51 protein-coding genes and 1 riboswitch (1 of these 52 only partly in view) are annotated in these 57,671 nt (G+C 37.1%); of the genes, 9 read left to right on the top strand and 42 right to left on the bottom strand.

Annotated features, from left to right (window positions below):
• Positions 1-1,634 carry the 3' portion of a transglycosylase domain-containing protein gene (locus tag JG29_RS02440; RefSeq protein WP_052696275.1) on the top strand. The gene continues 1,213 nt to the left of window position 1, outside the view, so the window shows 1,634 of its 2,847 coding nt (coding positions 1,214-2,847); its start codon lies beyond the left edge, outside the window; its stop codon occupies positions 1,632-1,634.
• A gap of 85 nt (positions 1,635-1,719) precedes the next feature.
• On the opposite strand, the gene ccpA is transcribed toward JG29_RS02440, so the two are convergent.
• On the bottom strand, positions 1,720-2,730 hold the full coding sequence (ccpA, locus tag JG29_RS02435) for a catabolite control protein A (protein ID WP_045922359.1): 1,011 nt from the start codon (positions 2,728-2,730) through the stop codon (positions 1,720-1,722).
• A 164-nt stretch (positions 2,731-2,894) separates the two neighbouring features.
• Here ccpA and JG29_RS02430 point away from each other — a divergent pair, with 164 nt between their 5' ends.
• Positions 2,895-3,998 (top strand): M24 family metallopeptidase, encoded by a 1,104-nt coding sequence (locus JG29_RS02430; protein WP_045922358.1) that lies wholly within the window; start codon positions 2,895-2,897, stop codon positions 3,996-3,998.
• A 193-nt stretch (positions 3,999-4,191) separates the two neighbouring features.
• Here JG29_RS02430 and JG29_RS02425 read toward each other — a convergent pair whose 3' ends face one another.
• Both JG29_RS02425 and JG29_RS02420 read right to left on the bottom strand, forming a co-directional pair.
• A complete protein-coding gene (locus JG29_RS02425) occupies positions 4,192-4,467 on the bottom strand; it encodes a hypothetical protein (RefSeq protein WP_045922357.1) in 276 nt (91 codons plus the stop codon).
• Between the two features lie 20 nt (positions 4,468-4,487).
• Positions 4,488-4,895 (bottom strand): DUF948 domain-containing protein, encoded by a 408-nt coding sequence (locus tag JG29_RS02420; RefSeq protein WP_045922356.1) that lies wholly within the window; start codon positions 4,893-4,895, stop codon positions 4,488-4,490.
• Positions 4,896-5,000: 105 nt separating this feature from the next.
• Here JG29_RS02420 and JG29_RS02415 point away from each other — a divergent pair, with 105 nt between their 5' ends.
• A complete protein-coding gene (locus JG29_RS02415) occupies positions 5,001-5,906 on the top strand; it encodes a mechanosensitive ion channel family protein (protein ID WP_045922355.1) in 906 nt (301 codons plus the stop codon).
• 45 nt (positions 5,907-5,951) lie between these two features.
• Here JG29_RS02415 and JG29_RS02410 read toward each other — a convergent pair whose 3' ends face one another.
• The 26 genes from JG29_RS02410 to JG29_RS02290 all read right to left on the bottom strand — a co-directional run bounded on the left by JG29_RS02410 (position 5,952) and on the right by JG29_RS02290 (position 34,489).
• Positions 5,952-6,542 carry an XTP/dITP diphosphatase gene (locus JG29_RS02410; protein ID WP_045922354.1) on the bottom strand — a complete coding sequence of 197 codons (591 nt, stop codon included), beginning with the start codon at positions 6,540-6,542 and terminating at the stop codon, positions 5,952-5,954.
• Entirely contained in the window at positions 6,535-7,356 is an 822-nt protein-coding gene (gene racE, locus JG29_RS02405) for a glutamate racemase (protein WP_045922353.1), read from the bottom strand. The genes JG29_RS02410 and racE overlap by 8 nt, the downstream gene beginning before the upstream one ends.
• An 81-nt stretch (positions 7,357-7,437) precedes the next feature.
• Complete coding sequence (dltD, locus tag JG29_RS02400) at positions 7,438-8,709, bottom strand: D-alanyl-lipoteichoic acid biosynthesis protein DltD (protein ID WP_045922352.1); 1,272 nt, start codon at positions 8,707-8,709, stop codon at positions 7,438-7,440.
• Complete coding sequence (gene dltC / locus JG29_RS02395) at positions 8,702-8,944, bottom strand: D-alanine--poly(phosphoribitol) ligase subunit DltC (protein WP_045922351.1); 243 nt, start codon at positions 8,942-8,944, stop codon at positions 8,702-8,704. Before dltC ends, dltD begins: the two co-directional genes overlap by 8 nt.
• Before the next feature lie 16 nt (positions 8,945-8,960).
• Complete coding sequence (gene dltB, locus JG29_RS02390; protein ID WP_045922350.1) at positions 8,961-10,181, bottom strand: D-alanyl-lipoteichoic acid biosynthesis protein DltB; 1,221 nt, start codon at positions 10,179-10,181, stop codon at positions 8,961-8,963.
• The gene (dltA, locus tag JG29_RS02385) at positions 10,174-11,685 is read right to left on the bottom strand and encodes a D-alanine--poly(phosphoribitol) ligase subunit DltA (RefSeq protein ID WP_045922349.1); all 1,512 of its coding nucleotides are present in this window, start codon (positions 11,683-11,685) and stop codon (positions 10,174-10,176) included. Before dltA ends, dltB begins: the two co-directional genes overlap by 8 nt.
• 15 nt (positions 11,686-11,700) lie before the next feature.
• A complete protein-coding gene (locus JG29_RS08650; protein ID WP_084232501.1) occupies positions 11,701-11,841 on the bottom strand; it encodes a teichoic acid D-Ala incorporation-associated protein DltX in 141 nt (46 codons plus the stop codon).
• 242 nt (positions 11,842-12,083) lie between these two features.
• Entirely contained in the window at positions 12,084-12,392 is a 309-nt protein-coding gene (trxA, locus tag JG29_RS02380; RefSeq protein ID WP_045922348.1) for a thioredoxin, read from the bottom strand.
• 72 nt (positions 12,393-12,464) lie between these two features.
• Positions 12,465-14,819, bottom strand: coding sequence for an endonuclease MutS2 (locus JG29_RS02375; RefSeq protein WP_045922347.1), 2,355 nt, complete (start codon positions 14,817-14,819; stop codon positions 12,465-12,467).
• A gap of 197 nt (positions 14,820-15,016) precedes the next feature.
• Positions 15,017-15,559 carry a CvpA family protein gene (locus JG29_RS02370; protein WP_045922346.1) on the bottom strand — a complete coding sequence of 181 codons (543 nt, stop codon included), beginning with the start codon at positions 15,557-15,559 and terminating at the stop codon, positions 15,017-15,019.
• Positions 15,560-15,579: 20 nt separating this feature from the next.
• Positions 15,580-15,882 (bottom strand): DUF1292 domain-containing protein, encoded by a 303-nt coding sequence (locus tag JG29_RS02365; RefSeq protein WP_045922345.1) that lies wholly within the window; start codon positions 15,880-15,882, stop codon positions 15,580-15,582.
• A 3-nt stretch (positions 15,883-15,885) separates the two neighbouring features.
• Positions 15,886-16,338, bottom strand: coding sequence for a Holliday junction resolvase RuvX (gene ruvX, locus JG29_RS02360; protein WP_045922344.1), 453 nt, complete (start codon positions 16,336-16,338; stop codon positions 15,886-15,888).
• Positions 16,335-16,607: an IreB family regulatory phosphoprotein gene (locus tag JG29_RS02355; protein WP_045922343.1), complete on the bottom strand. Its 273-nt coding sequence runs from the start codon at positions 16,605-16,607 to the stop codon at positions 16,335-16,337. Before JG29_RS02355 ends, ruvX begins: the two co-directional genes overlap by 4 nt.
• Before the next feature lie 117 nt (positions 16,608-16,724).
• Positions 16,725-19,367: an alanine--tRNA ligase gene (alaS, locus tag JG29_RS02350; protein ID WP_045922342.1), complete on the bottom strand. Its 2,643-nt coding sequence runs from the start codon at positions 19,365-19,367 to the stop codon at positions 16,725-16,727.
• 242 nt (positions 19,368-19,609) lie between these two features.
• Positions 19,610-20,953 carry a DEAD/DEAH box helicase gene (locus tag JG29_RS02345; protein ID WP_045922341.1) on the bottom strand — a complete coding sequence of 448 codons (1,344 nt, stop codon included), beginning with the start codon at positions 20,951-20,953 and terminating at the stop codon, positions 19,610-19,612.
• Between the two features lie 13 nt (positions 20,954-20,966).
• Positions 20,967-21,914: a DHH family phosphoesterase gene (locus JG29_RS02340; RefSeq protein WP_045922340.1), complete on the bottom strand. Its 948-nt coding sequence runs from the start codon at positions 21,912-21,914 to the stop codon at positions 20,967-20,969.
• 11 nt (positions 21,915-21,925) lie between these two features.
• Complete coding sequence (gene dinB / locus JG29_RS02335) at positions 21,926-23,032, bottom strand: DNA polymerase IV (protein ID WP_045922339.1); 1,107 nt, start codon at positions 23,030-23,032, stop codon at positions 21,926-21,928.
• A 2-nt stretch (positions 23,033-23,034) separates the two neighbouring features.
• Positions 23,035-24,516 (bottom strand): glucose-6-phosphate dehydrogenase, encoded by a 1,482-nt coding sequence (gene zwf / locus JG29_RS02330; protein WP_045922338.1) that lies wholly within the window; start codon positions 24,514-24,516, stop codon positions 23,035-23,037.
• A gap of 229 nt (positions 24,517-24,745) precedes the next feature.
• Positions 24,746-25,222: a preprotein translocase subunit YajC gene (gene yajC / locus JG29_RS02325; RefSeq protein WP_345787360.1), complete on the bottom strand. Its 477-nt coding sequence runs from the start codon at positions 25,220-25,222 to the stop codon at positions 24,746-24,748.
• Between the two features lie 71 nt (positions 25,223-25,293).
• Entirely contained in the window at positions 25,294-26,436 is a 1,143-nt protein-coding gene (gene tgt, locus JG29_RS02320) for a tRNA guanosine(34) transglycosylase Tgt (protein ID WP_045922337.1), read from the bottom strand.
• 22 nt (positions 26,437-26,458) lie between these two features.
• Positions 26,459-27,490, bottom strand: coding sequence for a tRNA preQ1(34) S-adenosylmethionine ribosyltransferase-isomerase QueA (gene queA, locus JG29_RS02315; RefSeq protein ID WP_045922336.1), 1,032 nt, complete (start codon positions 27,488-27,490; stop codon positions 26,459-26,461).
• 1 nt (position 27,491) lies between these two features.
• A complete protein-coding gene (gene ruvB / locus JG29_RS02310) occupies positions 27,492-28,508 on the bottom strand; it encodes a Holliday junction branch migration DNA helicase RuvB (RefSeq protein ID WP_045922335.1) in 1,017 nt (338 codons plus the stop codon).
• Between the two features lie 13 nt (positions 28,509-28,521).
• Complete coding sequence (gene ruvA, locus JG29_RS02305) at positions 28,522-29,124, bottom strand: Holliday junction branch migration protein RuvA (protein WP_045922334.1); 603 nt, start codon at positions 29,122-29,124, stop codon at positions 28,522-28,524.
• A gap of 9 nt (positions 29,125-29,133) precedes the next feature.
• Positions 29,134-31,038 carry a DNA mismatch repair endonuclease MutL gene (gene mutL, locus JG29_RS02300; protein WP_045922333.1) on the bottom strand — a complete coding sequence of 635 codons (1,905 nt, stop codon included), beginning with the start codon at positions 31,036-31,038 and terminating at the stop codon, positions 29,134-29,136.
• Between the two features lie 10 nt (positions 31,039-31,048).
• Positions 31,049-33,649, bottom strand: coding sequence for a DNA mismatch repair protein MutS (gene mutS, locus JG29_RS02295; RefSeq protein WP_045922332.1), 2,601 nt, complete (start codon positions 33,647-33,649; stop codon positions 31,049-31,051).
• A 54-nt stretch (positions 33,650-33,703) separates the two neighbouring features.
• A complete protein-coding gene (locus JG29_RS02290; protein WP_045922331.1) occupies positions 33,704-34,489 on the bottom strand; it encodes a TIGR00282 family metallophosphoesterase in 786 nt (261 codons plus the stop codon).
• 405 nt (positions 34,490-34,894) lie between these two features.
• On the opposite strand from JG29_RS02290, the gene JG29_RS02285 reads away from it, so the two are divergent.
• On the top strand, positions 34,895-36,241 hold the full coding sequence (locus tag JG29_RS02285; RefSeq protein WP_045922330.1) for a DUF6056 family protein: 1,347 nt from the start codon (positions 34,895-34,897) through the stop codon (positions 36,239-36,241).
• 325 nt (positions 36,242-36,566) lie between these two features.
• On the opposite strand, the gene groL is transcribed toward JG29_RS02285, so the two are convergent.
• The 5 genes from groL to JG29_RS02260 all read right to left on the bottom strand — a co-directional run bounded on the left by groL (position 36,567) and on the right by JG29_RS02260 (position 42,356).
• The gene (groL, locus tag JG29_RS02280; RefSeq protein ID WP_045922329.1) at positions 36,567-38,204 is read right to left on the bottom strand and encodes a chaperonin GroEL; all 1,638 of its coding nucleotides are present in this window, start codon (positions 38,202-38,204) and stop codon (positions 36,567-36,569) included.
• A 28-nt stretch (positions 38,205-38,232) separates the two neighbouring features.
• Positions 38,233-38,517, bottom strand: a complete 285-nt coding sequence (gene groES / locus JG29_RS02275; RefSeq protein WP_045922328.1) for a co-chaperone GroES — start codon at positions 38,515-38,517, stop codon at positions 38,233-38,235.
• Positions 38,518-38,688: 171 nt separating this feature from the next.
• A complete protein-coding gene (locus JG29_RS02270; RefSeq protein WP_045922327.1) occupies positions 38,689-40,566 on the bottom strand; it encodes an LTA synthase family protein in 1,878 nt (625 codons plus the stop codon).
• A 162-nt stretch (positions 40,567-40,728) separates the two neighbouring features.
• On the bottom strand, positions 40,729-41,709 hold the full coding sequence (gene manA / locus JG29_RS02265; RefSeq protein ID WP_045922326.1) for a mannose-6-phosphate isomerase, class I: 981 nt from the start codon (positions 41,707-41,709) through the stop codon (positions 40,729-40,731).
• Between the two features lie 17 nt (positions 41,710-41,726).
• A complete protein-coding gene (locus tag JG29_RS02260) occupies positions 41,727-42,356 on the bottom strand; it encodes a redox-sensing transcriptional repressor Rex (RefSeq protein ID WP_045922325.1) in 630 nt (209 codons plus the stop codon).
• Between the two features lie 117 nt (positions 42,357-42,473).
• Between JG29_RS02260 and JG29_RS02255 the strand changes: the two genes are divergently transcribed.
• Positions 42,474-44,399 (top strand): ABC-F family ATP-binding cassette domain-containing protein, encoded by a 1,926-nt coding sequence (locus JG29_RS02255; RefSeq protein ID WP_045922324.1) that lies wholly within the window; start codon positions 42,474-42,476, stop codon positions 44,397-44,399.
• A gap of 164 nt (positions 44,400-44,563) precedes the next feature.
• On the opposite strand, the gene tsaD is transcribed toward JG29_RS02255, so the two are convergent.
• From tsaD to JG29_RS02240, 3 genes are all read right to left on the bottom strand, one after another.
• The gene (gene tsaD, locus JG29_RS02250) at positions 44,564-45,586 is read right to left on the bottom strand and encodes a tRNA (adenosine(37)-N6)-threonylcarbamoyltransferase complex transferase subunit TsaD (protein WP_045922323.1); all 1,023 of its coding nucleotides are present in this window, start codon (positions 45,584-45,586) and stop codon (positions 44,564-44,566) included.
• A gap of 9 nt (positions 45,587-45,595) precedes the next feature.
• Complete coding sequence (tsaB, locus tag JG29_RS02245; RefSeq protein WP_045922322.1) at positions 45,596-46,318, bottom strand: tRNA (adenosine(37)-N6)-threonylcarbamoyltransferase complex dimerization subunit type 1 TsaB; 723 nt, start codon at positions 46,316-46,318, stop codon at positions 45,596-45,598.
• 99 nt (positions 46,319-46,417) lie between these two features.
• Positions 46,418-46,927, bottom strand: a complete 510-nt coding sequence (locus JG29_RS02240; protein WP_045922321.1) for a folate family ECF transporter S component — start codon at positions 46,925-46,927, stop codon at positions 46,418-46,420.
• A gap of 33 nt (positions 46,928-46,960) precedes the next feature.
• Positions 46,961-47,085, bottom strand: a riboswitch (THF riboswitch).
• Positions 47,086-47,165: 80 nt separating this feature from the next.
• On the opposite strand from JG29_RS02240, the gene JG29_RS02235 reads away from it, so the two are divergent.
• A complete protein-coding gene (locus JG29_RS02235; RefSeq protein ID WP_084232497.1) occupies positions 47,166-48,134 on the top strand; it encodes an asparaginase in 969 nt (322 codons plus the stop codon).
• A gap of 159 nt (positions 48,135-48,293) precedes the next feature.
• On the opposite strand, the gene JG29_RS02230 is transcribed toward JG29_RS02235, so the two are convergent.
• From JG29_RS02230 to JG29_RS02220, 3 genes are all read right to left on the bottom strand, one after another.
• Positions 48,294-48,968 carry an ABC transporter ATP-binding protein gene (locus JG29_RS02230; RefSeq protein WP_045922320.1) on the bottom strand — a complete coding sequence of 225 codons (675 nt, stop codon included), beginning with the start codon at positions 48,966-48,968 and terminating at the stop codon, positions 48,294-48,296.
• Complete coding sequence (locus tag JG29_RS02225; protein ID WP_045922319.1) at positions 48,968-50,035, bottom strand: ABC transporter permease; 1,068 nt, start codon at positions 50,033-50,035, stop codon at positions 48,968-48,970. Before JG29_RS02225 ends, JG29_RS02230 begins: the two co-directional genes overlap by 1 nt.
• Positions 50,036-50,302: 267 nt before the next feature.
• Positions 50,303-51,487 carry a hypothetical protein gene (locus JG29_RS02220; RefSeq protein ID WP_045922318.1) on the bottom strand — a complete coding sequence of 395 codons (1,185 nt, stop codon included), beginning with the start codon at positions 51,485-51,487 and terminating at the stop codon, positions 50,303-50,305.
• 165 nt (positions 51,488-51,652) lie between these two features.
• On the opposite strand from JG29_RS02220, the gene JG29_RS02215 reads away from it, so the two are divergent.
• Both JG29_RS02215 and JG29_RS02210 read left to right on the top strand, forming a co-directional pair.
• Positions 51,653-52,840 carry a metal-dependent hydrolase family protein gene (locus JG29_RS02215; RefSeq protein WP_045922317.1) on the top strand — a complete coding sequence of 396 codons (1,188 nt, stop codon included), beginning with the start codon at positions 51,653-51,655 and terminating at the stop codon, positions 52,838-52,840.
• Positions 52,841-52,850: 10 nt separating this feature from the next.
• Positions 52,851-54,026, top strand: a complete 1,176-nt coding sequence (locus JG29_RS02210) for an amidohydrolase (RefSeq protein ID WP_045922316.1) — start codon at positions 52,851-52,853, stop codon at positions 54,024-54,026.
• A 94-nt stretch (positions 54,027-54,120) separates the two neighbouring features.
• Here the strand turns inward: JG29_RS02210 and JG29_RS02205 are convergent, their stop codons facing one another.
• The gene (locus JG29_RS02205; RefSeq protein WP_345787370.1) at positions 54,121-54,645 is read right to left on the bottom strand and encodes a CPBP family intramembrane glutamic endopeptidase; all 525 of its coding nucleotides are present in this window, start codon (positions 54,643-54,645) and stop codon (positions 54,121-54,123) included.
• A 336-nt stretch (positions 54,646-54,981) separates the two neighbouring features.
• The gene (locus JG29_RS02200) at positions 54,982-56,277 is read right to left on the bottom strand and encodes a threonine/serine exporter family protein (RefSeq protein WP_045922708.1); all 1,296 of its coding nucleotides are present in this window, start codon (positions 56,275-56,277) and stop codon (positions 54,982-54,984) included.
• Between the two features lie 316 nt (positions 56,278-56,593).
• Between JG29_RS02200 and JG29_RS02195 the strand changes: the two genes are divergently transcribed.
• Positions 56,594-57,671, top strand: a 1,078-nt coding sequence (locus JG29_RS02195; protein ID WP_045922315.1) for a 1-deoxy-D-xylulose-5-phosphate synthase, incomplete at its 3' end; no start/stop codon positions are given.

The following is a 57,671-nucleotide window of genomic DNA, read 5'->3' as shown; positions in this document are numbered from 1 at the left end:
ATAGATTAATGCGTGAGCATGATTATCAAATCCACTCGACCATTGATAAAGATATTTACGATAATATGCAGAGCGCTTTTCAGCAGAATGCCGATTTATTAGGAACGGTCCATCAAAGTAAAGCTACAGATCCTAACACCGGGAAAATAGTTTCTGTTAAAGAACCCGTTCAACACGGTAGTGTTTTAATTAATAACCATACCGGGGCAGTGTTAGGCTTTGTTGGCGGCCAGAATTTCAAAGATAATCAATTAAACCATGCTTTTGACACTCGTCGTTCTCCGGGATCATCTATTAAACCCATGTTAGTTTATGCTCCCGCCATTGAACACGGCTTAATTGGCAGCAAATCAATGTTGGCTGATTTTAAAGTTAAATTTAAAAAATATGCTCCCACTGACTTTGACGATACAATCGCTAATAAATTTGTCCCAGCCGATCAAGCTCTAGAACAGTCTTTAAATATTCCTGCAGTTAATCTCTATCGACAAGTTAAGCAAGAAACTAATCCCAAAATTTATATGGATAAATTAGGTCTTAAATTAAGCAAAAAAGAATATCAGGAATTGGGAATTGCCCTAGGCGGAACCCGTAATGGCTTTACTGTCGCCCAAGAAGCCAGCGCTTTTGCGACTTTCGCCAATCAAGGAGTTCATATTACTCCTTACTATATCGATAAAATAACAGATGTTAATCACCATATCATTTATCAGCATCCACAAAAACGTCAACGCGTCTTTCAACCAGGTACTAGTTATATCCTCCAAAAAATGATGCACTCGGTTATTACAGAAGGAACAGCTTCTTCTTTGACCTATCAATTAAACTTTAATTATAAGAATTCTTTTGGTAAGACAGGGACTTCCAATAACTTCCGCGATAATTGGTTTGTTGGCAGTACTCCCGGTGTTACTTTAGCTTCCTGGATCGGTTATGACAATCTGTATGGACATAATTATAATTTAGCTGATGATTCTACTGAAGCCAATCAAAGCCTCTGGGCAAATTTAATTAACAGTGTTTATCAAGTTAATCCGCAATTATTACAAGCAGAGCAAAAGACTCCCCGTCCTGCCAGTGTTAACGAACAAAAAGTTTTATCGGCAACGGGAACTTTACCCGGCAGTACAATCTATGAAGGTTACAAGTCCTATTTATCCACTCCAGTTACTACCAGCCTCTTTTATAAAGCCCATGCCAACCCTCTCAGTAAGCATTTTGCTATTGGTGGTAAGGACGCTAATTATCAGTTATTTTGGGATCACTACTTTGGTAAAGATAACGGTTATGGGGTTACTAAGTATTTAAGTGAAGATACCAGCAAATCCAGTCATCGTAATGGATTAGGTTATAATTCAGCAATTAGTCCGAATTCTATTTTCGGCAATTATTCCGGCAATGTCTGGAATAATAATTCCCAAAGTACCACTAATAATGAAAGTAATAATTCTTATAATAATTCTACTAATTCTTGGAGCGGCGGCACTAATAGTCCGGGTTATAATCCGATCCCTAATAGAACTACCACTGCGCAAATACCTGCCAGTTCATTAAATACTGAAGAGAGTTCCCTGAACAATAATGAAGACAACAGTTTGACTTCAGAAAACGAGTCTTCCTCTTCTGTTCCTTAAAGCGAGTAATATGTAATTACAATAATCTTTTTAAATCAGAACAAAAGCAGCCGAGATACGCTTGTATTTCGGCTGCTTTTATTAACTAGTTGCGTGTGGTTCCACGTTTAATTAAACTATATGGTAACAGAATAGTTTTGTCTTGAATATTTTCATCGTTCATTAACTTAGTCAACATTCTCATAGATACTGCACCAATATCATACAAAGGCTGGGCAATAGAAGTCATTTTCGGACGAGTAACATCACATAAAATGGTATTGCTGCCGGTAATCAATTCAAAATCTTCCGGTATTCTGACACCGGCATCTAAAGCAGCATTCAAAACACCTGCAGCTAATAAATCGTTGGCAACATAAGCTGCGGTTGCACCACTATCTTGAATAGCATCCCAAGCAGCGGCTCCAGCGGTCAAATTATAAACTGTCTCAAAAACATTAGCAGATGAATATTTCAAACCTGCCTGTTCCAATGCTTGCTGGTAGCCTTTCAAACGAAACTTGCTATTAATCGGACTATCTAAATTACCAGTAACCATCGCAATCTTAGTATTACCGGAATCAATGAGTAACTTAATGACATCACGAACAGCTGTCACGTAATCAATATTCACACTGGCAAATTTATTCTCAGGATCAATTGCACTTGCAAAAACAATTGGTACGCGGGAATTAGACATTTCTTTATATAATGAAGCAGAAACATCTTCACCCATATAAATAATGCCATCAACTTGCTTAGCTAACAAATCATTGAAGAGTTGTTGTTCACTGCCAATACCATTTTTGAGACTGGTTAAAATAATATTATATTTATACATAGAAGCGACGTCATCAATCCCCTTAGCCAAATTAGCATAGAGTAAATCCGTCATACTTGGTAAAATAACACCAATAGTTGTACTTTTTTTACTTGCTAATCCCCGTGCTACAGCATTCGGGCGATAATGAAGCTTGTCAATAACTTCCATAACCTTTTTACGAGTTGTTTCCTTAACATTGTTGTTCCCATTAACAACTCGCGAAACCGTTGCCATAGACACACCTGCCTGCCGGGCAACGTCGGTAATCGTGATTTCCTTGTCGTTTTTATTCATAACTATTACCTCGATTTGTACTTTTCTGAAAACTATTCTTTTCATAGATTTTCATAATTAAATTTATCAAAAAATTCTCCCAATTGCAAGCGCTTCAGGCCAAGAATATGTTTTTTTCTTAAAAGTGCTATAATTTTATTAACAAATAATGGGAGGAATTATGTATGAATCATTTACAAAGTTTACAAAAATGGGTGGCTGATTCGGGCTATGATGTTGCTTACATCAGTAACCCAACCGATATTATGTATTTTACCGGTTTCAGTAGTGACCCTGAAGAGCGGGTATTAGCGCTTTTTGTGTTTCCGGAAGCTGAACCGTTCTTATTTACTCCGGAATTAGAGGTTGGGGCTGCCAAAAAAGCCGGCTGGAACCATGATGTTTATGGTTATTTAGATCATGAAAATCCCTTTGCAATAATTGCCGATCACATTAAAGAAAGAACTGCCAATACTACCAAGTGGGCTATTGAAAAAGCAGATTTACCTTATCACCGCTATGAAGCTGTTCAAGAACAATTCCCAGCAGCTGAATTCCCTGGTAATGCTTCCGAATTTTTGGATCAATTAAAACTTTTTAAAACTCCGGATGAGATCGAACTAATGAAAGAAGCAGGACGTCAAGCAGATTATGCTTTTAAGCTGGGTTTTGAAGCTTTATCAACTGCACGCAGTGAGCAACAGGTAGTTGCAGAAATTGAGTATGGTTTAATGAAAAAGGGTGTCATGCATACTAGTTTTGATACTATTGTTCAATCTGGTATCAATGCCGCCAATCCCCATGGTGGACCGGAAAAAAATAAAATTCAAGCCAATGCCCTGACCCTTTTTGATCTAGGAACAGTCAATCAAGGATATATGAGTGATGCTTCACGGACAGTTGCTTTTGGTACTCCCAATGATAAAGAAAAAGAAATTTATAACGTTTGTTTAGAAGCCCAACTTGCGGCTATGGATGCAGCCAAACCGGGAATTACCGCGGCGCAATTAGACGCTGTAGCCCGGAAGATTATTACCGATGCTGGCTATGGTGAATACTTTATTCATCGTTTAGGCCATGGTATTGGAACTTCTACGCATGAATTTCCATCGATTATGGAAGGTAATGACATGGTCTTAAAGCCCGGCATGTGTTTCTCTATTGAACCTGGTATTTATATTCAAGGTGTAGCAGGTGTCAGAATTGAAGACTGTGTCTATCTAACCGAAGATGGTAATGAACCTTTTACTCATACTACTAAGCAACTCCAAGTCTTACCAGTTAAATAAATTTTCTTCTCAAAAAGTGGTCGTTTTTTAACGATCACTTTTTTATCGTTTGCTGGATAAAAATGCATCCCCAAAAATTCCATATTTCACCTGTACATAGCAAGAGGACCACTTATCTTGGCAATGATTAGCTGCTGTTATCTGCATACAAAAAAAGAAGGCCATCTAATTACGGTCTTCATTTTATAGTAGGCTATTTATCCAAATTAATCTGGTCCGCATCTAATTTAATATCATCAAAATTAGTCTTTATATCGGCCGAATTTTTTGTATTCATCGTTTGTTGCAGCTTGCTCGTTTCCTCATTAAAAGCCTGCTTCATTTTTTGCTTATTAACTTTAGGAACTTGATCAAATTTATCCGTAACAAAACTAATGATCAGGTCTTTATGACTAACAACTTTCTTGGCTGCCCAATAGGATAGTCCGGCACCAATTGCAGCGCCGATGGCAAATTTGGCTTTTGACATATTATCACTTCTTTACTTAATTATTTTTTCTTCCGTAAAACTTTCCACGCACCCTTAGCTACTTTTTGAGCCATCCAAGGAGATAAAATTTTCCAACCTTTCTTGTACTGCGAATCATTTGACTTATTACTAAATCTTGTTAAACTATTACCAAAATTCTCTAGTGATTGAAAAAATGGGTTCAATTTGCCACTCTTTTGATTTACATCATCCATCAAATCGTTAATTTTACCAGTTAAATTATTACCTTGATTAGCGATTTTATCTAAATCAATGGTTAAAGTTTTAACAGCCTTTGTAGTTTCTAAAACTGTTGCTCGTAAATTCTTAAGTACCTTGGCCAATTGAAACAACATTATTACTAAGTAAATTACTAAAATTACAAATGCAATGGCTGCAATTAAAGCAGCTATTTGTCCTATTGTCATTATAACTTCCTCCTCACTATAATCAGTTAAATTTTATCATCATTTCATGACAACGGCAATTGGAGAGGTTATACTTTATGTATAACATAATTAGGGAGTGGTAGGTTGAACAACATCTTAAATAAGTATAATTCTTTAATTAATAATAACAAACAGCAACCCAATCAGAATCAGCAACCTATGTTTCTGCAACAAATTAATAATCCGCAATACTGGATTAACCTGTTTAATACTTTTTTAAGTAACCTTGTTAAAATTATTTTACTATCTATCTTTTTTTGGCTACTCTATAAATTTGGCAAAAAAATTGTCGGCAGAGTTACGTATAACCTGCGCACTAATGCTACCAGCTCGAATCGCTCGCGCACTATTGCTACTTTAACCCAAAATATTTATTTTTATTTTTTAGCTTTTATTTATATTTATATGGTCCTTTCAATTATGGGAGCGCCCGTCGGCACCTTAATTACTGGAGCCGGAATTTTCAGTTTGGCTTTAGGTCTAGGAGCTCAAGGTTTTGTTAGCGATGTTGTTACCGGATTTTTTATTCTGGTAGAACAGCAATTTGACGTCGGTGATTCAGTCAGTGTAGGTGATATTTCCGGAACTGTTGCTTACATTGGTTTACGGACAACGCAAATCCGCAGTGCTGATGGTACGTTAAATTATATTCCTAATCGAAACATTACTATTGTTAAAAATTTATCCCGTGGTAATATGACCACGGTCATTGATTTACAACTGTTTCCGCGGACCAATATTAAAAAAGTGACGCAGGTCTTAGAACAAGTCAATAATAATCTGACACCCCACGTTCCTGATCTAGTCCAAGCTCCTAAATTAATTGGACCAGTTGACGTGCAAGCAGGCTTATTGCATTATCAAATTAGTTTAAACACCAAAAACGGGGCCCAATTAGTTGTTAAAAGACAATTCTTAGAAGCCTATCTGGCAGCTTTACAACAAGCTAACATCAGTATGCCGGAAAATACTCTTGACTTAACTCAATAAGATATTAAGAATTAAAAAAACACTCCTAGGAGTGTTTTTTATATATTATAATTTTTGATAAGCTGCCACAAACTTTTTAATTGCCTGACCGCGATGACTAATCTGATTTTTTTGTTCTGTACTCAGTTGAGCTAAGGTTTGGTGCAAGCTGGGGACATAGAATAACGGATCATAGCCAAAGCCATTATTTCCCCGCGGCACGGTTAAAATCTGTCCTGAAAGTTTACCAACAACTTCAATTTCTTGTTTTGTTGCTGGATTTTGATAAACAATAGTCGTTAAAAATTGTGCTTGTCGCTGCGCTAGCGGCACCCCAGCTAATTCTGCCAATAACTTAGCATTATTAGCGGCATCATTATGATCCTCTGCATAACGCGCAGAACGTACTCCCGGCTGTCCGTGTAAATAATCAACCATTAGTCCTGAATCATCAGCTAAGGTAGCAACATGCAAGGCTTTGACTGCTGCAGCTACTTTTAAATGGGCATTCTCTGAAAAAGTCGTACCTGTTTCTTCCACATCCGGATAATCGGGATAATCTAATAAAGTCTTAATTTGCAAATTGTCATCATTTAAAGCCTGCGCAAATTCCCGGGCTTTGTTGCGGTTTTTAGTTGCAATTAATAATTCAGTCATTTGTTTGCTCCTCCAACTCACTGAGATCCAGATGCTGGGCCTGAATAACGAAAGGTGCTAACCAATCATTAGCAATCGCCATGAATTTTTGTGGATCACCGGTAGTATAAAATTGATGCTGAGCAAAGTGCCCAGCAGCCAGCAACTGATTTTGTTGCAGCTGGTCAATCACTGAATTAGCAGTTGCTAAGCCTGCATCAATGATTTGCACTTGCTGACCAACGGCTTGTTGGATTAAAGGCTGTAATAAGGGAAAATGCGTACAACCTAAGATCAAAGTATCCATTCCACAATTCAATAATGGCTGCAAAGTTTGTGTAACAATGGATTGGGTTTTAACTGAATGATATTGGCGGCTTTCCACTAGGCTAACAAATTCGGGAGTTGCCAAGCCATGCACCTGAATTTGAGGTTGTAATTGTTGCAGGGCTTTTTGATAGGCCTGAGACTCAATTGTGGCTGGTGTTGCAATGACTCCTATTTTTTGATTGTGAGTCGCTTTTACTGCTGCTTGACTGCCAGCAGCAATCACCCCAATGATGGGCACCGTAAATTCTTTTTGTAACCTGGGCAAAGCTACCGCAGTTACCGTATTACATGCAATAACAATCAATTTGACATTTTGATTTTGTAAAAATGTAACCAACTGCCGCCCAAATTGAAGTATAGTAGCTGCTGATTTGGTACCATAAGGTAAACGGGCCTGGTCACCGATAAAAATAGTATTCTCATTAGGTAAACGGCGCATAATTTGTCTTAAAACTGTTAGTCCCCCTACTCCTGAATCTAATAAACCAATAGGACGATTATCCATTATTTTCCTGCTTTCTATTCAAAAAGGCCGAAACATAAGTCGCCGGCCTCTTTGATTTTTGATAAAATTACTTTTGCATAACTATGGTAATTGCTTCAAAGTTCGTGGATTACGATCACGCCAATTTTGACTATAGAAATAATTATCCAGGTGATAATGTGGCGTTGTCAAGGGTTGCTGGACAAACTGATGCATTTTGTGATCAACCCGCAGCCAGCCGCGCCAACCCAGATGAATGGTATCTTGCATAAAAAATGGGATTCTGCCATCACGGTGCAAATCAACTATGTGATCAAATCCTTGTGACCGCAACTGATAATTAATCTTTTTGTCAAAACGATCCAACATTTGGGGCCGTAAACCAGTATAATCCATCCAGGCACCATTAACTGGGGTAATAATAAACAAAGGTGTTACTTGATGTCGTTTAAACTGATTTAATAATAACTGAAAATCAGAATATTCCGGACCATATTCATAAGTAAATTTGGTTTGGCTATTTTTCAAACCCTTCACATAAGGACGTAATTTTCGTTTATAAAATTTATTATCGACGCCAAATTCGTTATTGGTTGTATGTTCTTTACCCAGAATAAAAGCCAATTGATCTAGTCTCTGATAATTATAGTGCTCCGGCAACATTTTAGCACGATCGTTAATTATTTTTTCGTTGTTATCAATAAATAAGCGCGTAAATAACTGATCCTGGTGGCGTAAATTCACACTACTTAACTGACCAACCATAAATCGATTCCAACCACTAATATTTTTTCCAGCGGCAATCTTGTGCAACGCATTTTCAATATTATCGTCAGAATGCCCCGAAGGCATAGCCAATAAGCGCTTTGCCGCATAACGATCAGCACGCGTTTGCGGATTAGCATGCTTAATAAAATAAACTGCCTGCTGTTTGGAATAATAATGGCCAAACATTTGCGGATCAACGCCCGTTTTTACAAACCACTGCGGTGAAATAAAAACTACTACCCGTTTATGATTTAAATGCTTCCCCATGGCCTCAGTTGAGAAAAAGTGGGTTAAAGATTGCGTCCCCGCAGATCCTAATAAGAACGGGCGATAACCGCGGTGATATTTTTGTGTCAGGACCGCTGGATGTAAGGAATCAAATCGCGAAAGTTCAGACGAGCCAATCATCATTAAATAGCCGTCATCTAAAGCCCGATCTTTAATTTGATCTCCTCTTAAAACATTAGCCGTTAAAGAAGTCGAAGCTCTTTGCACGGTTTGGCTGGTAATTGGAAAATGCAAAGGACCATATAAGACCAAAACAGCCAAAGCAGCAGCCAAAATCATCGGTGCGATAACTCTGACCAGCTTTTTTAGATTACTCATTTTTCAAATTTTCAACCTTTGCAATAATTTTATTAGGTGTTTCCCATTCTTTTCGATCAAATTCTGAAACCGGCACATCAATACCTAATTGCTGCTGCAACTCTAATAATAATTGCACGGTCGCCATAGAATCCAACAAACCACTGTCAAATAACGAAGTATCCAAGTTATTTTTCACATCGTCATCACCAGTCAAATCTGCCAAAATATCTAAAACTGTTGTTTTTACATCCATTATAAAAACCTCCTAATTATTTAAACCACAGGGTATCTAAGAATCCGGAAAAAATTAAAAAACTGAGACAAACTGTATTGAAAGTCATAAAAATTGCAAAGTATTTCGTAAAACGATTGGATGGAATATGCTGGCGATGCCGTTTTTTAAAACGAAGCCAGGCATCTGTCATAATCAACACTACAGCATGAAATAATCCATAAATAATATAATACCAAGTTTCACCATGCCAAATACCCATCGTTAAAAATAACAATAAATAACCGACATTAGCCATAGCAATTCGGCTCTTGAGAACTTTATTTTTCATCGCCCAAAAAACAAACCGCATATAAATATAATCACGGAACCAGAAAGATAAAGTCATATGCCACCGATTCCAGAATTCCTTTAAATTATGGGCGGCAAAAGGCCGGTTAAAGTTGACAGGTGTTTCAATTCCCATCAAATAACTAACACCAGTCGCAAATAAACTATAACCAGCGAAGTCAAAGAATAAATACATACTATAACAATACATATAACCAAGCAAATAAATTGAAATTCCTAAAGGAGCAGTATGCCTTTGAGCCAGCGCTAATTGTTGAATCTGCGGCAGCCACATTTTACCAAATAAAAATCCTAGTAAAAATTTATATAAGAAACCTAGAAAAATATTATGCAATCCCTTACCAATTAAACCAATATATTTTTCTTGGCTAGGAACATTATCGTAATCTTTGATAAAACGCCGGTAACGATCAATGGGTCCAGAAGAAATGGTGGGGAAAAACAGTAAAAAATGGAGAAATTTGCCTAGATTAAACTCTTTAATAGCTCCATCACGGATTTCCATAATCATGCCGACCGTTTTAAAGGTTAAATAACTAATACCTAAAAAACCGATAATAGAATCATTCCCCGCTGCAAATAAAGGGGTTAGCTTGACAATAACCAGCTGCAGAATCGATAAAACAATCGCTAAAGCAAAAACCCAAAAATTATTCTGAAAACGTGGATTATTGCGATAACTACAATAACTTTTCACAATCAGTGTTTGAATAATCGTATAGGCAATTAAAGCCAGACCCTGAGACGTTTTTTCGGCATCAAAAATAAAAAATAAGAACAAAAGCGAAACCAGACTCTCATAAAAATGCCAGCGCTGCCCGCGATAAAGCCCAATCATTAATGGCAACAAAGCTATCAATAATAAAATAAAGTATTGCGGATTTTGATAAGGTTGCAAATTAATCATGTCCGTTTACCTCTGCCATCAATGTCTTGCGATCAATTTTACCATTAGCAGTTTTCGGCAATTGTGAACGAACTTCGATTCTTTGCGGAATCATATATTCCATTACGTTCTTGGCTAATTGCTGTTTTAAAACTGTTTGCGCATCTTCTAATTTTTGATTTAAAACCACGTAAGCAATAATTTGTTTAACCCGATGATTCTTATCATAACGAGGCACCGTAATTGCCTGATCAACGCTGGGCAAGGCTAAAAGATTTTGGTCAATATCTTCTAATTCAATCCGATAGCCATGCAGCTTGATTTGAAAATCCGTCCGACCATGATAATAAATTGAGCCGTCAGCTTTAATTGAGCCTAAGTCGCCTGAACGATAAGCAGGCTGTTCTGCTTTGGTAAAAAAAGCCTGCGCAGTTTTTTGAGGATTATTTAAGTAACCTTTAGATACACTGGGGCCACTAATAATTAATTCTCCCTCAAAACTTTCGTGTCCATTCTCATCAATAGCTGTAATCGTGGTATCCGGTTTAACAAAACCGATGGGCAAACGCTGATTTTGCTCAATAACTTGCGGGGTGACCTCTAAAGAAGTCACAGCCACACAAGCTTCTGTGGGTCCATAAGTATTAAAAACTTGGGCCTTAGGAAAACGTTGCAGTAAACTCTGAGCCGTGCTGCGGGTTAATTCTTCTCCACAAAATAAGAAATGCCGTAAATGCGGATAATTATTCTGATTAAAATTTTTATCTAACAGACATAATTCGATAAAAGAAGGTGTAGATACCCATTCCTCTAAGTTTAGAGTCGGCAGAACTTGAAACAGTTGCCCAAAATTTTCAGTAGTTTCATGTGATAAAGCTAATAAAGTTCCACCTAATACTAAAGTAGGATATAAATCCATTACAGAAAGATCAAAAGAATAGGGCGGTTGTGACAGGCAGCGAATTTTTTCATGCAAATTAAAATCATTAATAGTCCAGTTCACATAACTTAATAAGTTATTGTGGCTAATTTGGACTCCCTTAGGAACTCCTGTCGTCCCTGAAGTGAAAATAATATAAAAATTCTGATCTCCTTGGATACTTTGAGTACGATCACATGTCGTTTTGTGATAGTTAAGATTAGATTGTAACTGTTGCCAAGTCAAAGTTGGGACATTCAATTGAACCGGCAAATCCACCACGCCCAAAGCTGCTGCCGGCTGAGCAATCTCATTAATCTGTATTAAACGCTCTTTTGGTGAATGAGCATCCACAGGTATATAAGCATGCCCCGATTTCACTACTGCAATCATTACAACAATCATAAAGAAACTTTGATCACCATAAACAATTACCGGCGCCTGAGCGGGCCAGTTTAATGATTGAAAGTAAGCTGCCAAACAATTGGTTTGCTGATATAAATCTTGATAAGAGTGCAATCCCTGATCATCTTGATAACAAGCAGCGGGATTATTTTTTGCTTTTTGATCAATTGCGGTCAAAATATTAGTTAATTGATAACGCACGAGTTCATCTTCCTCCTAAAATTCATTATAGATGAAGCCACTATTATTGTTGCCAGCGTAACTATACAAATAAACCAAGGCCATGATAATCAAAAAATAAAAAAGTGTCTGCGCAATAAATTTCACAGCTGGGTGTTGTTGTAAAAACTTTTTCAATAGTTATTACTCCCTTTGTCAACATTTGTTTATTATAACGCTTTATTACGTTCTTAGCTTAAATCACAAATGACAATAATCAGGTACATTATAGTAAAAATCATACTTAGGAACAACTATTTCATTGGATAAAAAAAGCAGCTTTTCCCCTCTCAAAAAATACCTTTAAGTAGGCTGTGCCTCCCGGAAGATAAAATAAAAGGCCCAGGAAATATTTCCCAAACCTTTTTATAATTTTTATTTTATGAATGTTTTTCAATAGTTTGTTTCAATTGGGACTCACTTTGATAGCCCACCATAGTTTCGACTATTTGTCCATCTTTTTTTAAAATCAAAGTTGGAATGGCTTGGATTCCAAACTCATTTGGAGTTTTCGGATTAGCATCAACATCCATTTTTGTAAATTTGACATCGTCATACTGTTCAGCTAATTTTTCAATTACAGGAGCCTGCATCCGACAAGGACCACACCAAGTTGCCCAAAAATCAGTTAAAACCAACCCTTGACTAGTCTCATCTGCAAAGTTTTGATCAGTAATTTCTTCTACCATTATCTCATCTCCTCTTACTCATTATCATTGTAGCAAGTCCGATGTTAATCACAAAATTATCTGCTTTAATTATTAGCCTAAATCCACAATAGTTGCTCCTTGACCGCCAGCGTTGGCTGGGGCATAAGCAAATTTTTTAACGCGCGGATTACTCTGCAGATATTTTTGCACACCATTACGAATAGCTCCGGTGCCAAAGCCATGAATAATAGTTACCCGGCCGTAGTTAGCCAATAAGGCAGCATCAATATATTGATCCAAGTCAGCCATTGCTTCGGCATAGCGTTTGCCACGCAGATCTAATTGCAAAGGTAAAGAAGTTCGCGTCCGGTGGCGGGAAACTGTCTGTTTTTTATCTTGCTGAGCCCCAGCAATCTTTGTCAATTGTTCTTGGGGTAAACGCATTTTTAAAATTCCTAATTGAACTTCAAAATTGCCTTTTTTATCCTTACCAATCACAACCCCATCTTGATCATAATTATCCACATGAACGTCATCGCCCACTTTAATAGCCTTTTGTTTTTTGGCCCGTTGTAATACTTTATTCTTTTGAAGTTTTCGTTCCTGACGCAACTGTTTCAGTTGTGTTTGCGCACTAATTAACTGATCATCTTTAATAGTTGCCGCCGACCTGGCTTGCAGCTCTCGCAATTGTTTGATAATTTTGGCCGCCTGTTTTTCAGATTTATCAACTAATTGATTAGCTTTTACTTTAGCCTGATCAATAATTTGATCCTGCTGCTGCTGCAAGTGTCTAGTTTGAGCAGCTAAATTTTGCTGCTGTTGTTGAACTTCTTTTAATTGCTGCTGATATTTTTTAGTCGTCGTTTCATAATTATGGCGCTGCTTTTCTAAAGACTGAATCATCGCATTCAAATCTTGACTGGCACCACTTTGTAATTGACGCGCCCGCTCAACGACCTGTGCTGGCATTCCCAAACGACTCGCAATATCAAACGCATTACTACTACCAGGTATTCCCACCAGCAGCCGATAAGTGGGCTGTAAAGTCTGTTGATCAAATTCCATCGAGGCATTAATTGTTTGTGCATAATTATAAGCAAAAACTTTTAATTCCGGATAGTGAGTGGTAACCATTAAATCACAATGCTGTTGGGAAAAAGCTTCAATCAAAGCGATTGCTAAAGCAGCTCCTTCTTGCGGATCTGTGCCGGCTCCTAATTCATCTAGAAGTACTAAACTGGCAGTAGTTGTTTGGCGCAGAATATTAATGATATTATCCATATGGGAAGAGAAGGTACTTAAGTTTTGTTCAATTGATTGTTCATCACCAATATCAGCAAATATTTCTTGAAATACAGCTACTTGACTGCCTTCTGCTGCTGGAATGAACAATCCTGATTGCGCCATTAATTCTAAAAGCCCCACCGTTTTCAAAACGATGGTTTTTCCGCCAGTATTAGGGCCGGTAATAATCAAGTTATGATAATCCGTTCCTAAACTAATAGAATTAGGAACTACTTGTTGCGGATCAATTAAAGGATGGCGGGCCGATTTTAAATTAAAACGGTTATCTGCCGTTAGCAGCGGTTCCGTAGCATGTAATAACTTTGCATATTGGGCCTTGGCGTTAATCAGATCAAAGTGACCCACTAGCCAGGCATTTTGCCGTAATTCAGTTTGATATGGACGTATTAAATCACTAAGTTCCTGCAAAATTCTTTGAAGTTCTTGTTTTTCTGCCAGTTGCTGTTCTTGGACTGTATTATTTAATCCAATAACACTCTGCGGTTCAACATAAACGGTCTGACCACTGGCACTTTGATCATAAACAATCCCGCCAAAATGCCTTCGCGCTGCTTGTTTAACTGGCAACACCAGATGACCTTCACGAACCGTAATCAACGGTTCACTGAGATATTTACTACTAGAGCCGCGGACATATCCTTCTAAACGTTCGCGGATTCTTTGTTGGGTAACTTGTAAAGTATGGCGAATTTGTTGTAATTGTGGTGAAGCACTGTCTAAAATTTTGCCACTTGCATCGACTGATTGGACTAAGCGCTCTGTAATTTGTGGTAAAGCCACTAACTGGTCGGCTAACGTATATAAACAGCGAAAATCTACTCCAGCTTCTCTAAAATCCGCCATAAATTTTTTAATGTTTTGAGAAATTTGCAAAACTTGACTAATATGATAAATTTCGGTGGCATTCAAAGTAGCAAAAATTTTCAAGCGACGTAATTCCTGCTGAATATCTTGGGTGGCAGCCACCGGAATTTCCTGATCCAAACGTAAAACATCCATACCATCTTTAGTTTCATTTAACCAGTCTTGCACTTGCTGGCGTTGACTACTGGGTAATAATTTTTGCAATTGCTGCTGTCCTTGGTTCGTAATTAAAAATTGACTCAAGGCATTTTTAACTTTGTAGTACTCTAAAGTTTGTAAAATTCTTTTATTCATCTATTTTTCCTTACAAATATGAAAAAGGAGCCGAGATAAATTAATCTTCCCCACTCCTCTAGAAAACAGTAGATAAGTTAAGTTTCAAAAATTCCCATTATCGCCTGTATTTTCTAATTAAATCACTTTATTCAAATGTTTTTCTTTATTTTAAATCAAAAATAATTAATTTTCCATCTGGAACAACTCTGCCAAGGTTAAACTGCCACTAATAATAAATGCGTAAATGATCTAGTTAAAATTAAAGAATAGCGGATCATCGCTGAGGCTACCCAAGATTGGTCCAGTGCTTTTTGCAAACTATAAACAGGAACTAAGGCCAAAACGTATAAAACGGAGAAAATAGCAATATAATTGCAAATAAAGGCCAACAAGGCACTGCTTACATGACTTAAGTCCTCAGCCATTGGATAAAAAGTCAAATCATATAAATAATGACCGATAATTTGGGAAAACAGCCAACCAACTAACAGAACTAACAAAAAAGCAACTCCATAATAAAAAGAACGATCAAGACTCAAACTAACCTTGTTACTAAAAAAAGCAAAATAGCTGCGCGGAGAAGCAGACGGATAAGGAACAATCAGATCAAGTTTCGGGCCTAACCAACGACAAGATAAATAAGCTACTATAAAACTAATCCCAAAATTGAAAGTATAAATTGCTTGAAGTACTAATCCGCGTCTAACCCCCACATAAATCCCGTAAGCTAGAATTAGAATAATTATTCCACTTAACATTCTTACACCCTAATATAATTTTATTGTTCCTCTGATTGATCGTCAGCAGAAAAGGTATTTAATACTTCTTGAATCATATCCCATTCGTCATTAGTTTCAATTGGTTCTAAATCTCCTGAAGTGACATCACCGTTTTCATCCGGAGTGTAACTAAAGGCCTGCACCTCAACTTCAGCATTAATTTCATCAGCAGCACGATATAACAGAACATAAGATTTACCATATTCTTCTGCTTCAAAAGTAAATAATATCCGATAAACTTCTTCATTTCCCTGATCATCGCTTAAAATAATCTCACGATCATCATCAGTTTGTTTAGCCATATCTTATCCTTTCTTATCATGTGGCTGTGTCTTTTGATAGGATAAACGATCCAAATAGTTTTGCAAAATCATGACAGCAGCCAATTTATCAATTACTTGATGGCGCTTGTGGCGGGAAACATCGCCTTCTTCAATCAGCATTCTTGATGCTTGAACTGTTGTTAAGCGTTCATCAATATAATCTACAGGTAAATGAAACTTTTCTTCTAATAAGTGACCATAATGTTGGGATTTCAAAGCCCGATCCCCAATGGAATTATTCATATTTTTGGGAAAACCCACAACAAATTTTTCTACCTGATATTTTTCTACTAACTGAGCCAAACGCTGGAGACCATATTCTGATTTTTCTTCATCAATCGGAATAATTTCTAGTCCCTGAGCGGTCCAGCCCAATAAATCACTAACTGCCACACCAACGGTTTTAGAACCTACATCCAGACCCATAATCCTCAATTATCTGCCTCACGATGATCATGTTCTAAATAAAAGCGGACCAATTCTTCAATAATTTCATCACGCTCATGTTTTAAAATCAAATTTCGGGCGTCATTATACCGGGGAATATAAGCCGGATCTCCAGATAATAAGTAACCCACAATTTGATTAATCGGATTATACCCCTTATCTTCCAAAGCTTGATAAACTTTTTTTAGAGTATCTCGAACATCCTGTCTTCGACTTTCATTGAAATCAAAACTCATTGTATTGTCTAATGAACTCACAAGCTTCCACCTCTTTTATATGTTCTATCATACTCAAAAACTAAATCAACCACAAATATTATTTTATGAAAATCACTTAATTATTAACAGCTGCTGGAAAATAATCTTTGCTTACAATCAAGCTTCCTGCAATAATTTTTTAGCTAATTGTAAAGCCGCTTGCAAACCGGCAGGGTTTTTACCACCTGCTTGAGCCAGCTGGTCACGACCGCCGCCGCCACCATCAATTTCAGGGGCAATTTGTTTAATTAAAGTTCCGGCTGTTAACCCAGCTGCTATAGCTTTTTGATTAGCTGCTACTAATAAATTAGCTTTTGCTCCATTTTTAGCACCTAAAATCAGAATATCGGATTTACCCTGATTTTTCCAATCATCTGCAATTTGCCGTAATTCTTTCATATTTTTCACTGGGGTAATAGCAGCCGTTAGTTGCCAAGAACCAATTTGTTCTACTTGGTCGAGGATGCCAGAAGCCTGTTTTTGCACTAATTGCGTTTGTAAATTTTCTAATTGTTTTTGAGTTGCTTTGAGTTCGGCATTTAATTGCTCCACTTTGTTAGGAATATCTTTAACTTGTGCCACTTTCAATTGATTTTGAACAGAATTTAAAATTGCAACTTGCTGTTCATAATATTGCCAAGCTTCTTGACTAGTAACAGCTGTAATACGGCGCACACCTGCACCCGTAGAAGTTTCATTTGTAATTTTGAAAAGACCAATTTCTGCTGTATTGGCAACATGAGTTCCGCCACAAAGTTCCAGCGAAAAATCGCTAATTTTGACAACTCGCACTTGATCACCATATTTATTATCAAATAAGGCAATAGCACCCATTTTCTTAGCCGATTCCAAGTCAGTTTCAATAGTTTGTACAGGAATTTCTTTCCAAATTTGTTCATTAACAATTTGTTCAATCTGTGCTAATTGTTGATCAGTTACTTTTTCTAAACTAGTAAAGTCAAAACGTAAATAATCCGGTTCGACTAAAGATCCGGCTTGATGAGTATGAGGTCCTAATACATTACGTAAAGCCTGATCTAATAAATGCGTTGCTGTATGATTACGCCGGACTTTTTGCCGGAAGGTTACATCAATTTCCAAACAATAACGTTCATTGAGTTTAATCGGAGCTTTTACATTAACAAAATGTAAATTTTGACCGTTAGGTGCATGTTGAACATCTTCTACTTCGGCTACAACATTGCCATTTGTGTCCTTTATGATACCGACATCGGCTACTTGTCCACCCATTTCTGCATAAAATGGTGTCTGATCAAAAATCAATTGTGCCGCACCACTATCTAACTGGTCCACTGCTTGATTATCACTAATAATATTTTTCAAAATACACTGATCACTGCTGTAGCAATCATAACCAATAAATTGACTGGCAGTTTTAATAGACATTAATAGTTGATTTTGCATGCTCATTGACTGCTGGTGTCCCTGAGCTTGACGAGCACGCTCTTTTTGTTTTTCCATTTCCGTTGCAAAACCGGCCTTATCGACACTGAGACCATGTTCTTGGGCGGATTCTACGGTTAACTCATAAGGAAAACCGTAAGTATCAAACAAACGAAATGCGGCTTGACCACTCAAAACAGAACTGCCAGATTTTTTGACTTGAGCTATTTCCTGGTTTAAAAGCTCTAAACCATCGCTCAAAGTATCAGCAAAGCGTTCTTCTTCTGTGCGAATAACTTTTTGAATAAAGTCCTGCTGCTCTAAAATTTCCGGATAATAACTTTGCATAATTTTACCAACTACGGGTACTAATTTATACAAAAATGCTTGCCTAATACCTAATTTCCCTCCATTAAGCACTGCCCGCCGAATTAAGCGGCGTAAGACATAACCCCGGCCTTCATTAGAAGGAATAGCGCCATCTCCGATAGCAAAAGTTACTGCCCGCGCATGATCAGCAATAATTTTAAAAGCCACATCATCTGCTTGGTTATCATTGTAGTTCTTTTGCTGACTAATTTTTTCGGTTGCTCTGATGATCGGCAAAAATAAATCCGTCTCAAAATTAGTCGGTGCATCCTGAATAATAGATACAATCCGTTCTAATCCCATTCCCGTATCAATATTCTTATGGGGTTGATCAACAAAACGTCCATCCGGCAAATGATTAAACTGGGAGAACACAATATTCCAGATTTCCAAATAGCGGGCATTTTCACCACCGGGATAATTTTCCGGATCATTTTCGGCTACATCATTATTTTCTTGACCCCGATCGTAAAAAATTTCTGAGTCAGGACCACTTGGTCCCACACCAATATCCCAAAAGTTATCCTCATTTTTAAAAATATGATCTGCCTTTATCCCTTGTTGACGCCATATTTCGTAAGCATCATCATCTTTAGGGTAAACAGTAATAAATAATTTTTCAGGATCAAAACCAAACCAATCAGGACTAGTTAATAATTCCCAAGCCCAGGCAATGGCTTCTTTTTTAAAATAATCCCCTACTGAAAAATTACCTAACATTTCAAAGAAAGTTTGATGACGAGCAGTTCTGCCCACATTTTCAATATCATTGGTCCGAATACTCTTTTGCGCAGAAACTAAGCGCGGATTTTTGGGAATAACTTCGCCGTCAAAGTATTTTTTCAAAGTGGCAACACCCGAATTAATCCATAATAAAGTTGGATCATTTTTAGGAATGAGCGATGCACTTGGTTCTATCGTATGTCCCTTGGATTTAAAAAAGTCCAGAAACATTTGCCTTACTTCAGCACTCGACATTTTTTTCATATAGTAATATCCTCCAGATAAAAAATAAAATCGCTGCTATTCAAGGACGCTTAAGCGCGGTACCACCCTGATTGCAACGATCATCGTTTGCCTCTTTAAATTTTTATTTTAATAAAGTCTGGTAGCAATATTAGTTAATTTTTAGGTAATTACACCTGCCTTACCCTCTCTAAAAAAAATCCAACTAATACTATACCCAAACAAATGATAAGCACAAATTCGTCAAAAGTCAACTTCTTATCTTAACCCTGCTGCTTTTTTAACGCACGTAAATGCCGGCGTTGAGAGCGTTGTTGTATCTTTTGCTTGCGCTTGCGATCAGAAATAATCGCTTGTTTTATTTTTTTCCGATATCCAGGTTTTCGCCGTTGTTTTTGTTTTTTCACAAAGCCTCTTAAAGTCGGATCTAAAGCCTGCTGGTGAGCAGAGCGTTGTTGCCGCGCATCATGAGCCTTAGCTGCTAGTAGTCGGCCATTTCTAATTTCTTTAAATTCAAACTTAATGCCTAATTGTTCTAAATGCTGGATTTTGGCTTCTTCATCAGGGCCATACAAAGTAATAGCAATTCCCTTCATCTTATTACGTCCTGTACGTCCCACCCGATGAATAAAAAATTCATCTTCTACTGGAATCTCGGCATTAATAACATGTGAAACCCCTGGAATATCAATTCCACGAGCTGCTAAGTCAGAAGCTACCACAAACTGATATTCCATTTGGGCAATAGCCTTCATTGTTCGTTTTCGTTCCCGCGGCGGTAAGTCACCATGAATACGAGCCACTTTCAGTCCTTGAGCACTTAAATAATCATAAATTTGATTCACATTCTTTTTGGTGTTGGCAAAAATCAGGGCCAAATAAGGTTGCCCTAAAGTTAGCAGTTGATATATTATTTTTTGACGATCTCGCCCATGTGTAAAAAGTGCCCAATTACTAATGTTAGGTGCAATCACAGTCGCAGCTTCTAAGTTAACCACTTGAGGCTGTCGCAAATATTTTTTTAAGAATGGTTGTAATTTCTGCGGAATAGTCGCAGAAAAGACCATTGTTTGTAATTCTGCAGGCAGACTACTGGCTATTTGATCAATTACCGGCAAAAAACCGAAATCCAGACTCATATCTGCCTCATCAATCACCAAAAATTGTGTCTTTTGTACTTGCAGCGCCTGAATTTGGATCAGATCCCAAATTCTGCCGGGGGTACCAATAACAATTTGCGGCTGCCAGTTGTTTAAATGTTGAATTTGCTTTTGTTTATCCGTTCCTCCTACATAAAAACCAATATGCAGTTTTTCTGGAGCCAAAGCAATTATTTTTTCAGCGGCGGCTCGAATTTGACCTGCTAATTCCCGACTGGGGACAGCAATAATTAATTGTACCTGCAGCTGAGGAGTAATCTGGTTTAACAGCGGCAATAAATAAGCATGTGTTTTGCCGCTGCCTGTTTGTGCTTGCACAATTACATCATGACCTGCAGTTATCAAAGGTATAACTTTATCTTGGACTGGTGTTGGTTGTTGAAAGTTAATCTGTTGCAATGCCGTATTAATAAAATCAGACCAATGATATTCAGCAAATGTTGTCATACTAATAACCTCGTTAATTAAATTGTTTTTGCAAAGTAATTAATTCTGTATAAATTTTCTGAATCTCAGCCAAATCAGCAGCTTTGGCTCCGCTGGCTAGTGGATGTCCTCCACCGCGATGTTTGGCAGCCAAATCATTAATTGTCGGTCCTTGAGAACGTAAATGAATGCGGTAATCACCAGCTGGTTGTTCAACAGCAACGAACCAGCTTTGCACACCCTTTAAACGTCCCGGAGTCGAAACCGCTACATGAGCATCTTCAGCTGTCAAACCTAAAGCGTGCAGTTGAGATTGTGTAATTACTACTTGGGCTGCTCCACTCGGATCTACTTGTAATTTTTCATAAACGTATCCTTGCAGCTGAGCCTGACTTAATGTTAGTTCACCCATTTTTAAATTAATGGCGTTAGGATTAAAATTATAGCTTATTAATTGGGCTGCAATATTCAAAGTATGGACGGTAGTACTTGGATGCAAAAAACGCCCCGTATCTCCGACAATTCCAGTATATAAATTTTGCGCCACTGTAGTTGTCATTTGTAATTTAGTACCGGCCGCATTAATTAAATCAGCAATAATTTCTGAACAGCTGGAAGCACTGGTATCCACATAGGTATAATCTCCATAAGGATCGACATTCGGATGATGATCAATTTTAATTAAAGTTTTCCCTTTAGTAAAACGCTGATCACTAATCCGAGGGCGATTGGCCGTATCAACTACAATGACAAGCGCATTTTGATAGTCCTGATCCGCGACTTGATCCATAGTACCGATCCAATCTAAGTCACCGACACCTTCGCCAGCCACGAAAACTTTTTTATCAGGATAGGTACTGCGGATACTACTGGCTAATCCTAATTGGGATCCTAAAGCGTCCGGATCAGGATTGACATGCCGATGAATAATAATACTAGATGCTGCCGTAATTTGTCCAATAATTTCTCCAAAAGTATTCATATTTTTCCTCTCTAAAATAACTCAATTTCTACAAAATTCTGTTCCCGTAAATTAGTCATTGTAATACCTAATAAACGTAAAGGTTGTGTCTGTAAATTTAAAGCCTGCAATAAATCCCAACTAGTTTTAAAAATTAATTCCGCATCATTAGTAGCCTTTCTTAAAGTCTGTCGGCGGGTATAGGTCACAAATTCGACAGTTCGAACCTTAATAACCACAGTATACCCTACCAATCGCTTTTGCTCTAACGTATGTGCTACTTGCCGTGCCATTGTTTGAAAAATTTGACGGCTTTCTTGATCATTAAAAATAGGCCGATTAAAAGTTTGTTCGCGGCCAATTGACTTACTTTGCCGATGCGCCTTTACCGGCTGATTATCAATTCCACGTGCCCGTTGATAAAGCAGAAAACCGATTTTTCCTAATTTTTTAGTTAAGAAATCAAAGGGCGTTTGTTGGATATCTCGACCAAATTGTAACCCTAACTGTTGCATTTTAACCTGGGTTGCTTTGCCGATACCATGAAATTTACTAATAGGTAAAGGTGCTAAAAAATTACGGGCCTGCGCACTAGTAACAACGGTTCGACCGAAGGGCTTGGCGTAATCAGAAGCCATCTTAGCTAAAAACTTATTGTAGGAGATTCCTACCGAACAAGTCAAATCTAATTGTCGGCGAATAGTTCGTTGGATAATCAGTGCCACTTGAATGACATCAACCAGTTGGAGTTTGTTACTGGTAACATCCAAATAGGCTTCATCTAAAGCAACAGGTTCCCAAACATCGGTTACTTGAGTAAAAATTTGATGAATTTGAGCAGAAACTTGACGGTATAATGGAAAGTTTGGCGGCGTAAAAACTAATTCCGACTGAGGAATTTTTTCCACGGCCTTAATAGCCGGCATAGCTGAACCTACGCCATATTTGCGTGCTTGATAATTAGCAGTTGTAATGACTCCGTGCCCATTATGTTCTCTGGGATCGGCTGCAATAACCAAAGCTTTCTGCCGATATTCTGGATGTTCTCTTTGTTCGACAGAAGCGTAAAAAGCATCCATATCTACATGAATAATTTTTCGTTCATCATGAATAATATCAGGCAATTCCAAGAAACTCATAGTTAATCCTCAGATCCCCAGACCCATTTATGATGGTCTTGGGCTAATAATGCCGCGCTTTGTTGTGGACCAAAAGTACTACTTAAATAATTAGGAAATTGTGGACGGGTATGATCCCAATACTCCCGAATCCGGTCAATAAAGCCCCAAGTTAACTTTTGCTCATTCCACGTTGTAAAGTTAGTTTGGTCTCCTTGAATAATATCAATTAACAGCTTTTCATAAGCTTCTTGTGAATTATTCATTTCTTCTAATGATTGCTGAAATTTTAATGTATGCGCAAAAGGTTTCAATCCCCGGCCGGGATTAGTACCATTAAGAGTTAGACTAAGCCCCTGCACCGGCTCTACGCAAATACTTAAAATTACCGGTTGCACTGTACTTGTTTGCAGTTGTGACGGAGTAAAAATTTTACTGTTATTATTTTTAAAAACTATATCAATCCGGGTAGATTTTTGCCGCAGCCGTTTACCACTCCGTACATAAAAAGGAACCCCTTGCCAGCGGGAATTATTAATAAGAATTTTTCCGGCCACAAAAGTTTCGATAGATGAATCATTGGCTACATTATCTGCTTGGCGATAAGCCAATTGGTTGCCCTTTTTATCAGTATCATATTGACCCCGGACAAAATTCTGTTCAATTTGACTAGGAGAATACTGCGGCAATTGAGCAAATAACTGCTCTTTTTGTTGGTGAATAGCCTGTGAAGAGAATTCGGCAGGTTTTTCCATTGCTAGAAGTCCTAAAATTTGTAAAGCATGATTTTGAATCATATCCCGTAAGGCGCCGGCCGTTTCATAATACCCCGCCCGTTCGCCAACACCTAAAGTTTCGGCCAAAGTAATTTGAATATTACTAATATAATGATGATTCCAAACTGCTTCTAAAAGCGGATTGGCAAAACGCAATAAAGGTAAAGATTGAACAACTTCTTTACCTAAATAATGATCCACCCGATAAATTTGCTTCTCGCTAAAAGCTGCAGCAATGCCCGCATTCAAAGTAGTTGCACTTTGTACATCTCGTCCAAAAGGTTTTTCAATAATTATGCGATTATAACCAGTTGTTGTTAATAAATTTTCTGAATGTAAATGTTTAGCAACCACACCAAAAAACCTAGGTGCAATCGCCATGTAAAAAATTTGATTGCCGTGACTTTGATATTGCTGACTTAACTTAGCGGCCAATTTTTTTAAGGCCAAATAGTGGGCAGCATCATTAACATCGTGTGACTGATAGTAAAAGTGCTGCGCAAAACTTGAAATTTTTTCTTGATCACCAATATCTTCTCCAATTGATTCCATTACAGTTTGGCGAAAATATTCATGACTCCAAGGCCGTCTTGCGGTACCAATGACAGCAAAATGATGATGTAAATACCCTTTGAGATAAAGTTTAAATAAAGCAGGATATAATTTACGATGGGCCAAATCTCCTGAACCCCCAAAAATTATAAAAACTACCCGTTGCTCTTTTGCCATAGTTCCTCCACCATATAATTTTTTGAAAAACCTTAATTAAAGCTCTTCATTCGCCTTTAATTTTGCTATGTTCACTTCAAAAAACAGCTTATCATAATAATATTTTATACCTAGCGTCAATTGACCAGCCAGTTATTCGCAAAAAAGGAGATGAGCGCTACTACTCAATCTCCTTTTTGTTTTCATTGCTACTGGTACAATACCGGTAGTCTGAATAAAATTCATTAGATTATTCTTTTTCAGCTTGTGTTTCATTATCAGTTTTGTCTGAAGCTTCTGAAGCAGCGGCTGCAGTTGTTTTTTCTTCTGAAGCAGCTGCTTGGCTCTCGGATGTTGTAGTGGTTTTATTATCATCTGAAGCAGCGGCTTTTGATGCTGTTGACGAAGATTTAGGTGCCTCCGCACTTGCATCGGCTGCTTTATTTACTCCACGAATTGCTGAACGACTAAAGGTTAAATAAATACCGTCGCAGTCTAAAACGACCGTTTTATCAGCATCATTCATGGAATCAATGACACCATGTAAACCACCAATAGTTATTACGGGATCTCCCACTTTAATTTGATTCAGCATTTTTTGACGTTCCTGCTGTTGCTTTTTCTGTGGCCGATACATCATAAAATACATCAGAACAAACATCAAAACAATAATAATAATCATCGAATAGCTTCCACTATTATTTGCTGCTGCTGCTAATAATTTCACTCTCTTCACCTCATAAAAATTTACTTATTATATCTATTCTAACAAACAATTAACCAGCAAACACCCTTACACTAAAAATTCTTGGCATTTTTTTGGTTAAAACCATACTGTTCAAAAACCTGCGCTCGTAAATCTAACAAATTATCATCTTGAATAGCTTGACGAATTTGACTCATTAAATGTATTAAATAATATAAATTATGATAACTGGTTAAATGAATTCCAAAAGTTTCATTAACCTGAAGTAAATGACGAATGTAGGCCCGAGAATAATTTCGACAAGCGTAACAATTACAGTTAGGGTCCAAGGGCGTAAAATCATGGGCATACTGCGCATTTTTAACAACTAACCGTCCTTGGGAAGTCATACAAGTACCATTACGGGCAATTCGTGTCGGCAAAACACAATCAAACATATCAATTCCACGAATTACACCATCAATTAAAGAATCCGCCGTACCTACACCCATTAGATAGCGCGGTTTATTCTCTGGCAATAGTGGTGTTGTAAATTCTAAAACATGATTCATTTCCGCTTTAGATTCCCCTACTGATAAGCCACCAATTGAATAGCCGGCAAAATCCAGACTAGTTAAATCCTGGGCACTTTGACGCCGTAAATCTTCATAACCACCACCTTGGACAATACCAAAGATTCCTTGACTATTAGGATTACGATGTGCTTGCAATCCCCGTTGGGCCCAGCGCGAAGTTCTAGCAACTGAAGCTTTCAAATAATCATAAGATTCAAAAAAAGGCGGACATTCATCTAAACTCATCATAATATCAGGGCCCAGATCATTTTCAATGTGAATCGCTTTTTCAGGAGATAAAAACATGAGCCGACCATCTAAATGACTCTTAAAAGTTACTCCTTCTTCAGTAATTCCCCGGCGTTTGGCTAATGAGAAAACTTGAAAGCCGCCTGAATCAGTTAAAATCCCCTGCTTCCAATTCATAAATTGATGCAGTCCCCCAGCCTCTTTAACCAACGGTGATCCGGGGCGCAACCATAAATGGTAGGTATTAGCCAAAATAACTGTGGCTCCCATTTCCTGAAGTTCTTCCGGTGCCATAGTCTTGACACTGGCCTGTGTTCCTACCGGCATAAAAATCGGCGTGGGAAAAGTCCCGTGCGGAGTAATTAATTCTCCCAGACGAGCTCCTGTATGTTTTTCTTTTTTAATTAAGTGATATCTAATTGGTTGTTCCATAACGACCTCATTGCTGCAATTTTTATTTAATAAACATGGCATCGCCAAAACTAAAGAAACGATATTTCTCATCGACAGCATGTTGATAAGCTCGCAAAATATTTTCCCGTCCCGTAAACGATGCAACTAACATAACTAAAGTTGACTTAGGCAAATGAAAATTAGTAATAAATTCATCCACTATCTTCCATTGATATCCCGGTTTAATAAAAATATCTGTCCAACCGCTATCCGGTCGAATCTCCCCCTGAAATTTGGTACCAATCGTTTCCAAGGTTCGAATTGAAGTGGTTCCTGTAGCCACGATTTTGCCGCCTTTTTGCCGAACCTCATTTAAAACTTGGGCCGCCTCGGGAGTCAAACGATAAAACTCACTGTGCATTTTATGTTCATCAATATTCTGTTCTGATACGGGGCGAAAAGTACCCAAACCCACATGTAAAGTCAAATATACCAGTTGCACTCCTTGATTCTGAACTTTTTGCAATAATTCTTTAGTCCAGTGGAGTCCGGCTGTTGGAGCAGCTGCCGATCCTTCCTCACGGGCATAAACCGTTTGATAACGATTGGGATCATCTAATTTTTGCTTGATATAAGGTGGTAGTGGTGTTTCGCCCAATTCTTCCAAAATTTCCATAAAAATACCATCGTAATCAAAATGGATCATTCGACCACCATGATCCAGTTCTTTGGTTACCGTTGCTTGCAGCTTACCGTCACCAAAGCTGACCTTAGTTCCGACAGGTGCACGCCGGGCCGGCTTCATCAAAACTTCCCAATCATCACCGGCAGTATTATTTAATAACAAAACTTCCAGATGTGCTTTGGTTGGAATTTTAATCCCATATAAACGCGCCGGCATAACTTTCGTATCGTTCATTACTAAGGCATCTCCGGGATGCAAATAGTCTACAATATCGAAAAAGTGCCGATCTTGATACTCACCACTTTGATGATCTAAAACCATCAAACGTGATTGATCACGTTTTTTTAGGGGAGTTTGTGCTATTAATTCTTGCGGTAAATCATAATCAAAATCATCTAAAGTAAGCATTCTAATCTCCGTTCTCTTGTGCTTTTTTAATTCCTAAATGCTGATACGCCTTGGAAGTTACCACGCGGCCTCTGGGAGTTCTTTTTAAAAAACCTTGCTGCAATAAATAAGGCTCATAAACAGCTTCTACAGTTTCTTGCTCTTCGCCAATATTAACTGCAATAGTTTTTAAACCCAGCGGACCGCCGTTATAAAGATTAATCATCATTTTTAATAATTTACGGTCAGTTTGATCCAAACCGGCCGTATCAACTTGCAATTGATCTAAGGCCTTAGCGGCATTGGTAGCGGTAATTTGTTGATCACCTGCCACTTGCACAAAATCTCGTACTCTTTTTAAAAGCCGATTAGCTACCCGGGGTGTTCCTCGTGACCGGCGCGCTAATTCGTGAGCTCCAGCTTCATTAATGGCAATGGCTAATACTTCGGCTGAACGTTGTACAATCGCGGTGAGTTCTTGTTCATTATAATAAGTCAAATGTTCAATAATACCAAAGCGACTGCGTAAAGGCGCTGATAGTTGACCTGCCTGGGTTGTAGCACCGATCAAAGTAAAGGGTGGCAATGGATAATGAACAGAATGAGCCTCTGCTCCTTGTCCCACAACAATATCAATAAAAAAATCTTCCATAGCAGAATATAAAATCTCTTCTACATTCTTAGGTAGACGGTGTATTTCATCAATAAACAACACATCTCCCGGTTGCAATTCGCTTAAAATAGCTACTAAATCGCCAGCCTTTTCAATGGAAGGCCCAGTTGTAGAATGTAATTTAACTTGAAGTTCATTAGCAATCACTAAAGCCAAGGTGGTCTTGCCTAACCCTGGTGGTCCATAGAGCAACACATGATCTAAGGATTCCTGTCGTTTTTGAGCTGCTTGAATATAAATTTGCAACTGCTGCTTTATCTTGTTTTGACCAAGATATTGCCGCAAATATTGCGGACGCAAAGTCTTTTCGATTGTTTTTTCCTGTTCATTTAAAATCTGATCGCTAGTAATATCCGACTCACTCACCTAATCACCTCTTTTAATGTAATAACTTTAGTCCAGCCCGCAAATATTCACTTGCTGCAGTTAAGTTTAAGCGTTGCAATTTTGGAGTAACCTTGGCAATTTCGCGACTACTATAACCCAAAGCAGCTAAAGCAGCCAAGCCATCTTTTAAGTAGGAATTAGTATCAGCAGTTGTAGTTAAATTATCTGCACCATTTCTCTGTACTGGAGAAAGGTTATTTTGTTGAGTTAATTTATCTTTTAAATCTAAAATGATCTGTTGCGCTGTTTTTTTACCGACTCCAGGATATTTAGTTAAAAATTTAACGTCATTTTGCATAATCGCTTGAATCAAATTTTGATGATTATCATCCGCTAAAATGGCTAAGGCACTTTTCGGCCCAATACCAGATACAGAGGTTAATTGTTGAAAAAGTCTTTTTTCAGCCAAATCAAAAAAACCATATAAAGTCTGTTCATTATCACGAACAACCAATTCGACATAAACAGTGTTGGTTTGATCCGGTTGATAACGGGCCGGATTAGCCACTAAAACATGATAACCCACTCCATTAGCTTCTACAACAATATAGTGAGAATTGATATATGTTACAAGACCTTTTAAATATTCAAACACTACCTAACCTCATTTCTTCCTCTGAGCTTGATGGGGATCTTGAATTCTTTTAAACATTTTTTGGATATCCTGATCAGTAAAATGAACCAGCGTCGGACGCCCGTGAGGACAATTGTAAGGATTTTGCGTTTGCGCCAATTGTTCTAAAACCGCTTGTGCTTGGGCTTTGTCTAAAGGATCATGGGCCTTAATGGATAAACGACAACTCATAGTTATTGCCGTTTGTTCACGAAACTGAGCAATACTAATTTTACCGTCTTTTAAAACATAATCAATAATTTCGCGAATCGTAGTCTCTTCTTGACCTTTGGGAATCCAAGTAGGATGACTTTGAACTATAAAACTATTTTGTCCAAAGACAGCAATTTTAATTCCCACGCTCTGCAAAATATCCAAATGTTCATTAATAACGATCGCATCTGCATTAGAATAATCCAAAATTAAAGGAACTAACAACTGTTGTTGATCTTGACTAACTTGACCAACTTCCTGACGAAATTTTTCATAATTAACACGTTCTTGGGCTGCATGTTGATCGACAAGATAAAAACCGTTATCACTTTCAGCTATTAAATAAGAGTTATGGATTTGAGCTACAAATCTTAAATCCGGAAATTTACGCGGCGCAAAAATTGTATTCACATTAACTGTTTCACTATTAGCTTGAGCAGCAACACTTTTTTGGTGAAACTGTTGTACATGCTGATCCCAAGCATCCAGCCGCTGCGGATCTTCAAAAATCGGTTGTAAATGAATCGCTGCCGGACTAACAAACGGATCTAAAGAAGTATTATCAGCTTGTGGTTCAGCAATTTGTGAAGTATCTGCCATTTGAGTAGTTGGAGCACTTTCTTTTGGAAAACCAGCTTGTAGCTGTTGCTTAGTCTTGGAATGTGCAGGTAAATTATTTACCGCATCCGGAATCAAATTTAGTTGTGACAGCTTAGCGGCTATTGTCTGTTGGATCAGAGTTGCCAGCTGTTCTTCTTTACTCAAACGGACTTCTCTTTTAGTTGGATGAACATTAACATCAACTAATAAGGGATCCATTTGAATTTGGACAACGGCTACAGGATAACGTCCGACCATTAATTTTGAACCATAACCGGCAAGAACAGCTTTCATTAACGGAAAATTAATAATGTAGCGGCCATTAATCAAAAGGGACATATATTGCCGATTTGCTCGGGTTTGTTGAGGTAGAGAAATAAAACCTTCTACTTGAAAGTCAGAAGTATTCTGCTGAATTTCGACCATTTGTGCTGCCGTTTTGCGGCCATAAATACCGGCAATCGTTTGCTGCAATTTACCATTGCCTGAGGTGCGAATTAAATTACGCTGCTCATTAACTAAAGTAAAAGCAATCTGAGGATGGGCTAACGCTAATCGGTCTACAATATCAATGATCCGATTTAATTCAGTGCTAACCGTCTTTAAATATTTTAAGCGGGCCGGCGTATTGTAAAACAGATCCGTGACGGTGATGCTAGTTCCTTTTGCGGCCGCTACCAAGCGTTTTTGCAGCTGTTTTCCGCCAGCAATCTTAATTAATGTTCCCCTCAGACCAGTAGTACTTGTAATTAGTTGAACTTTAGCCACAGCAGCAATACTGGCTAAAGCTTCACCCCGAAAGCCTAAAGTTTTAACATTAAACAAGTCGTTATTAGAATGGATTTTACTAGTAGCATGCGGCTGAAAGGCTAATTCCACTTCATCGTTGGCAATACCACTACCATTATCAGTAACTTGAATAGCTGAAATTCCTGCATCTTTTACTGCTATATCAATTTGGGTTGCTTGTGCGTCAATAGCATTTTCAACTAGTTCTTTAACAATGGAAGCCGGGCGTTCAATAACTTCACCGGCAGCAATTTGATTACTTAAAGTTGACGATAAAAGCTGAATCTGAGCCATATAAATCTCCTTAATCTACTAATTCATCTTGTAAATGTGCTAAAAGATTCATAGCATCTAAAGGTGTCATTTTCATTAAATTAGCATCTTTTAGTTGTTGAAGTAATACCTGATTAGGACTAGTTTCCGGTTCCTTAAATAAAGACAACTGTTCTTTCACGTAAGACTTATCTGCAGCGACCTTGTTAGTAGTGTCCTTTGTTTTTTCAACTGGTTGCGCTGGCTTTTGGGCAGACGTTTTTTCCAAGTCTTCCAAAATAATTTGAGCTCGTTTTAATAAAGATTCCGGTAATCCTGCTAATTTGGCCACATGGATTCCATAAGATTTGTCCGCTGGACCCGGTAATATTTTGTGTAGAAAAACCAACTTGCCGTTTTCCTGCGTGGCATCAACATGAACGTTTTCGACTTCATCTAACTGGTCAGCTAATGCTGTCAACTCATGATAATGGGTAGAAAACATCGTTTTAGCATGAACTTGATTATTTAAATATTCAACAATCGCCTGGGCTAATGCCATTCCATCATAAGTAGCAGTTCCACGGCCAATCTCATCAAAAATAATTAATGAGTGAGTGGTAGCGTGTTGCAGAGCGTCGTTAGCTTCCATCATTTCAACCATAAAAGTAGAATTACCCGAAATCAAATCATCTGCTGCGCCAATGCGCGTAAAAATATGATCAAAAATCGGCAACTGCGCTTTTTGTGCGGGTACAAAACAGCCAATTTGTGCCATAATAACGATTAAGGCCATCTGCCGCATATAAGTACTTTTACCAGACATATTGGGGCCAGTAATTAAAAGCACAGAAGTAGTTTTATCCATTTGAATACTATTGGGAATATATTTTTGCTTTCCTAAAACTTTCTCTACTACGGGGTGGCGGCCATCAATTATTTGCACCTGATTATTTTTTGTAAACTGCGGCCGCACGTAATGATAATTCTCACTAATCACTGCAAAACCTTGTAAGACATCTAATAACGCTAATTGTTGAGCCAAAGTTTGCAAAGGAGCGATCTGTTTTTTTATCTGTTCACGCAATTTACTAAATAATTCATGCTCTAAAATCGTTGATTTTTCTTCTGCTTCTAAAATCAGCCGTTCTTTTTCTTTTAACTCCGGAGTAATATAGCGTTCGGCGTTAGTTAAAGTTTGTTTACGCTGATATCGATCCGCCGGTACTTGCTCCTTGTTGGCATTAGTAACTTCAATATAATACCCGAATACACGATTAAAACCTATTTTCAGGTTTTTAATGCCTGTTCGTTGTTGTTCTTGGACCTGCATTTTCGCAATCCAAGATTTGCCATTTTTCATAGCTAAACGATATTGATCCAGTTGTTGATTATAGCCCGGACGAATCAAATTGCCTTCGGTCACCGAAATTGGCGGGTCATCGACAATGGCCTCAGTAATTGCTTGTGCTACATTCTGACAATCAGGTATTTGTTTCAATAAATCATTAATAACCGGCTCTTGCAAGTCGCGTAATATTGCCTTGATTTTGGGTACTTGAACTAATGAAGTAGCTAATTGAATTAAATCGCGCCCATTAACATTGCCAAATGCTACACGGCCAGCCAACCGCTCCAGATCATATACTTTAGTTAGATAATCCTGCAACGAACTGCGCTGAAAATAATTATCTAATAATACTTGCACAATATTTTGGCGCTTAGTTAGTTGCTTAACATCCAATAAAGGCCGCTGCAACCACTGCTTTAATAATCTGCTTCCCATTGCTGTTTTGGTTTGATCTAACAACCAAGCCAGCGTTCCTGATTTTTCTCCTGTCCGTAAGGAACGAAATAATTCCAGATTACTTTGAGCATTATGGTCCAATTGTAAATATTTATTAACAGCGTAAAATTGGGCTTTTTGTAAATGATTTAAAGAACGTTTTTGAGTTTCAACTAAATAAGAAATTAAATATTTAATAGTATTTTGGGCTGCTTGCGATTGAACCCCTTGGTTGACAAAAGCCACTTCGGCATATTCTTTTTGCGGCTCTTCTTGAGAAACTAAAATACCCATGTCTTTAATTTCTTGACACCACTGTGAGGCAAAATCCGGGCTGACAACAACTTCTTTACAGCGTAGATTCAACAATTCGTTTTTTGCTTGTTCTAAGCTGGTCAATACCGTTGCCTTAACTTCACCGGTAGACAAATCCGTATAGGCAAAGCCCCACTGCTGATTATGAGGATCAATAGCTGCCAGATAATTATTTTCTTTGCTTTGATTGGGTTTATCTTCCAAATTAGTTCCTGGTGTAACTAGTTTAATAATACCGCGTTTGACCATTCCCTTAGCAGTTTTCGGATCTTCTAACTGTTCACAAATAGCCACCTTATAACCCTTATCTACGAGCACCTCAATATAACTATCAGCCGCATGATGGGGAACGCCACACATTGGAATTGGATCGGCTGCATTCTTATTACGTGCTGTTAAAGTTAATTCCAATAATTGTGATCCTTTAATGGCATCATCATAAAACATTTCGTAAAAATCACCGATCCGATAAAATAAGAAGGCATCAGGATAATCTTTTTTAATATTTAGATACTGTTGCATCATGGGCGTATCTTTAGTTTTTTGTGGCATTAATTCTCAACTCTCTTGCAAAATATAAATCTATTATAACTAAAAACCCAACTTTTAGATATCTAAGGGCTGATCGGGATTTATTTGACCAATCTGAATGTGATTGGTTTTAGCAAAATCCAAAATGCAGTAATTAATTTGTAAACGTCCTTGATCGTCAATTTCATAATGTGCTGGTTGTTGAGTTAAAAATCGTTGTATACTGTTAGCAACTTTTACTCCCAAAATTCCATCATATGACCCAGTCATACCTACATCAGATAAAAAGGCCGTTCCTTGCGGCAGGATACGCGCATCATTAGTTTGCACATGCGTGTGGGTTCCAATCACTGCATCAACCCGGCCATCCAAATAATGCGCTAAAGCTCCCTTTTCACTTGTGGTTTCAGCATGAAAATCTACGAACACCTTAGTATCAGAAGGAATTTGCGCTAATAATTCATCTGCTTTAGTAAACGGATCATCAATTGGATTCATTAAAGCACGGCCTTGCAAATTCAGCACTGCTAATTTTTGATCATTAATTTGCTTAATTACCAAGCCCTTTCCTGGAGTATTGGCTCCGGGATAATTGGCTGGACGTAATAAGTTATCATTTTGCTGCAATAAAGTGTTTACTTCTGACTTATCCCAAGCATGATTTCCCAGAGTAATTACGTCAGCGCCAGCTTTTAAAATTTCTTTAAATTGCTTAGCTCTAATACCGCGGCCTTGAGCAGCATTTTCCCCATTAACAATGGTGACTTGGGGATGAAATTTATTCTTTAAAGCCGGCAAATAAGTACTAATGGCGCGCATGCCGGCTTCTCCCATAACATCACCAATAAATATGACTCGCATTTTATTCTCCTTCAATCCTTCAAATAGTTATGATTATCAGAATTATTTTGACATATCGCTTTTAAGCTTCCTTAAATTATAAAATAACGACAACAGTTTGCAATGTAGCGCTGTTTCGAATAGATTATGCCAAAATAACCTCTATTTAGAACTAATTACCTTGTTTTGACTGCTATAAATGGCTACAGCCCGTTGGTTTCATAAAATAAATATGGTAAAATTGGTATGCTTATTATCAAGTTAAGATCAATAATAATTTTGTACTAAGGGATAATCATATTTTGGTAATTATCACCAAGTTACATTGCAATCAGTTTCTAAGGTAAAACTATATCATATATAATTAGCATTCTTCATTCAACTCATAACAATAAGGAATTCATTTAAAATTAAAGAGGAAAACGCATGCGTAACAAAGCCCTAACATTAACTTATGTTTTTATTTTTGTGATTTTTGGACTGCTTGGGTACTGGAACCCCTTGGTGGGTGATGATTTAAATTGGTGGAGTTCATGGGGAACCAATTATTTTTTTAGTGGTACTTTTTTGACTTATGACGGCCGCTATCTCGGTGATCTACTTGTCATATTAATGACTCACTTTAAAATCATTTCTTTTCTTATTTATGGAATGAGTGCAGTTGCAATTTCTTATTTAATCATGAAAATTGCACAATCACTTTTTAATAACTATCATCCTATTCTGACACTTATGCTGACAGCAATAATATTGCTATCACCACCCAAAGATATTTATCGCCAAATTTGGGGCTGGCATGCGGGGTTTGCTAATTACGTTCCTTCAGTTATTTTCCCGCTTTTTTTCATATATATTATTAGTAAGTACTACAATAACTTTGCCGCTACAATTAATATTTCGAAATTTAGCAAATCATTATTATTGATAACTGCTATTTTAAGTCAGTTTTTAGCTGAACACATTACTTTATTAAATTGTTGTAATGATTTAATAATCTTACTTTTTTTGCACCGCCATTTTAGTTCTGATTTTTTTCATAAATACTTTCGTTGGTTGGGACTCGGTCATTTGGTGGGCGCTATTTTAATGTTTATCAATGGGGCTTACTTAAAAATACTATGGCAGGGTCATGACAGTTATCGCAGTCTCGATAGTCAACAAGCTATGCTCTTACCATATCTCAAGACTTTTTTTAGTAATAAAAAAATAATACTTCTTATTGTTTTTATTATAATTGGTTTTGTGCTTAATTTTAGAAAAAAGCCTGATTCTAAATTTTTAACAATTAACGCTTTACTATTAGTTGATGCGCTTGTTGCCATAGTTCCTTTTTTTGTCATCAATCCCTTTGGCCCACGGTGCATCTTTGCCAGCTATGTCTTTTTAGCCACCTTGTTAATCACCAATTGGATTGCTTGGTTACAAAACTATTTTAAAGTTTTCACCGTGATTAGTTTGGCCTTATTTATGATGTTGGGAATTCATTTTGATAAAATCGCCCTTAATTATTGGCAAATAAATGAATTATCTAAACAATATTGTAATTACCAACAAACTACTGCAAACTCAAAAATTTATATTATTAATTATCCTAACACTGATTATCTTTGGGCACCAAATATGAGTGAAGATAGTATTTTTCAAAGCTTTTTTGTACATCAAAAAGATAAACCGATTATCGGTATAGAATATGATAAATGGAAACAACATACTTCCAAATTGAAAGTTAATGATTTGGCAAAATTTGACCGACAAATTAAAATTACTAATTAAAAGTTATAAACTAGGCTACCTGTTGTTTGAATATACTTTAATGTGGTTGAAGTCTTCTAGACTGAGTATCAAGATTTAATTTTCAATAAAATATTAATAATGACCTGTATTTTAAAATTGAAAGCAAGAAGTTAGCGAATTCTCATTACTGATTTTTATTTAAGGCTGAGAGTTCTAAGGCTAGTTATTGAAGTAATATTAATAATCAAAATACTTCCTTTTTTTTAATTTATAAATTACTATACAAAAAAACTTTTAAAGATAAAATCTTTAAAAGTTTTTTATATTATTAACAATTAGAATAATCCCTTAAATTTTTACAGGATTACATCATGCCGCCGCCCATACCATTACCAGCAGCACCAGCATCAGCAGCTGGAGCCTTTGGTTCTGGCTTATCAGCAACAACAGCTTCGGTTGTTAAGATCAAAGCGGAAACACTAGCAGCATTTTGCAAAGCTGAACGAGTAACTTTAGTAGGATCAATAATTCCGGCATCAATCATATTTTCCCATTTGTCAGAAGCAGCATTATAACCAATTTCATTTTCCTGACTCTTCATATGTTCTACAACAACAGAGCCTTCTTTACCGGCATTTTCGGCAATTTGGCGAACTGGTGCTTCTAAAGCACGTTTAACAATATTAATTCCTGTTTGAACATCACCATTTTCTGAAGCAGCTAATTTTTCGACAGCAGGAATGATATTCATCAAAGCTGTTCCACCACCAGCAACATAACCTTCTTCAACAGCTGCACGGGTAGCATTCAAAGCATCTTCAATACGATATTTACGTTCCTTTAATTCTGTTTCTGTAGCAGCACCAACTTTGATAACACCAACACCGCCAGCAAGTTTAGCTAAACGTTCTTGTAATTTTTCTTTATCAAAATCAGAAGTAGATTCTTCAATTTGCTTCTTAATTAAGTTGACACGCTCATCAATGGCATCTTTGGAACCAGAACCTTGGACAATAGTAGTATTATCTTTAGTTACAGTAACGCGACCAGCTTGTCCTAATTGATCAATAGTCGTATCTTTTAATTCTAAGCCTAGATCAGAAGTAATTACTGTACCACCAGTTAAAATAGCAATATCTTCCAATTGTTCTTTACGACGATCACCAAAGCCTGGAGCTTTAACTGCAACTACATTGAAAGTACCACGAATCTTGTTCAAAACTAAGGTTGGCAAAGCTTCACCATCAACATCATCAGCAATGATTAAGAGTGCTTTACCTTGTTGAACAATAGATTGTAATAATGGCAAAATATCTTGAATATTAGAAATCTTTTTATCCGTAATTAAAATGTAAGGATTTTCTAAGTCAGCTTCCATTTTGTCATTATCAGTTACCATATACTGAGATAAGTAACCACGATCAAATTGCATACCTTCAACTACATCAGAAGTAGTTTCAATACCCTTAGATTCCTCAATTGTAATAACACCATCGTGGCCAACTTTTTCCATTGCATCAGCAATTAACTCACCAACACGGTCACTGGAAGAAGAAACAGCAGCAACTTGAGCGATTTGATCACGGCCTTCAACATTATGAGAAATCTTGTGTAATTCATCAACTGCTACTTGAGTAGCTTTTTCAATACCAGTACGAATACCAACTGGGTTAGCTCCAGCAGTAACGTTCTTCATACCTTCACGAATAATAGACTGGGCCAATACTGTTGCTGTAGTTGTACCATCACCAGCAATATCATTAGTTTTAGAAGCAACTTCTGAAACTAATTTAGCACCCATATTTTCAAAATGATCATCTAATTCAATATCCTTGGCAATTGTTACACCATCATTAGTAATATTAGGAGAGCCATAAGATTTTTCCAAAACAACATTACGGCCTTTTGGTCCTAAAGTTGTTTTAACTGTATCTGCCAATTGGTCTACACCCTTCAGCATTTTAGCGCGGGCATCTTCTGAAAACTTAATTTCTTTTGCCATATTTTTCCACCTCAATTAATATTATTTATTATTCAATTACTGCCATAACATCTTTTTCATGCATAACTAAATATTTATTGCCCTCATATTTAACTTCGGAGCCGGCATATTTGTCGTAAATAACTTTATCGCCTTTTTTAAGAGTCATAGGAATAACTTTGCCGTCGGGAGCTTTTTCTCCAGCGCCAACAGCTACAACCTCACCACTTTGAGGTTTTTCTTTAGCATTATTAGCTAAAACAATGCCACCAACAGTTTGCTCTTTTTCTTCATCAACTTGTACTAAGATGCGATCACCTAATGGCTTTAACACAGTAATCCCTCCAAATTTATCTTAATTTTAGCACGTTTAGCACTCTCTGTAACATAGTGCTAACAACACTTTATATATTATCATGTTTAAAAAACTATGCAAGTATTTAACCAGAAAAAAATATTTTTTATTAATAAAAAGAACCAAAAACCTGTCTTGTTTTTGGTTCTTTTATTGCTTGGTATTAGAAGCAGAAAACATATGATAATTATAGGCATAACCCTTACCATAAGTCAGATCATATTCCAGCATTTCATAATCCCGAAAAACCTGAGACTTTTGCCAAGCCGTTGTTTTCGAATGTAAGTTAGTATATTGATTTTCATTACTATCCATCTGTAAAGCCTGGGTTAAGACAGGTACTTCTTGATGCAATTGCATTAATAAATTATAAAACGGTGTTAACGGATAACCCAGCTGTTGTAAAATCCATAAGGACATATAATTAGGAGAAAAGTATCCATAATTTTGTTGTGGCAAGTCAAAATTAGCCGCCATTACAAAAGGAGTAGCATGTACAGTCAAAGTTTCATCAGCCAAATTGTCATAAAGGCCATCTCCAGGATAATGATCGCCGTACATTACAATTAAAGTTTTTTGCCGAGAATTCTGAAAATGATTTACAAGCTTTTTAAAAGCTTGATCGGATTCATGCAGTTCTTGAAAGTAAGCCTGCAATTTTTGAGTTTTTGTGGCATCACCGTTGACAGCATCAATTAAATGATAATCACTTTGTGTACCCATATTCTCTAAATAAGGCATATGATTTTGCATGGTGACTACTAAACTAAATTGACGCGATTTTTTCTGCTGGCGATAAATATTAGGGTAAGTTGAAGCATCACTTACATATTCTCCAAATTTTCCTTGATGTAAATTGTGTAACTTACTACGGTCAGAAAATTTAGAAATCCCTAAAGCTCGATAGGCTTCTGGGCGTTGGTACATCGCTCCATCATAGGGGTGATAAGCTTGGCACTGATATCCTTGTGCTTTCAAATAGCGCATAATGCTGGGAAAACTTCTTTTCTTAGGTAAAATATCTTGATACGGTGTACTGCGCAAAAAATAATTGGAGAAACCTGTATTAGCTTCAAATTCTACATTAGCCGTTCCCCCACCATATTCAGGAGAAACCATATAACCACTCGCCTGATTAGTTTGCGGATCCTGCAAAATATTATCAATATAACTCAAAGGCGAGTCTTCTTCTATCGGATATTTATCCATAGTGGTTTGAGGACTAGTCAAAGATTCATTTAAAATATAAATAATATTCACCGGGTCGGTATTTGGAGCCACTTCTGCATTAATGCGATAACGCTGAGCCAGCTTTCGCATAGCTTGAGGACTATAGCCATGCGGTTCAGCCATTTTATTGGAACTGGCATTAAAAGCAAAGCCGATTATAGTACCCCGAGAACGATAAATATTAAGGGGATTATGGTTATCATCTGCAATTCCCCATTGATTCAGTTGCTTACAAACTGCTGATTCAGCATTTCCTGCTTGAAACAAAAAAGCAAAAGCCCAAATCCCAAAAAGAACGAGAACCGCTCGTATGCCCCAAATAGTAAAAGAATTCTTAATCCAATAGTTCTTAGTAAATTTACGTAAAAAATAGGCACCAACAAACATCAATCCGATAAAAAGAATCAATTTTAAAATGGACATCCAGTGCACCATTTTTATTAAGCCGCCAACTTGGTTAACCATGATCAAATCAGAAGGCAGTAATGGTTCAGAACGGGATAAAATTTTCTGATGATCAACAAATAAGGCCACCACTAATAAAATAATGGCAGCAGCAAGTCCCCACCAGTAATCTCCCACGAAAGCAATAATCGTAACTACCAGTATAACTAGCATTAAAATATTAATAATTGTAGCTGGCTGATTAGTGACAATTTCCCTATACATTGCAGCATAATCTCGATTTAAGTGACCGGTAATAGCCAGTTGCATGAAAAAATATGACATAACGGCGGTAAGAAATACTAACAGCAATTGTCCTATTCGATAAATAATTTTTACAAATTTCTTATTCACGTGAACCTCTAATTTTTATAAAAATTCAAGGCTAGAGCCCTTTGCTCTAGCCTTTTCACCTAATATTTTATTACTTAGAAATTAAATAAACTGCAATTACTGAAATAATATAGCAGGCAAAATTTTAATTTGCAATTATTAGACTAAATAAAGATTTTCGACCTATTGTTCTGGTTCTGTAGCTTCCGAAGCAATTAAATGTAATTTTAAACCCGAAATTTTCCAATGAGTAATCGTTGCAGGTATAATAAAATGACTGCCCAAGGATAAAGTGTATTTTTGATTTTCAACTTGTAAATAACCTTCACCAGCAATAACAGAATATAAAGTATAAGCACCTAATTGGTGTTCTAAAGATAAGCAATCATCTGTAATTTCTAGCCCCCACACAGCAAAATAAGGTGAGAGTGGCGGTTTTACATAACTGATGATCTTACTATGTTGAACTTTTTGAGTCTCAATTTGCAGTTGTGGAGCTATAAAAGGTACATTAATTGTTTCTTCTGACTGTCGCCAATGTAGTTGGCGTTTCTGGCCGGTCTGGATATCAACGCGATCATAATCATATAATCGATAAGTCGTGTCGCTACTTTGCTGCGTCTCTAAAGCTAGAATCCCCTTGTTGAGCGCGTGGACCGTGCCGCTAGGGACAAAAACAAAATCACCGGTTTTAACAGGCAGCTTCTTTAGTAGATGTTGCCAATCTCCTTGTGAAATCATCTTTGTCAATTGATCCTGAGTTTGGGCATTATGTCCATAAATTATACAAGCTTGCGGATCCGCTTTAATAATATACCAACATTCAGTTTTTCCTAATTCGCCTTCGTGCTCTAAGGCATACGCATTATCCGGATGCACTTGCACAGATAAATTGGCTTCAGCATCTAAAATTTTAGTTAATAGGGGAAAAACTTGCTCCTGCGGATAACCGAATAATTCCGGATTTGAACGCCAAAGTTCATTTAAATATACTCCGGCATAAGGACCACTCATAACTTTAGAGGGTCCATGCGGATGCGCAGAAATGGCCCAGCATTCACCAATCTTACCTGCCGGCAGCTGATAATTAAATTCTTGAGCTAATTTGCGTCCACCCCAGATTTTATTTTGAAAAACTGGTTCTAAAAAAAGTGGTACTGGCAATTGGAACCTCCTTTGAATTAACGATAATTATCTAAAAAATAAATTAAAGTCTGTAATTCATTAGCTAAATCAACATTATGAACGCGTACTGCTGGAGGAGTGGCTAATCTTATAGGTGAGAAATTTAAAATTCCCTTGATCCCCGCTTGTACCAATTGATCAGCAACTTTTTGAGAACTGGTAGCAGGAACTGTTAAAATAGCCACATCAATCTTTTGAGCTTGCAACAAGTTAGTTAAATCCTGCATATCTGAAACCAAAATATCATTGATTTTCTGACCAATAATTTCAGGATTATTATCAAACGCCGCTACAATTTTAATATTGTTAGTTTGTGAAAAATTATAATTCAGTAAAGCATTACCCAAGTGGCCCACACCAATAAGAGCTATCGGTGATGTTTTATCTTGCTTGAGTAACCTTTTAAAGAAGTCCAACATGGGTTCTACTTCATAGCCATAACCTCGTTTACCCAAAGAACCAAAATAAGAAAAATCACGTCTAATAGTAGCACTATCTACTTGAACAGCTTCTGCCAATTCCGTAGAAGAAATCTTCTTTTTATCAGAATCTTTTAAAAATTGAAAATAGCGGTGATATAATGGTAACCGTTTAATAGTTGCATTTGGTATTTTATATTGTGTCATACAGCATTTCCTTTGTGAATTTATTTCCAATACATGTTACAGTATTACTCATACAATATCACAATGTCAATATGTTAAAATAAATTTATGAAAAATAGATAGAGGAGTTTTATTAGATTGTTAATAGTTCAAGGCCGGAACATTTCCCGCAGTTTCGGTGGGGAAAGCCTTTTTCAAAATGTTAATTTTCAAATTTCCGATCAAACACGTATTGGTTTAGTGGGACCTAACGGAGCCGGAAAATCTACGCTTTTAAAAATAATTACTCAAGAAAATGAACCCAATACTGGTAAAATGATTTATAAAAATAATTTAAGTATTGGCTATTTAGAACAATCTCCCCATTTTCACTCTGGTAATACACTTTATGAAGAAATGGCTCAGGTCTTCAGTTACCTACAAGCAGATGAACAACGCCTCCATCAATTAGAACAAGAAATCACACAACAAGCTGAGCAGGCTGCTACTGCTGATTATCAACATTTATTAAAGCAATACGATCAGTTACAAACCAAATTCAAAAATGAAAATGGCTATGGCTACCGAGCGGAAATTCGTTCGGTTTTAGCTGGTTTTGACTTTAATGAAAAAAGAATGGAAGAACCTGCCCAAAATTTATCTGGTGGGGAACAATCACGCCTAGCTTTTGCCAAATTATTACTGGAAAAACATGATTTATTAGTCTTAGATGAACCAACCAATCATTTAGATATTGAAACTTTAAACTGGTTAGAAAAATATTTACAAACCTACTCAGGAGCCTTATTAATTGTTTCGCATGATCAATATTTTTTAGATCATACGGTCACTGAAATTTATGCCTTGGAAAACGGAACCCTCAACCACTATCAAGGTAATTATACTCAGTACTTACAGCAACGTGATAAAAATTTATCCTTGGCTTGGAAGGCTTATGAAAAGCAACAGGAACAAATCAAAAAAACCAAAGATTTTATCCAAAAAAATATTGTTCGTGCTTCCACTACTAAGCAGGCTCAAAGCCGCAGGAAACAGTTAGATAAAATGGAACTACTAAAACGTCCCAAAACTGCCAACCCCCAAGTTCATTTTCAATTTACGCCGGCACGGATGAGCGGTAATGATGTTTTAAAGGTTAGTCATTTACAAACCGGTTATCAGAATCAGTCTTTAAACCAAGATATTACCTTTAACTTAAATAAACAAGATCGACTCGGTATTATTGGACCTAATGGCGTTGGTAAATCTACACTCATTAAAACTCTTATTCAGCAAATTAATCCTATCAGCGGCAGCATTCAATGGGGAACTAATGTTGATATCGGCTACTATGATCAAACTTTAAATCAATTAAATTCCCAAAAAGATGTTCTGCATGAAATTTGGGATGAACATCCCACAATGGATGAAAAAGATATTCGTAATGTCCTTGGTTCTTTTTTATTTCAGGCTGATGATGTTTATAATACTGTTCAAGCTCTTTCCGGTGGCGAAAAGGCCCGACTGACACTCTGCAAATTATCTTTAGAACATGATAATTTATTAATTATGGATGAGCCTACCAACCATTTGGATATTCAAAGCAAAGAAGTCTTAGAAACTGCATTACATGAATTTTTAGGTACGGTACTTTTTGTTTCACATGATCGTTACTTATTAAATAAAATTTCTACTAAAATTTTGGAATTACAGCCTCAGACAAGTACTATTTATTTGGGCAATTATGATTATTATATAGCCAAAAAGGCTGAAAATGAGGCTTTAGCCACCACTAATGCTGCTCAAGCCACAGAAAATTTGGATACCACAGGCAGCAAAGGCAACCAAAATTACGAGCAAGCTAAGGCTCAACAGCGGGCGGAACGTAAAAAACAACGGCAAATTACTCATCTAGAGCAAAAAATTGATGACTATGAAGCACAAATAGCCCAACTTAATCAAGAAATGACCTTACCTGAAAATCTTGCAAGCTATACAAAATTACAAGACCTCCAATCCCAGATTGATCAGATCAACGCACAAAAAAAGACCGCCGAAGATCAGTGGGCGGATCTTATCGAATAATTTGTCATAATAAAATTAAATTTAGAATTTAGTAAAAGCAGTCCCAGTTTATTCAGAAAAATTTAATAATTTTCAATAAAACTTGCAGCTAGCGAGCCACTGGTTAATTTACTCCCAGTGGCTTAAATTTAACCTCTTTCAAAACAATAAATTTTTATAAACAGTTATTGTTCTTGTAAATAGGCAAAGTCCAAACTAGGATCTGCATTCAAAGTCAAGTCACTAAATTGTTGCTTTTGATATTTAATATAAGCAAAAGCTCCAATCATAGCTGCATTATCACCACATAAACGTAATGGCGGAAAAATCACTTCTAATTGGGAGCCAAACTCCTGCTGTATACTGGTTCGCAAACCATTATTAGCGGCCACACCGCCGGCAACAATCAATTGCTGACTAGGATATTGTTCTAGGGCCCAACGAGTTTTAGTTGTTAAAATCTCTACTACATCTTTTTGAAAACTAGTAGCAATATCTTTTTTGTTCAGTGTTTTCCCCACTTGTTGGGCGTGATGTAAGGTATTAATCACTGCACTTTTAATACCGCTAAAACTGAAATCCAAATTATGCTCTTCAAGCATTGCCCGCGGAAACTCAAAAGTATCTTGTCCTTCATGAGCCCATTGGTCAATGGTTTTTCCTGCAGGATAATTAATTCCCAGCATGCGCCCCACTTTATCAAATGCTTCTCCGACTGCATCATCACGGGTATCACCTAAAATGGTAAATTCACCGGGTTCTGAAACTTGCACTAATTCAGTATGCCCTCCGGAAACTACCAGCGCCATAGCAGGATACTTTAACGGTTTTACTAAATTAGCTGCATAAATGTGTCCTGCTAAATGATTAACACCAATTAACGGCAAATTATGAGCCCAACTAATAGTTTTAGCAGCCATTAAGCCAATTAATAAAGAACCTACGAGTCCAGGACCATAAGTAACAGCTACTGCTGCTAAATCTTGATACCCTACAGCAGCAGTTTTTAAGGCTAAATCAGTGCAACGAATAATTTGTTGAACATGATGACGACTTGCAACCTCAGGCACTACCCCGCCAAAACGTTGGTGACTTTTAATCTGAGTAGCAATAATATTAGCCAATACTTCGGTACCATTTTTTACAACTGCGACGCTTGTTTCATCACAACTGCTTTCAAAAGCTAAAATTATAACATCTTTTGCCATTTTTTCTCCTTAAACATCCTCCACATAATTAATTGAAGAAGCCTGTGGATGTTTTTTCACCCAAACAGCTTCAGCTTGTGTTTGCCGTAAATAAATCGGACTAAAAGCATTCAAATCGGCTGTGGGCTGTGCTTTGAGACCCAATTCAACTAAAGAACTTGCCTGTGGCTGCGCTCCATGAACGATTATATTGTGCTGAGGTAAAACTGTTTGAATCATATTTTGATAATTCGCCATCCCCGTGCCTAAAAAAGTAATTGGTTGCGAATATTTTTTTAATTGATCTAATAGTACTTTCATACTCCAGTGCTGGTCTGCAACTACATTAATTAAATTATCATTTTCGTCTATTTGATAAACACCAGCAAAAACATTTTGATTACGGGCATCAAAAAAGGGTACTACCAAGCCGGTAAAATGATGAATATTTCGAGCCAAAACTGCCAAACTGGAAATCCCTACCAACTCTTTATTTAAGGTCCAAGCCAACATTTTAGCCGTAGTAACTGCAATCCGCACACCCGTAAACGAACCAGGTCCTTGGGCAACTACAACTCGATCAATCATTGTCGGTTGCCAATGTGCCTTTTTAGTTACCAAATCAATTGCCGGTAATAAATTGGTACTATGAGAGTTTTTTTGTAGATCACTAGTCTGGGCGATAATTTCATGATCTTGAGCAGTTGCCACCACTAGCGGTGTATTAGAAGTATCTATTACTAATAAATTCATAACATTTCTCCTTATTTCCTTTCATATTTTAGCATAATAACTTGATAATAAAACTTTAACCAATAAAAAAAGAGCTTGCGCTCTCTTATCTGTAATTACTTAAGCATAATGATGATAATGCAACCATTTGAATATTATTACCAAAATGGTTGTCTGAATAGGAATAAACACTAACTCCTTGCCTAGACGCAGCCAAAATAGTGTTTGAAAACTCATCTGACTAAGAATACTAACCCACCAAGTATTTAGTATTAAGTTAACTATTACAACTGCTATAACAGTTGTTAACAATAATCGGCTCATTGTAGGCTTTTTTTGATAAAGCAGAAACCCATAAATCAAACCCGTGACGACCGCAGACAAAGTAAATCCCCAAAAGAAAACTCCATCCGGAAATAAAAAATTAGTGACAACATCGCTTATCAAGCCAACTAACATTGATTTCCAAGGTCCAAAATAATAACCAATTAAGGCACTGGCAATAAAACCGAAACCAACTTTCAAAAAACTGGGGCCTACATGAACTCGCCCTAAAACCATTTGTAAGGCCAACAAAATAGCTAACCAGGTGATTTCCATAGTCTTGTTCATTGATTGTATTTTATTCATTTTCAGCATCTCCTCAGTGGAGCTGCCACTAATCGTGGCGAATGCGGCAATAAAATCGCGAAATTAAAATTAAGTAACAATCATTCTTAATTTTCTTTCTTCATCCGGTGTTCACATTCCGTTCCACCAGTGCTTAACGCTTTAAAGCCTACTCCAGATTTTTAACAATGTCACCACCATATCACAAATAGCTGAAGAAGTGGTAAAATCAGCTTATCCTTTCAAGGAGGAATAATAATTGAAAAAAAGAATTTTGATTTTGCACACTGGCGGCACCATTTCCATGTCTGAAGACTCCAGTGGCAAAGTTAAACCTAATGAACAAAATCCGCTTACTGAGCTACCTTTACCACTAAGCCATAATCTGGAATTAGTAACAGAAGAAATTTTTAATGTGCCTTCACCGCATATGGATCCCCCACATATGCTCAAGTTAAGTTTAAGACTCCGTCAAGCACAAAAAGAAGGCTTTTTTGGCGCAGTAGTTACTCATGGTACTGACACTTTAGAAGAAACCGCCTTGTTCTTAGATCTTACTTTAGATCAGAAAATGCCGGTAGTAGTCACCGGTGCAATGCGTTCTTCTAATGAAATTGGCAGCGATGGTCTTTATAATTTTAAGTCGGCAATCATGGTTGCTAGTGCTGCTGCTTCAATTGATAAAGGAGTAGTTGTAGTGATGAATGATGAAATTCACGCTGCTCGTTTTGTCACTAAAACCCATACCACCAATGTAGCCACTTTTCGGACACCTACGTTTGGTCCAATTGGGATTATTTCGGACAATCATGTAGTATATGTACAAGACACTATTTCCGAAAAATGTTTACCCATTAACAAAATTAATGATCACGTTTATCTTATTAAAGCTTATGCAGGAATGGATGGTACTATTCTGGCTGCTCTGGATAAAGATTCCACTCAGGGAATCGTTATTGAAGCTTTAGGAGCTGGCAATCTGCCACCGCAAACTCTCCCAGCTCTCCAACAATTATTACACCATCAAATTCCTGTTATTTTGGTATCACGTTGCTTTAATGGCATTGCCGAACCAGTTTATGATTATGAAGGTGGTGGTGTTAATCTTCAAAAAATGGGAGTTATTTTTTGTCGGGGTCTTAATGGACAAAAAGCTCGCATTAAGTTATTAGTAGGTTTAAGTGCAGGACTTTCTGGAACAAAGCTGGCTCATTATATTAATTCTTAAACTAAGAACTGATCATATCCACATATCTTTTTAAAAGATAAATTTATAATGGATTACATCCCGCTTAGCAATTGTAGTTAAGAGTAAAATTTCTGGATAGTATTTTAAAAAAATTCCTTTGATTATAAATAGTCAAAGGAATTTTTTTAATTGATAAAACTATTTGATCACGTGCATATGACCATCGTTTATTTTGTATAATTTATCCACATATTTTTCTAAACGTAAATCATGCGTTACGACAATAATTGCCTTTGCAGTCGCATGGGCCAAATTGCGAAAAGTTTCCATCACTGAAAATGCTCTTGCAGAATCTAAAGCAGCTGTGGGTTCATCTGCAAGGATAATTTCCGGATTAGCATACAAAGCTCGGGCAATGGCAACCCGTTGTTGTTGTCCTCCGGAAAGATCAGCTGGATATTTATTTAACAACGAATCAATTTGTAAATGCTGAATTATTTGCTGAAATTGATTGTGGGGCATGTTCCTAGTCTTTTTAACATGATTTACCAGTTCAAATTGTTCTTTTACTGTTAAATAGGGAACTAAGTTGTATGCTTGCAAAACAAACCCAATTTTATTTAAACGTAATTGTTCACGTTTTGTAACAGATAAATGAGAATAATCCTGGCCCGCAACTGTTATTACACCCGAAGTAGGAGTTAGTAACCCTCCGGCAATTTCTAAAAAGGTGCTTTTCCCAGATCCTGAAGGACCTACCACGCCTACTAATTGACCCAAATCAGCCTGAAAGTCAACATCTTTTAAGGCCTGCACTAAACTTAAATCATGACCATAAATTTTATTTATTTTTTGCATAATTATCGCTGCCATTAATTGCCTCCGATCATGGTGACAGGATCAATTTTTTTAATTGTCCAAACCGGAATTAATGCTCCTAAAATGGACATGAACAACAAAGCAATTGCTGCTTGTGATAATAGTGAATAATTAAACGTGATTGGGACTGCAGGTGGTAAAACTAATTTGGTAATGACAGTTAAAATTATCCCGCAAATTAAACCACTCACTGTCATTAATAAAGCCTGTACGATAGTATTTTTAATCAGATAATTAGTAGGAATTCCTTGAGCCTTCAAAACGGCAAATACAGGCAATTTTTGAATTGTCAAAATATAAAGAAAAATCGCGATAACAATTAGCATAATAATCATTAGAAAGCCTATCATAAATTCGAAAGTTAAGATTTGAGCCCGATAACCCGGCAGTTTTTTAATAAATTCGGCAATAGATAGTTTTTCTAAAGTAGAATTTGCACGAATGGGATAATTATTTTTTAAAACCACCGCACTACAATTTGCTACTCGATTATTCCCAAACTTGAGTCTTTGCCAAGTAAATAAAGAAGTATAAATTACGGGGGAAACACTTAACTGGGCTCCCTTGATAAAACCTACAATTTTCACCGCCGGTTTATCAGCTGCAATTTTTAACTGATCGCCTACATGATAGCCTTTATTTTGTAAACTGCTATCAACAACAGCCTCAAAATTATGTCTAAATTTATGACCAGAGCTTATTCTCATTTCTTGATAAATAAATTGATTTTTTCTAATTCCTAAAAGTTCAGCCCCTACCTTAACATGTGCCGCCTTATTTATTGTCACCGGCATTTCTCCTAGAGAACTTGTTAAACTGGATTTTACTAACGGCTGAACTTGATTACTAGTTAAAGTAGACTTGGTTAAGGAGCCGTCGGCGGCCGCATTTAAAACAATATTATCTGCCTGCCAAGTATCAATCACTTGCCGATTGGCAGCCGCTAAGCCAGTGGCCAAACTGGTTAAAATAAAGATTAAATAGCTGATTAACATAATCATAAAAATGATTAAACCATAATGCAGCTTATTATGCTGGATTTCCTTAATTGCCAAAAACATATTGAGCCTCTTTTCTTGTTTCAATTATTGTAACTATTGTTTAAAACAAGAAGTACTTTTGCGTTGTTTCAGCAAACCCTTTTTACATAAAATCTTTTTTAGTTTGGATAACAACCCTTAATTTCAGCAAATATTTACTTAATTTTAAAAGGATTTATCATAAATATTTTAGCTTTTTTTCAATTCAGATAACACTTTTTAATCCTACAAATAATTAAAATAAAAACTGAACCAGATCATCAAAGATCAGCTCAGTTGAATTTAAATTTATAATAATTTCAAAAATATAGAAGCAATAATGATTGAAGCTACCGAAACTGTTGCAAAACCGCCAACTAACATTTTCGGCATCATATGTTTCAAAAGGTAATTTTCTTCTTCTTTATTGGTAGCTACCTCATGAGAAATTTCTGAGGTTAAAATATAATCTGCGGGATAGCCAAACAATGAAGTTAAAGAACAAGCATAAGCCATTTGCCAGCTCATTTTAAAAGGTTTGGCTAATAAACTAGAAGCAATAAACATCCCCAATAAACCTAAAACGATTAAGACAATAATTTGCAGTACGATTCCTCCCATTTGTTTTGGAGTCGTAATACTTAGCTGTGCAAAGATATACGCCAACAGACCATAAATCAGCCAATTATAAACGCCGGCTTTATTTAAAATATTAGTTTCCAAAAAGCCGCATTGGTGAGCCAAGACACCAAAAATAAGACAAATCACATTAGAATTAATAGCGCCATTAGTCCAACTGGCAACCCAATTACTTAAAAGCGCAATCAGAGCAACCTTAACCAGTGCAAAAGCCGCAGTATGATATTGGGAAGGCAGTTTGGCAAAGATATCTTGAACTTTACCTTCACCACTTGCTGCATTGTTCTGCAAAAGATCTCTTTGTGCAGCCGGTAACTGCTGATATTCGGTAGCTAAACGATGACCTTCTTTTTTTAGTAGCCAGGAAGTTAAAGGATAGCCCACTAAGGAATGAAGCACAAACATAGACACCGGCAAGGCTACCAAATACTGAATTCCCTGAGCCTTCAGGCCGTTAGACATTAACAAGGCAGAAACCAATCCTCCTGTTAATGGGGGGATCGCAGCTACGACAGTATGCCAATTAAAAATCCAAGTACCAACTGTTAGAGTTAAAACTAAAGTCCCTACGACTCCTAACAAAGCAATGCAAACAGCCCGCCATTGTTGTAAAAGTTCCTTAAGACTCATTAATGTCCCTAAATGGACCAACAAGAGTCCAATACAAATAGAACTGAAATTAGTACCAAAGGAAGCTGAGGCAACAATATTTTTGGGCATAATTGTCCAAAAGCCTAAAACAAACAAAACTGCGGTAACAAAAACCGATGGAATATAGGCGTGTGAAATCGAAGACACCCATTCACCAACCATCATAAACACCATAACTACTAAAAATGACATTATAAATTGCAAACTATCTACCTCTTTTTCTTTGGTTATTAATTAAAAAAAATTAATGTAATGATACAAATTATTCTCACAATAGTCAACTTTTTTTCAAGGTTATTGACATTGGTTTTAAACATCACTATGATAATAATATTCTATTAAAAAACCCTAATATAAGGAGATCACTTAATGACAACTACGTTATATTCCAATTTTTCATTGTTTGATGGTCAACAGCCCCAACTAAAGAAGCAATCTTGGATGCAAGTTAATGATCAAACAGGAAAGATAATTGATATTGGTAACCAAAACCCGCCGACAGCGGATCAGCAAGTTGATTTAGAAGGAAAATATGTCACACCTGGCTTAATTAATTGTCATACCCATATTACAATGGATCCTGCTACAGGAGATGGCGACACCACAGCTAATGTCATCGAATCCACAGTACGGGCAGTGCTTAATTTGCATACCTTGTTAAAATCAGGAGTTACTTATATCCGCGAATGCGGCAGCAGTTACGATATTGATATTACTTTAAGTCAGTTAATTGCTAAGGGGATGCTCACCCAAGTGCCGGAAATCTTGCCTTCAGGTCGCCCTTACTCTATGACCGGCGGCCATGGAGATTTCCCTAATTTTGGTCATTTAGTGGATTCACCTGACGAAATGCGCAAAGCCGTCCGTCAAGGCCAAAAAATTGGCGCCAAAGCCATCAAAGTTATGGCCACAGGTGGCGTCATGACAAAAAATGATTTTATGAATGATCCGCAATTAAGCGTTGCCGAAATTACCGCGGCTGTAGAAGAAGCTCATCATAAAGGCAATATCGTTGCCGCTCACGCCGAAGGCAATCCTGGTATTTTCAATGCCATTAAAGCTGGTGTGGATTCGATCGAACATGGTTTCTATGTTAATGATGAAGAAATTGACCTGATGTTACAACAGGGAACTTATTTAACTCCGACAATTGTTGCTGATTGGGCAATTCCTAAATTTGGCCAAGGTATCTTACCAGACTGGGAAATTAAAAAAGCCGCTGATGCTTTGGATGATCTTCTAAAAAATATTGTGCACGCCCAAAAGCGCGGTGTAGCCATTACTTTAGGTACTGATGCTGGCACACCCTTTAATGACTTCTCCATGACTCCAGTCGAATTACAATTAATGGTAGAACATGGTTTCAGCGCTTATGAGGCACTGGCTACCTCTTCGCAAAATTCAGCACGACTAATGCAGATTGATGACCAATATGGAACTTTAGAAGCCGGAAAATTTGCTGACTTTTTAGTTTTAGACAATGATCCTCTGGCTGAGATTAAAGCCTTACAACAAACAGACAAAGCCGTTTATAAAAAAGGGCAGCGAGCTTATTAAGGAGAATTTTATGCAAGATAAATCTTGGTTGAAGTTGATTCCGCAACAAGAGATGATAGAATGGCGGCGTCACTTTCATGAATATCCAGAATTATCATTTAAAGAATTTAAAACTAGTGCTTATATCAGTCAAATACTGCAATCATTTGGCGGAATTGAAATTTCACACCCTACACCTACCAGTGTTTTAGGTACTATTGAAGGCGAATATCCTGGTAAGAAAATTCTTCTGCGGGCTGATATTGATGCTTTGCCCGTTGCCGAAGAAACAAACCTGCCTTTTGCTTCTAAAAATTCGAACATTATGCAAGCCTGTGGTCATGATACTCATACAGCAATCTTATTAGCTACTACTAAAGTTCTTAATCAGCTCCGCTCACAGTTACACGGTACAGTACAAGTGATTTTTCAACATGCAGAAGAACAAGTTCCGGGTGGTGCTCAAGCAATCGTAAATAGTGGACAATTACAGAATATTGATGCTGTTTTGGGATTACACATTATGAACGGTTTTAAAACTGGTATCATTAACGTGGTTCTGGACGGTCCTGCCACTACTGGCGCTGATGCTTTTGAAGTAACTATTCAGGGTAAAGGCAGCCATGGGTCAATGCCCCAAACCGGCATCGATCCGATTACAGTAGGAACCGAAATTATCAATCAATTACACACTGTTACTTCGCGGTTTACACCCCCTAAAGAACTCAATGTTGTAACTGTCGGCGAATTTCAGTCAGGAAATGCTGTTAATGTGTTACCAGACACTGCCTTTTTAGGTGGAACTGTACGTACAGTTAATGAGGAAACTAGACAGTCAATTGCTCGCAGGATCAAAGAAATTATTCATAATACTTGTGCTACTTACGGGGCAACCTATGATTTAAATTATCAGTTTGCCTATGCGGCAGTTATTAATGATCCACACCTGAGCAAATTGGTAAAAGCCAGTGCATTAGAAGTTCTCCCTGAGCAGATGGTACCTGAGGGAATAATGATGAGTGGAAGTGAAGATTTTTCTGCTTATAGCCAACTGGCCCCTACTTGTTTCTTTTTATTAGGCGGTGGTGATGAAGCTGAAGGTTATCCTTATTCTAATCACAGTCCCAAATTTATGATTAATGAAAAAGCTCTAATCAATGGTGTCAAAACTGAAATCGCCAGCGTTTTAAATTTTTTAAAAAATTAAAAAGAAAACCGCGGAAATCATTTTCCACGGTTTTTTATTTTCTAAAATATAGAACTTTTCTTTATTTTCCAACAATCTTCTGTGCAATTTATACTTAAATATCTGTCAGATGCCTTTTATTTTTATACTTGGTCTTATATAAAAAATATAAACTTACTAATAATAACAGCAGACCATCTAAAAGCACACTAATCAAACTACCCTCAATACCAAACTCACCCCCATTAATCAGCGGCTTAGCTGGCAGAGGAACAGAATGGAAAATAATAGCCACTGTCTCTTCTCCAGAAACTGAGGAGCCAAAAATTACTCCCTCAGCAAAATTCCAAGCTGCATGAAAAGCCCCAACAAACCATAAACTTTGCGTTTTTAGTCTAATAATAGACATCGCCAAGGCAAAAAACAAAAGACCACATGCAGGCAGCCAGTTAAAACCAGCATTAGCCATATGCAACATCATAAATAAGAGTGAATTTATCCAGATAGCAGTTTTCGACAAATTGGCTTCTAAGAGCCGGTCCATAACATAACAGCGACACAGCAGTTCTTCAAACATACTTTGCACCATAAATCTGATTAAAAATAAGCAAAACCAGACGCTATTGTCCCAATTAAAAATATATTTAACATAAACCCTTTATTCAGCACTGCTATTAGCCAAACCATAGTAAACCAAAATAAACCGATCATAAAGCCCCAACAGTACTATTGCCAGAGGTTTTTAGGAGAAAAGCAATAATTTGTGAACGCTGCTTATATCGCCAAATCATTAACCCACTTCAAATAATAATTCGAAGACCATCACTGACCAGCCTAAGTGTTTTCTAAGATCTATCCAAGGTAGGATAAAAACGGATATCGATTTCTGAAATTATTACCCCAAAAATAGCTATTAAAATTGTCCCAAAATGATTTTACAATTAACACCTAATTGTTTGGCTTTCATAATTATTACCTAATCACAATAACGCCATTTTTTATCCAGCAAAATTCGAGCAATAAATAATCCTAATGGAATAAACATAATAATCATGGCTGCTTTACAAAGCCACAAGGCTCCAATTCCAATAGCATTAATTCCAATATTATATACCCCACGATAAATGTATAATCCCGGAATCATAATCACAATTGCCGGAACCGTTAAAGAAATACGAGGATAGCCATGTTTTTTATTAACTACAGAAGCTAAAATACCAGTGACAAAAGACCCCACAAAAGCTGCTGCTCCAGCGGGAATATTAGTCAAATCAACTAATTCTAAGCGTAAAGTATTACCCAAAGCACCTAAAACTCCAGCAGCAAAGGCCATCTTTCGTGGACTATTAAACATGACTGAAAAACCATATACCCCACAAAAACTGGCAGGTAAACGTAATAACATCATTAATAACGGACTCAAGGGTAAAGGTAAAAAATTTTGCGGTCGTAAATGTACCATTAGCGCCACTAGCCAACCAACCAAAGTGGCCGTAATAATAATCATTAAAGCATAGCTCAAACGTTCCAAGCCGGATTTCATATCTAATTTAGACATATCCAGCATGCTGGTAATAAAGGGAAAACCCGGAATTACGAATAACATCGCCCCAATATATCCAGCCTCATGTTGCGAAGAAACGCCAAAAGCCAAATTTAAAAACTTAAAGAAAAATAAGTATGATAGACAAGCTGCCGCAACACTAACCGAAATATCAGCTAATAAGGTAATTCTTTGAGTGGCCATTAATTTACGGATTAAGTTACCAATACCGGCCCCAACAAAACAACAAAGCATCTCAATCGGCCCGCCGCCTAATAAAAATACAAAGGAGCTACAAGCTAATGCCGCTGCTAAAGCAGCTTGGAAAATAGTATAATTACCAGACTGATGTTGAATCTTATCCAGCTGTATATGAATTTGGCGAATGGTCAAATGCTGGCATTCTTTGGGAAATTTTTTGACAAATTTTTCCATAATCCCCAATTTATCTGTATTTACACCGCTTTTAGCTATTGTTAAAACTCGAGAATGACTATAATTTTGACTAAAACATGTATAAGAAATAGTTAATAATCCTACTTCGGCTGAGCAGGTTAAATTTAAAGAACGTGCCACAATATTCATGGCATCGCGCACTCGCCAAGCACCTGTGCCGCAAGCTAAAAGCATAATACCAACGCGTCCTACCACTCCGGAACGTTCTGCCAGACTAGCCTCAGTAGCGCAAATAGTGTCATCACTGATAAAATCTTTCCAATGAATGGTCATATGATGCTTTTGGGATAAACGTAGTCGCGTTGCTGGTTTTTGTTCAACCGTCAACTTCTGATTCCTCCTAATAATAGTGTCCAGCAACTATCTTAGCATTTTCGCTCCAGCAATTTCAAAATTCTTTCATAACTGGCCAATATAAATCATTATTGTTGTTAAATTAAAATTAGCTTTCATTGATTAGCATAATCAGCACTAAAAAGCTAAATAATGCGAGTTATTACTTTTTTGAATAAGATCTTATAAAAAGAAAGTATTTTATAATTAGTCGTTAGAGTTCTATAATGAAAAATAATTGTAAGGAGGTTAATCAATGAATAAACATCAAGATTATTTATTAAATCAAATTTCGAGTCCTCAAGATTTGAAAATGCTGAACCTTACCGACTTAGAAAAATTAGCAGCGGAAATACGTACGTTAATTTTAGAAAAAGACGCAGTCACAGGCGGTCATTTGGGACCGGATTTAGGTATTGTAGAAGCAACCATTGCCTATCATTATGTCTTTAATGCACCTCAAGATAAAATAATTTGGGATGTTTCTCATCAAACCTATCCTCATAAAATGCTTACAGGAAGAGCTCAAGCTTGGCTTGATTCTGAACATTATCAAGATGTTTCCCCTTATTCTAGTCCTGATGAAAGTCCTTACGATTATTACACCGTTGGTCATACTTCAACTTCTATTGCTTTAGCAACTGGAATGGCTAAAGCCCGTGATCTAAGCGGCGGTCATGAAAATATCATGGCTTTAATTGGTGACGGTTCTCTGACAGGCGGCTTAGCCTATGAAGGGTTAAATAACGCGGCAATTGAAAAACATAATTTGGTAATCGTCATTAACGATAATCAATGGTCCATTGACCAAAATGTGGGCGGTTTAGTTACTGCCTTAAAAAAACTCCGAGATTCTAACGGTCAAACTGCTGAAAATCCCTTTACCGCTTTGGGCTTTGATTACCGTTATGTTGCTGAGGGTAACAATATTAAATCTCTGATTGAAGCTTTTCGCGCAGTCAAAGATGTAGATCATCCCATAGTGTTGCATATTAATACCCTTAAGGGTAAAGGCTATCAACCAGCGATCGCCGAAGAAGAAGCTCATCATTGGGTAGCACCTTTTGATTTAACTAACGATCAGCCTCTCCAAAAAAATCCTGCTACCCCAACCGTAAATTCCGTTATTTTGGATGTTATCACCCAACAGATTAAGAATGGAAAACAAGTTATGGCCATTGATGCTGCTATTCCAGGCGTTTTTGACCTAGAAAATTTCAAAAAAGACTACCCTGATAATTACACTGATGTCGGAATTGCCGAGCAAGAATCTATAGCCTTTGCGGCTGGTTTTGCCAAAGAAGGCGGCATTCCAATTCTTTTAGAAAATTCAA

It is taken from the genome of Bombilactobacillus mellis, assembly GCF_000967245.1.
GTDB lineage: Bacteria > Bacillota > Bacilli > Lactobacillales > Lactobacillaceae > Bombilactobacillus > Bombilactobacillus mellis.
This window is presented reverse-complemented; position numbering and strand designations above follow the sequence as displayed.

Bases quoted from the DNA above. Each gene is read 5' to 3' on its own strand.
- ccpA (WP_045922359.1), bottom strand. From the start codon at position 2,730: ATGAATAAAAACGACAAGGAAATCACGATTACCGACGTTGCCCGGCAG.
- JG29_RS02430 (WP_045922358.1), top strand. From the start codon at position 2,895: ATGAATCATTTACAAAGTTTACAAAAATGGGTGGCTGATTCGGGCTAT.
- JG29_RS02425 (WP_045922357.1), bottom strand. From the start codon at position 4,467: ATGTCAAAAGCCAAATTTGCCATCGGCGCTGCAATTGGTGCCGGACTA.
- JG29_RS02420 (WP_045922356.1), bottom strand. From the start codon at position 4,895: ATGACAATAGGACAAATAGCTGCTTTAATTGCAGCCATTGCATTTGTA.
- JG29_RS02410 (WP_045922354.1), bottom strand. From the start codon at position 6,542: ATGACTGAATTATTAATTGCAACTAAAAACCGCAACAAAGCCCGGGAA.
- racE (WP_045922353.1), bottom strand. From the start codon at position 7,356: ATGGATAATCGTCCTATTGGTTTATTAGATTCAGGAGTAGGGGGACTA.
- dltD (WP_045922352.1), bottom strand. From the start codon at position 8,709: ATGAGTAATCTAAAAAAGCTGGTCAGAGTTATCGCACCGATGATTTTG.
- dltC (WP_045922351.1), bottom strand. From the start codon at position 8,944: ATGGATGTAAAAACAACAGTTTTAGATATTTTGGCAGATTTGACTGGT.
- dltB (WP_045922350.1), bottom strand. From the start codon at position 10,181: ATGATTAATTTGCAACCTTATCAAAATCCGCAATACTTTATTTTATTA.
- trxA (WP_045922348.1), bottom strand. From the start codon at position 12,392: ATGGTAGAAGAAATTACTGATCAAAACTTTGCAGATGAGACTAGTCAA.
- JG29_RS02375 (WP_045922347.1), bottom strand. From the start codon at position 14,819: ATGAATAAAAGAATTTTACAAACTTTAGAGTACTACAAAGTTAAAAAT.
- JG29_RS02370 (WP_045922346.1), bottom strand. From the start codon at position 15,559: ATGTTAAGTGGAATAATTATTCTAATTCTAGCTTACGGGATTTATGTG.
- JG29_RS02365 (WP_045922345.1), bottom strand. From the start codon at position 15,882: ATGGCTAAACAAACTGATGATGATCGTGAGATTATTTTAAGCGATGAT.
- alaS (WP_045922342.1), bottom strand. From the start codon at position 19,367: ATGAAAAAAATGTCGAGTGCTGAAGTAAGGCAAATGTTTCTGGACTTT.
- JG29_RS02345 (WP_045922341.1), bottom strand. From the start codon at position 20,953: ATGACAACATTTGCTGAATATCATTGGTCTGATTTTATTAATACGGCA.
- JG29_RS02340 (WP_045922340.1), bottom strand. From the start codon at position 21,914: ATGAATACTTTTGGAGAAATTATTGGACAAATTACGGCAGCATCTAGT.
- dinB (WP_045922339.1), bottom strand. From the start codon at position 23,032: ATGAGTTTCTTGGAATTGCCTGATATTATTCATGATGAACGAAAAATT.
- zwf (WP_045922338.1), bottom strand. From the start codon at position 24,516: ATGGCAAAAGAGCAACGGGTAGTTTTTATAATTTTTGGGGGTTCAGGA.
- tgt (WP_045922337.1), bottom strand. From the start codon at position 26,436: ATGGAACAACCAATTAGATATCACTTAATTAAAAAAGAAAAACATACA.
- queA (WP_045922336.1), bottom strand. From the start codon at position 27,490: ATGCTTACTTTAGATGATTTTGATTATGATTTACCGCAAGAATTAATA.
- mutL (WP_045922333.1), bottom strand. From the start codon at position 31,038: ATGGCTCAGATTCAGCTTTTATCGTCAACTTTAAGTAATCAAATTGCT.
- mutS (WP_045922332.1), bottom strand. From the start codon at position 33,649: ATGCCACAAAAAACTAAAGATACGCCCATGATGCAACAGTATCTAAAT.
- JG29_RS02290 (WP_045922331.1), bottom strand. From the start codon at position 34,489: ATGCGAGTCATATTTATTGGTGATGTTATGGGAGAAGCCGGCATGCGC.
- JG29_RS02285 (WP_045922330.1), top strand. From the start codon at position 34,895: ATGCGTAACAAAGCCCTAACATTAACTTATGTTTTTATTTTTGTGATT.
- groL (WP_045922329.1), bottom strand. From the start codon at position 38,204: ATGGCAAAAGAAATTAAGTTTTCAGAAGATGCCCGCGCTAAAATGCTG.
- JG29_RS02260 (WP_045922325.1), bottom strand. From the start codon at position 42,356: ATGACACAATATAAAATACCAAATGCAACTATTAAACGGTTACCATTA.
- tsaD (WP_045922323.1), bottom strand. From the start codon at position 45,586: ATGGCAAAAGATGTTATAATTTTAGCTTTTGAAAGCAGTTGTGATGAA.
- tsaB (WP_045922322.1), bottom strand. From the start codon at position 46,318: ATGAATTTATTAGTAATAGATACTTCTAATACACCGCTAGTGGTGGCA.
- JG29_RS02240 (WP_045922321.1), bottom strand. From the start codon at position 46,927: ATGAATAAAATACAATCAATGAACAAGACTATGGAAATCACCTGGTTA.
- JG29_RS02230 (WP_045922320.1), bottom strand. From the start codon at position 48,968: ATGGCAGCGATAATTATGCAAAAAATAAATAAAATTTATGGTCATGAT.
- JG29_RS02225 (WP_045922319.1), bottom strand. From the start codon at position 50,035: ATGTTTTTGGCAATTAAGGAAATCCAGCATAATAAGCTGCATTATGGT.
- JG29_RS02215 (WP_045922317.1), top strand. From the start codon at position 51,653: ATGACAACTACGTTATATTCCAATTTTTCATTGTTTGATGGTCAACAG.
- JG29_RS02210 (WP_045922316.1), top strand. From the start codon at position 52,851: ATGCAAGATAAATCTTGGTTGAAGTTGATTCCGCAACAAGAGATGATA.
- JG29_RS02200 (WP_045922708.1), bottom strand. From the start codon at position 56,277: ATGACCATTCATTGGAAAGATTTTATCAGTGATGACACTATTTGCGCT.